Genomic DNA, 57,671 nt, shown 5'->3' with positions numbered 1-57,671 from the left:
GTTTGGAATAATACCAGCCTTGCACAAAATCACAATCCGTGGAAGAAATCCATTCTTCCTGCTCTTTGGTTTCTACTCCTTCACCAATGACTAAAATGGTTAAGTTATGCGCAAGAGCCATAATACCGGAGAATAATTCTTTCCCTCGCTTGGTATCGGTTTTCAATAAGATACTGCGGTCGATTTTCACCACATCAATGGGATAATCACAGAGGTTTGCCAAAGTGGTGTAACCACTTCCCATATCATCCAAATAAATGATAAAACCAAGTTCCTTACATTTTTGCACATTTCTGGTTGCCACGGCGAGATTTTTCTCCATAGCATCCTCAGTAATTTCTATAGCAAGACAACTTCTATCAAACTCATATCGATCAGAAATTTCACGAAGTTTATCCACGAAATTTTCTTCTGATAGGGTAATTCGGGTGAAGTTACAGGAGATTGCCAACTGAGAGAATTCCGTATTGTGCCAAGCCGCTAACTGACGACAGACGAGCTCAAACATATAAAAATCATGCTGACTGATTAAGTTTGAGCGTTCCATATTACCAATATATTTTCCGGGAAGAATCAAACCTTTTTCAGGATGCATCCACCGGGAAAGAGCTTCTGCAGAAACAATTTCTTTGGTCTTATTATCCACGCAAAACTGCAAATACATCTGAAATTCTTGGTTTCTAAATCCTCTTAAGATATCCTCGGTAGCTTTCTTTTCCTCCCGAATTTTATTGATGGAATGAATATCACAAGTCTCCAGCAGTTGATCTGTTCCACAAATCCGATTACAATTTTCACGAAGGGTGAATAAGAGCACTTCGCAGTTTTTATCAGAATTCTGCAAATGATAGTAAGCTCCATGGAACACCATTTTTTTGTGATTGCCGCGAGTTTGTTCAAAATCGTTTAATTCTTCCAAAATTTCTCTAAAACGTTTTTCTGCTGCTTGATCATCCGTGCAACGGATCGCAAGTGCAAAACCGCTCTCGGTAATTCTGGCAACAAATTCGTCTTCTTCCACGCGCTTATTCAACACATCTGCCGTGTATTTTAATAATCCTTCAAAAGACGTCTGTTTATAATATGTTTCCAGATAACTGGTATCTAAAACTATGTAGGAAACATAATAGCGATTCCGGGCAATATCACCTAATGTATAGTGAAAGTGGTACTGAAAATATTTTAAATTTCCGATTCCGGTATCCTCATCCTTAAATTTGCCGGTAATGTTCTCCCGACGGATTTTTCTCAAACGAATCATTAAGAGAACGATTATGACAATTAAAATGAAAATAATTGCCAAATGTATGCTAATCCATATACCATCCATGAGTTTTAGACCCTCCTGTTTCCACTTAACATAATTCTTTTATATAAAAATAAAAACTGCAATAACAGGAAGCATCTTAAAAAGATGCTCCCTTATTACTGCAGCTAGACTGGCATAGTTTCAAAAAAACCGTAGCCTCTTGGGCTTTGCGTCATCGGCTTTCGCCGATTTTGCCAAACATATTATATTACACTACATTATATCACCAAAAAACGGTTTTGTCAACCATTTATTATACTTTTGCAAACACCCAAAGTGTTTCTTCCACATAATTGAAAGATTCTTGCAAATTATATACTCTTAAATTTACAGAGTCACCGTTCATCTTCTTATATGTAATGCTGGGAACTTCCCCTGCAGACAATTGGTGACGAATAGCATCATAATTTAAGAAAGTGGTTACAGGACGATGAAAATCCGGGTGTACCACCTCTGCAATATACTTGGATAACAACTGCGAAAAATGCTCTTCCTGTTCGTTGTAATCAAAGTAAGAAGGCATCAGAATACGTTGTGCATGGTCTGTTTTCAAAGAAACACGATATACACCGTTATAATGTTCTTTCAGCACGGAAATCAGGGTATCAATTTCCAAAATACCGGTTTTCATCTGAATATAGCTTTCGTCCTCTTGTTTCGCTACACTAATCGTTTCCTTAGACTGATAATAAGCAGCCTTTGCTTCATACATACGGATTTCTGCTTCCTGAACCAGTTCTTCACAATCAGCATTCCGACTACGGAAAGAAGTGCCGATTGCAACACGATAATCTTTGATTTTAAGTCGTTCAATCAAACTCTGAATCAAGCTATCAAGAGATTGCTGAGAGATTCCCTGAGAAAATACCAGAAATTCATCTCCACCCATACGGTACACATACTGACCAAAGAAAATTTCTTTTAGGGTGTTTGCGATGTATACAAGCATCTCATCCCCTGCAGCATGACCGTACTTATTGTTGCGCATATGAAGCTCATTCACATCAACATAAACACAAGAGAAATCTTCCAGCATTTCTTCATTAAACTGAAGAATATCTTTTTTATACGCCACTCGGTTCCATACTCCGGTTAAAGAATCTGTAATCGCAGCAGTTTCCGTTTTGTTCAAATGCTTTTTATTGTATATCGCAATAGAGAAACAAACTGCAACATCCTCTAAAATAGTTCTTGCAAACCGCTGCTTTGCAGAATTGATAACACCTAAAATGCTGACGTGATTATTTTTATCGGTTACCGTTGCAAAGGAAATGCTTCGAAAATGTTTTTCCCGCATGAACTGATACAGTTTCGGATTGGTATTGTTAAGATGTCTGTTGGGACGTACACTCAAAAAACCAACCGTTTTTTTGTTTACCGCATGGAAATCTGCCGCATAACTGAACAACTCTGTAACAAGAAAGCGTTTATTTTCCTTAGAAAGAATGGTATGCATCAGTTCCGGTTGGATGGAATGATAGTCTTCCCCATCGGTATCCACAAAGAAAGAGGAACGGGAATCGGAAACATCCATCACATTCTTTAGTGCTTCCGAAATATTTCCCTGCTGCTGATTGATTTCAAGCAAAAGACGTCTGATATTGGATGCATGTCTCGCCGCCAGACTTTTTCGTCTTTCATTGGTCATCAAATACAGCAAAAAGCATGCAATAATTCCGATAATTGCCATGAAAGAAACAAACAGCATTCCGGAAATCCGATGAGTTTTGGCAAACACCTGAGACTCATAACGACCGAGAATGATTCCCCAATCGGTTCCTTCCACCATAGAATAATGCAGGTACAATTCTTCTCCTGTGATAGCAGAACGGAAACTGGAATACCCTTTTTCCTCTCTCACCAATTTTTCATAAGAATTACCACGGGTATACTCTCTGTCTTTTAAGAAAGCAATGTTGGCAGGTTCATCACTTACCGTATCAATTACAAGGTTTCCGTTCCCCTTATCATATACAAACAGCTGAGCATTCAACTCTTCTGCCATACCTCTATAGCGAGCATTGATATCCTCAGGACGGATTACCCCATATAAAATTCCAACCGTTTCATCATTCACACGAATCGGAACAGCGGAACGGATAATCTCATTACGTCCGCCGGTTAAATCCTCAATTCTTCCGGTAATATAAGCACCTTTTTCGGATTCTAACCGGAAAGAAATTTTCCCAGTTAAATCCATCGTTCCGATTTTGGTGGTAAAGGTGTTATCCGGACGCAAAATCCCAATGTTGGAAAATAAACCAATCGGCTTAAAGGATGCAAATAATATATCATAGCTTTCCCCGTCCGCATAAAGCTTAGCCGCGAAGTTTGCCATCGTATAAAGGTTTTCTTGATCAGATTTTAACTGCAGAGCCAAATCATCTTTGATTTGCTTGGTCTGAACATGCAATGTTTCATAAGACTCCTCTTCTGCCGCCTGATAGAAATAGCCAACAACAGAGAAAAATACTACGCATAACAAAACAGCCGTTACCAACGAACACAGTAACGTATGCTGGCTTCGTTTTTTCTTGCCGTATTTGATTGCCATAAACTATTTCCCTTCCCTCTGTTTACTTATTTATAATTATATTGATTATATCACAAGTTACAAAAAAAAGCAAGTATTATCGAAAAATATCTTTTAATCCAAAAAAATGTTTTTCAATGAAAAAATCCCACCAAAAGGCAGGATTTTTAGTTTATTAGTCATTAACCCAAAATTCAAAGGTTTCTCCTTTGGTACCCGGCATCAACAGATCACCACCCACGTGTTGAAGTCTAATTACACCGGCAGACATTCCCCATTCAAAATCAATATTTTTTTCATACACTTCTTCTCCGATTCCCGGCTTACCGCCTTTCATACGAAGTTTTAAGAGATTTCCGTCAATTTCCCAGGTGCCGACAAAAAGCTCCTGCATTTCCGTTTCGGAATTGCCGTACGCAAAACGAACTTCTCCGCTTTCGTGTATATATAAAAGCAAGGCAAATTCCACGTCATTGTCATCCCGGATATCCCCTAACCAACTTGCACAAAGCGGCTTTTCTTCAGTAGCAAGGTTATGAAATTCCGGCAACAAGTTGTAAGGAGTGAAATCAAACATCGCATTATCCAGATTTTCCAGTCTACCTTCTATCCCGGAACGAACCAAAGGATATTCCACCCTGCGATTACCCTGTTCAGCAATCACATACAAATTGGGAATATACATATCCACATTGCCTCTGACTAAAAACGGCTCCTTGGAAGAAATCAGTTCTTCTCCAATTTCCGGAAGATTGGCTTCATTGAGCCCAAATTGATACACCGTAACAGTAACCGTTTCATCTGTGGGAATAATACAAAACAGCTGGTTCCCCTCATTTTCTGCAATTTTTGTGATATCAGCCACATAGGGAATCTGTCCTATAAAATCTTGTTGTTTCACATTCTCCTGCACAGATTCCAGTGCCACTTCAGATTTCCCCAAAAAGGCAACACCAAACAACTTATCGCCACTGTTGAGCATATTTTGAAGATTGGTTAAAGGGTCTTCCGAATAAGTATAAGCGGGAGCTTCTGTCGCAAACGGTTGTGTTGCAGTTTCGGGAGCGCCTCCGCATCCTACCAGGTTAACCAACAATATTACACTAAGAAACAATAAAAATAACTTTTTCATACAGCAGCCTCCAAAAAAGAATCAATATCATTGTAACACAAATTCAAATGCTTTTCAAGTAGAATTTGAGGACATCCTACCGTAAAAAAAACGAATCAGAACAGTATCATACCAATAAGAACCCGACTCGATGACGCAATCAAAGATTGTGGTCGGGTGCCCCGGAACCTTATTGTATTCACAATAAAAAAGGATAGCTGTGCTCAGCGATCCTTTTCTACCTTGATGATTTGTGCACCTCGTTCATCTAAGACTTTGGTTAGCCCTGAAAATCGAGGTTATTTTCATCTTTATATCCGATTATCTTGGCAGGAACACCTGCAACAATTGCATTTTCCGGAACGTCTTTCACCACCACGGCACCTGCTGCCGCTAAGCTTCCGGTATGCATGGTAATATCACCTAAAACCTTTGCACCGCAAGTTACAGAAACGTTATCTTCTAAAACAGGAGGATTCTCTCCGTTTCGGTAGCCGATAGTCACCTGCTGATATACTCGACAGTTTTCTCCGATTTTTTTAGCGGTGATAATTGTGGAAAATCCGTGCTGAATATAAAAACCTCCACCGATATCTTCTGTGTATATATACAGGCTTTCCATCGGTTTCCAAAAAATCCGTGCAATCACAAACTGTATCATGGCTCCCAAAGAACGAGTGGGGTTTTTCATACGATGCAAAATCAGGTTTCGAAATTCTTTGTTATATGTCATATACCAGTTAAGCGATTCAAAAAAACCCATTTTATATTGATGAATCTGATTCCATCTTGCCACATCTTTCAAAATTAAATGCTTATGTTTGGAGCATAATGCGCAAAGATAAACAGGAAATGTTCTCCAGTAATTGATGCTTGCAAGAATTCGTTTTGCTGTACTTGGCATAAATGTTCTCCTTTTTTGTAACTATATGAAAAATCAAATGGTATGATTAGTGCTTCTCACTCTTTGTGATAGTGGAAACAATATATTTGGGTCTACCTTTAATTTCTTCATAAATACGTGCAATATAATATCCGATAATTCCCAGACTTATCATAATAATACTACCAATAAAAATCGTGATAATGATAACGGTTGTCATCCCTTCCAAAGCTCTTCCCACAATTTTATCAATCAACGCCCATACACCGAAAATCACAGAAATAATCAGCATAATGATTCCCAATGCGGTTACGATTTGCATCGGCGCTGTTGTATAGGACGAAATATTGGAAAGAGCATACTTGAACAGTCCTCTTGTTGACCATTTGGATTCCCCTTTTGTACGTTGCTTTACGTCGTACTCAACGGTCGTGGTGCGATAACCAACCCAATAAGAAATAGCACGAAAAAAGCCTCTTTCCGGCATTTTATTCAGCACATCTACAACTTTTCTGTCCAACAACTTAAAATCTGAGGAATTAGACATATCAAAACCTGCCATACGGCTGATAGCGGAATAAAAAATCTTGGCACCGAGGCTATACATTTTCTTTTCCTGACCACGTTCTTTTTTGATTCCTTCAATGACCTCGTATCCCTGTTCCCACAAGCGATACATTTCAATAATCTTTTCCGGAGGGTGCTGCAGGTCACAGTCAATCACCACTGCACAGTCACCATTCACCTCAGCCAGCCCGGCAGAAATAGCAGCCTCTTTTCCGAAGTTTCTGGAAAAATGCAAGCCTGTGATATGATCATATTCTTTGGAAAGTTCTGCTATCATTTGATAGGTTTCATCCTGAGAACCATCATCCACAAAAATAAATTCGCTTTCAATCTTATTTTCACTGCACAACGTATGTATGGTATGATATGCTTCTTTGATGCATTTTTCTTCATTATACGCAGGAATAATCACAGATAACATAAAATCACCTTACTGCTTTTCAAATAATTTTTCTAATTGTGTAACAGGCATGGGACGATAAAAATAATATCCCTGCATCATATCACATCCGGCACTTACTACCGTGTTTTTGTGTTCTTCTGTTTCAATCCCTTCACATAACGTCTGAAACCCTAAGTCGTGTGCGGTTTTGATAATATTTTTCAGAATTAAAAAACCGGTTTCTGTTGTTGAGTTTTGGGTAATCGACTTATCGATTTTTACAATACTGATATCAAATTCTGTTAAATCGCCAAAACCTGCATAACCTTTGCCGAAATCGTCTAAGAAAATCAGAACGCCTTTTTCTTTCAGCTGAATTAAATTAGCTGTCATAGCTGCTTTTTGCTCAACGTTTAAGTCCTTATCTTCCAGAATTTCAACCGCAATACATGAACAGTCGATTCCATATTGCTCCATCATATGAATCATATTATCCGCCAGACTCTTATCGCAAAGAGTGGAACGGGAAAAATTGATGGTATATACATATTTCATGCGATTTTCTTTATCGCTGGCAATCCACTTGCAGTTTTTTTCAAAAATATAATAATCAAATTTTTCATTTAACCCAACATTGTTGACAGCCGACAGAAAATGATGGGGTGTCAGAACGCCCTCGGTGGGAGAATTTAATCGTGACAGCACTTCAGCGCCCACAATCTGATTGGTTTTTGCATCTAAAATAGGCTGATATTCCAGAAAAAAGCGATTGCCGTCAATTTCGTTTTGAATATTGTTCTCAATTTTCAATTTCCGCTCAAATGCTTTACCATTGGAAACATCCCACTGACAATACAAAACGTCTTGATCCTCTGCCATACTGCAAGCCTGTTTGGCTCTGGTCAAAGCGGTTTGAAAAGATACCTCGGTGGAACCGGTGATATGATAACCAAATTTCACCCGCACCACATTCACTGCATCGTACTTCACAAATGCTTCGTTGATTTCTTCATAGCATTTGTCGATACACTGTGCTAAATCTCCTTCTTCCAAATGATTCATGGCAACGAAATTTTCCTGCCCGTAACAAGAAATCTCACCGCCTGCATCCAAACAAAAATGTTGAAATAAAATTTTCTTGATTTGCTCATACATTCTTCCGGATTTTGATTCGGAATATAATCTTTTCATACCGTCAAGGGATACCGAAATATACACGACAGAACGTTTTTTGCGCATCGTACCTGCTTTATCAAAATCATTTTCCATTTTACCAATCCCGCAAAAGCTTTTTTCTGCAGTTCCTTTTGCCGTTCTAACTGATTTTATGGTATAATATAAACCAATCAATCCCATCACAACAAAAAACATGGCAAGAATCGTTATGATTACATAGGGGTATTCAAAAAACTTCATTTAATAACCTCCTGCCCTCTATTTCTCAAAAATAGGAAACTCCTTAATCCCTGACGTTTGTTTTAAGCCTAAGTCTACGGCAATTTTGTGACACTTATCAATGTCTTTTTTTGCCATTTTCTTTCTTCTCATCAGCTCTTTTGCCAAAAAGAAAGGGTTAAACCGAAGCATCGCCTTTACGATATCCGATTTTTTTACACCGAATCTTTTGTATTCTGCTAATGTTTCCAAAAGAACATAGCTGATGGAATTTTTATCAAAATGTTTGGCACTAACACGTTTTAACCATTTTGCATATGCTAAGAATTTTCCGACATCAGCTGTTTCCGTAAAATAAACACTGCTGATATAAAACTGCTGGGTAGCTTCATCCATTTTTTCCAGCAAAGTGCCGTAGTATTTTTCCTGTATTTTCAGCACTTCGGTGTGCTGTCTTGCAAGGGTAGTGCTGGTAATTTGCTTATCATGGAGACGATACAACATCAAAAACTCAGGAAGAATCTCCATCTTCAAATTGCCCATTGCCATCCTGGTCCATAATTCAAGGTCTTCGGTACAAGTGAGGGTTGTGTCATAGTTTAGTTGCTTCATAACCTCTGCTCTGGCAATCACACCGGGATGCAGAATGGGATTTCCAACCAAAAGCAACGCACGCACTGCTTCATTATCGCAACGACCGCCTACACCACCCGGTGTAAACACTCCGTTTTTCATCGTCATAAACCGACAGGAAGATAATGCCACACCAGGATTTTCTTCCATAAACCGATACTGTTTTTCCAGACGGTCAGGAAGACAGATATCATCCGCATCCATTCTGGCAATATATTTCCCCGAAGAGAGCGAAATCGCCTTATTTAAGGATTTAGGAAGCTTTAAATTCACCTCGTTCGGATGCACTTTAATTCTTGCATCTTTTGCCGCAAGTGCTGCCAGAATTTCCCCTGTGGAATCCTGCGAGCAATCGTTAATCACAATTAACTCCCAATTCAAAAAGGTCTGGTTTCTGACACTTTCGATTGCTTCCTCCAGATATGTTTCGCCGTTATACACGCTCATAATGATTGAAATTTCAGGTGTATTCATATCACTCACCCTTTCTTAAAATACGTTTCATTTGCCCTATCAAATACAGAAAATAAAATACCGTTTTGATATGTCCTTTTTTCATTAGTGCCACTCCGATTTTTGTTTTGGGAGTGATTCTTTCAAACTGAGCTTTTTTGATCAGTTCCTTGTTTACTGAATTTAAAATAAGCCCTTTGATTTCATTCAGATATTGGAAATGTCCGCCCTCTGCCGCTGCCGCCAGAATCGCAAAACACATAAAGCAGGAGTAACGGGCAAGTTGCTCATCAAAGTCCATAGGCTTCTTTTGATTGATTCGATAAAGTCCGTTGACCACTTCAATTAAGTCGGTCAACTGTTTGGTTGTAAAATGTGTGGTCAGAGAATCATCACGAATGGTATAAAGATAAACAGGCGTATCATCGATATACAACGACTGCGCATCCAGATAACACGGAATCAAGCAGCTTAAATCTTCCCCCAAAGAAATTTTGTTGGTAACATTCAGCTGATGGGGCGTAATCAATCTGCGTCTGATTGCTTTTCCACACAAAAAATAGGGTAAATTCTGCATATTTTTATCAGACAGAATATGCGGATACACACATTTTTCCATCTCTTTTCTTGGATAAAAACCAACGGGAACGATATCTTGAAGCATAGCTTTTGTTGCGCCGTTTCGATATTCCTGATGAGGAAAACATACCATATCGGCATTGGTTTTTACTATGATATCTTTTGCACATTCCAACGCATTTGGTATCAGTGCATCATCGCCGTCAAGATTAAAAACATACTCACCCGTGGCAGCCTGCACGCCTGCCTGACGCGCACTGACAAGTCCGCCATTTTTCTTATGAATCACTTTTACATTGGAATTTGCGGCGGCATATTCATCACAAATCGCGGGACAGTTATCCGGAGAACCGTCATCCACCAAAATCAATTCAAAATCCTCACACGTCTGACCGAGTACACTCTCGATACATCTATTCAAATATTTTTCCACCTTGTAAATGGGAACAATTACGGAAAAAAGCATTTTTATCACCTATTTGCTTCTTAATTTTACAAGCATCGTCATCAGAAAATACATTCTGTATTTCATCGCATATGCAAACACTCTTTGCCCAAGAGGCAAGGTGCCGATAGGATACGCTTTCAAAGCACGAACTGTTTTATCGTGTGTACAAACGGCTTTCAGTCTTTCTTTTAAATCAGAAGTTTTCACACCATTATCCAGGGCATACATAATCTCCTGTGAACAAAGCACTCTGCAAACCGCTTGCCAGAATCGGTATAAATAAATCCGATAAGTTTGAGGCAGAATATCCTTTGCGAATTTCTTTTCCATCTCATCCACAAAGACAAGACATTTTTCAAATCTGTCTTTCTGATAAGATTTTGAAACAGACTCTCCGTTTCTGCAATAATGATAAAAGGCTTCCGGAATTCCGGTTGCTTTTTTGATGCAGGTTATATAATCCACCATAAAGGTTGCATCTTCCGAAAAAGTCTCCCGTTCGGATTGATACACAATGTTGTTTTTCTTGATAATTTCGTTTTTAAACAGATTTTTTACGGTACCCATACCGTATCTGCTGTCATCAGCATCTGCGGGAGTTGCTCCGATAATTCCCATCCGCAACCGCTTCAAATTATCTTCGGTTTCGAAATGAGTATCCCGCTCAAAATAAATTTTACGGACACTTTCACCGGCTTGGCTGAACATATTACCATCCACAAACACCACACCGGACATCACAAGATCAGAACCGTATTCCTCCGCTTTTTCATAAAGCGTCTGATACATTTTCTCATCCACATAATCATCGGAATCCACAAAACCGATATACTTTCCGGTTGCAACCGCAAGACCGGTATTACGGGCCTTTCCTGCCCCTTCGTTCTCTTTATGTATCACTTGGATGCGAGGGTCTTCATTAGCAGCTTGATTACATATTTTTAAAGAAGCATCCCTGGAAGAATCATCCACTAAAATGATTTCAATATCTTCAAGTGTTTGATTTCTAAGGGAACTGATACACTTTTTTAAATACTGTTCTGCATTGTATACCGGAACAATAATACTTACCTTCGGCTGTGACATGGTATTACCTCTTCATCAGTTTTTTATATTCTTCCATCAGAATCTTAGCGTACTCTTCAACGCTTAATATCTGTTCTCTAGCGTTCTTGCAGTTTTCTCTTAAACTGTTACAGTACTCATCGCTTGCCAAGGCACGCTGTAATCCTGCTGCAAATTCTTGGGGCGTTGATTCCTTCACAAGGATACCGGTAACACCATCTTCAATCAACTCTGCCATTCCTCCGTGATTCATGGTGATTACAGGAACCCCCATACACTGCGCCTCCAGGATGGAAAGAGGACAGTTTTCATACCAGATTGACGGCACTGCAAGGACTTTGGCTTTTGCAATAAAATCAATCAGCTTTTGACCGCTCAAAAAGCCTACAAGCTTCACATTTTCAATATTTTCCAGCAAATGCTTATCAGGGCCGTCTCCCGCTACCATAAAGGTGTATTCCGGAAGAAGTTTTGCAGTTTCTGCCAGAAGTTCAACCCCCTTTTCTTTGGAGAGTCTTCCGGCAAAAGCAATATAATTTTCGTAGTTGCTTTCCTGACAAGAAAATTGCTCTTTATTGATAAAATTATGAATTGTTTTTGTCTTGCCTTTGTATAATTTCTTGGCAGACAACAGTTTTTGCTCTAAAAAATAGCTGGGGCTGATATACAAATCAACCTTTTTATACGTTCCCAAAAGGGAATACAATCTCGCTTCAATCGCTCCGATAATACTCTTTACCCGGGAATCATGGATACATTTATTTTTGATGCAGCCCATATAGGCCCCTTTTAAACATTTTTCGCAAATTTCATTTTTGTCAAAATTATACAGCAAGTGATTCGGGCAAATCATCTGATAATCGTGCACAGTTTGGACAACCGGAATGCCTTTCTTTTTGATGCCGTAAATCATAGAGGGAGTCAATTGGAAATTGATGTTGTTCATATGAACGATATCCGGCTGAAAATCATCTATCACCTGCATAATTTTCTTTTTTGCCTCAAAAGAATAAATGATTTTGAAAGGATATAAAAATCTTGCCACACCTTTCGAGTGGAAGTCCATATTTTGGGTATAAAGACCGACGGAATTTCCTACCGTATTATTTTCGTCGTACATTCCGAAAAATTCAATTTCATGTCCCAGTTTGGTTAAATGTTCTGCAAGATACAACATATAATTCTCACAACCGCCTCTGGAATAGAGAAATTTATTTACCATCAGAATTTTCATAGCAGCGAATTCCTTTCCTTTTCTTTTTTTGTACCCGTCACACAGCCAAACAGCTTCATCTCGGTATGCCGGGCATCCTCATCAAAACTGTTTCCCATCATCAGCATTGCCAGCACTCCGGTTAGAAGCGGATAATTCATCGTATTATCCGTGGAAGATACAATCATCAGATAAAGCGACAACATAAATGTGATAATCGCATTTTCAACATTTCCTTTTCTGCCAAAATAGCACACCCGAACTACCACCATAGATACCAGCCAGATGATGTAGCCCCAAAAGCCTAAATCAATGAAATGCTGCAAAAAATCGTTATGAACAGCACCAACATTCACCGTCATAAATTCATTGAGCTGATAAGTCAGGAAACCGATTCCGTTTCCTAAAAATCCCGGGTGAAATTCGTAAAACTCATCCACCGCATGGTAAATTTCAACACGTCCGCTGGTATTCACGCCTGCCTGTTCCAATAAAGTAAATACGTCAGCCTTAATCAAAGCAACATATCCTAACAACAGCACAACCACCAAAACAGAAAGGAAGATAACCAGTCTGATTGCCGTTTTTTTGTTGAAATGAGCAATAAACTTTAGCACATAACCAAACAGCAACGCTACCCCGATAGCAATCATTGCAATTCGCTTCAACGCTGCTAAAAAACAGAATAAATTTAAGAACAGCAGAATAAAAAATGCAATGTTTTTCTTCGGTTTATACAGCATATAAATCAGATATGCACCTAAGCAGAAGGCAAGTTCGTGAATTTCCGCCTGAATAATAACATCCCCTGTAACATCTGCAAACGTAACCAACAGGGTAACAAATTCGGAAAAGAAGGTAGCCAGCCCGTTTTGCGCAATAATAGTTAGAATCATCAGCAAGTTAGCGACGATAATGGCAATCAGATTATACCAGATACCACGGCTGCCGAACACATATAGCAACGCACCGGAGCCAAGGGCAAAAGATAACATATTAGTATAGATAAAGGAACTGGAAAGTCCTCTGGAAATAACACCGGTATCTGCTGTTCCCATAAACCAGATAAATAATGATACCACCGTGGTAACCGCCAAAGGAAGACTATAAACACAAGCACCTTTGAAGGCAGTCGCCCCTCTGGCAAAATCCGGTTTGTGTAAAAACATCAAGGTTGCAGAAGCAAACAGAACAAGGGCAAATGCGTGGCGGTATGTAACATGCAATCCAACATCAATATATTCGTTCAGAAAATAATGCATCATAACTGCAACAACCAGAAAATAAATTGTTTTCGCTTTGTCTAAAATTCTGTTTTCCACGTCTTCTGCCCTCCTTTCTGCTACACCGATTCCGTATTAATTGTTATCTTTTTTCAAATCGGAAATATAATCCTTCTTGTTTTTAATTGCCTCTGAAAGCAGTCTTCTTGCGGTTTTGTTTTCTTTGAAGGTTTCAGAAATACCAATTTTATATTCAATTACAACGTTTTTGTGTTCATCTCTTTCATCCAATCTGAGTCTGAACAAACGCATAATGTCTTCCACTGTAATATAGTCAGCTTCCTCTGTCAACATTACAAAATTTCCATTGCCATTATAAATATACTCGGTCTTGGATTTTCCGAAAACCTCTTTGATATATTCGGTAAACATTTTAATAATGTCATCTCCCACATCACGGGAATACTCATTATTAATAGAAACCAAATTGGAGATATCAAGCATACAATACACAACACCATCATCCAAAAGCTTTTTATCTTTTGATTTTAAGTATTTATCAAGGTATGCTCTGTTACCGAATTCGGTAAGATGATCTGTGTAGAAGAAGTAGTTGATCACATCTCCGATTCTTCCCAGAATAATGGAGCCGCCGCAACCAACCACAATCAGGAAGAAAAAGGCAATGATGGTGTAAAGGGTTACGTTTACACTTTCTCTTACAGAAGCTGAGGATAACACAGAAATGTAGCTTCCTCCGAGGTACTTATTATACTCATTATTGGTTTTCGTGGTGGTCGTGTAAAGATTGTTTAATTCTTCTACCAAAGCATCAATTTCGGTTTCAACTTCCTGTCTTACAGCGGCATACTGTGCATCAGAAAGTTCCGAACAGGTCAAATGCGAAGTTTCGCACGCTCCACCGCAATTTCCGGTACAAGCTGTAAAGGTATCCAGGATATAGTCACAATATGCAGAATCAATAATATCATGGACCTGACTTTCATTGAGTTCTCGCCAACTGTAAACCAATTCATCATAAGTTACGGTTTGGTCCCCAACATAATCCTGAAGATTTCTTTCGTGGAGATTATCCAAAATATATTCATAAGTAATGTTGGTGTTGCCGGAATCGCGCATTTTTTTGACATAAGCATCCACAACGGTTACAACATCTTCCACCAGGCTCTCATCCTCTGCATTGGAAATATTGTTACGGTCGATCCTTGTTGTGTAATCAGAAACCAGCACAGACTTATTTTTCGTAATCTGATACTGGAAAATTCTTGAGAACAAAGAAGAAACCTTCACCTGTCTTAAATAATCAAAATCAGCTGCAAGCTCTGTAAACGATTCTCCGGTTTCGGTGGATCTGTAATAATTATTCTGCTCGATTCTTTGATATAACGTGGTAAGCGTATCATCAATACTGGTATCGATCAGCTCCATCATTTCAATATAATCGTAGTCATTTTTATTCAGGCTTTCGATGGTATTATTTGCCGGAGCAACATTTACATATTTCTGGCTGAATTCTTCAAAATACACATCCAAAATTTCATCCAGAACCGTTCTTGCAAAATCGGCACCTTCCCCGCTGGTTGCGGAAAACGAAACAATGAAAGTGCTGGGCTCATAAATGTATTCTTCGCCCTCTTCCAACTTTGCATCTTTTCTGGCAACCTTATCTGCATCCACAATGGGAGTAATATCAATTCTTGAGATAAAACTGTCAACAGAATAAACCCCGGTAAGCCCCAGTTTATCAACTACTTTAGACATCACTGCAGAGGATTTGATTTCATTGACATCAAGCTTGTCTCCCGTAGGAGCAAGACCTTGCTCTGCCTGCGGGTCATTATAATGAATCACCTCAGAAGCAATATATGTATTGGAAGAAGAAAGCTTATAATATACCCCGTAGGTTGCCAAACAGCAAACAACAACGATGATGGGCAAAAGCTTTTTTAAATATCTTAAAATCTGAAAATTTTTCATTGTCAACCTCCGTTATACCTTGTTGGGGAATTTCTTGGAAATCCGATAAACCACAAGCACGATATAAACAACAACGGCAAATACAATCAGAGCTTTTACTTCACTCATCAGAGACGCACCAAAAATATTCACGGCAATACACTGATTCATGCTGTAATTGGAAAACTCTCTGCCTGCATTGATTGCTTCCTTCTCAAACCCTTTGATGCTATCGTATATAGAATCGATCAGCACATCAGCTGAAGCTGCATCCTGAGCATCCTGAGTGCTTCCGGCAATTTTAGAAATAATCAAATCATTTTCCATCATTGCCTTTTCATTGGCAGCCAGACTGTTACTGAACTGTGTTGCCAAAACAGATAATTCATCCACACCTACTTTGGTTCTGCCCATATAATATTTGCCAGACTGATCCCAGGTAGGAACCAAAACAACTCGTGTCATTTCTTCGCTGTACATATCAACGGCTTCGTTACAGATTCTGTAAGATGCGTCATTTTTCTGGCGTTCAAAATCAATATTGGTGTTTTGATAAGAAAGCCTGTCAATATAACCGCTTTGATCTCTTGCCACACCGTTTTGCAGAATCAAAGAGCGTAAATTCTCGTTAATCTGTGTTTCTTTAAACTGATGTATTTTTCCGGCAATCGCATGAAACGTGCTTCCGTTTGCAGTCACAAAACTGTTATTTTTTTGCGCCATTCCATACATATAATTTAAAACTGCCTGAGCTTCCTTATCCAGATAAGAAACAATGTCCATATATTCCATTTTGGAAAAATCCGGCTTTTCAGGGTCAAGTTTGAAGCTATCCGTATACTTTTCAATATAGTACTCCTTATATGCAGAAGTAACCAGATTAATCACATTGTAAGAATCAAGATGAGCTGTATCTTTGGAAGCGTGGTAATCCACCGCAAATTCAGTGGAAATATGATACTGTGCCTCATCATCCACGCCGCCCTGAATACAAGGGTAAACCGAGAGACAATTTTTCAACTGTTTCACAGTGACATCTTCCAAAGCTCCTTTTTGAATAGCTTTTTCTACCACTTCATCGCTAATAATTTCTGCCATATTATATCTGGTACCATTGGAATTAAGTGCCTGGGATGCTTCGGGAAAATTTAACGATACGACAGCGGAAACAGATTTCTGAAGCTCATAATGGTTAGAAACGCCATACAGCATAGTTGTCACCAAACATACCAGAATAATCCATACACTTACATATTCTGCGTTTTTAAAAATCTGCTTACGTTCTGTGTAATTTACATTTTTCCAACGGAAAAATATGATGATAATTGAGGAAACAAACACCAAACCAACCATTAAAATAATCAAGTTTTTCAGTAATTCTGAAATCATAGTCCATCTCCCTCCCCACATTAAAATTTGTTGATATCAATAATCACCAATTCAGGCTGATTATTGATACGGAACACATTTGAATTTTCAAGTCCGGAGCTTACGATTAAGGGGTTGCCTGCAGCCGCATATCTTCCGTAAACAAAATCACCGCTGCGTTCCGGCAGAAATCCACCCTCGTGAGTATACAACGAACCGAGCATGGGAACCCGCACAACTCCGCCGTGGGTATGACCGCACAACATCAAATCTCCCCAGAATTCCGGCGCGAACTCTTCAAAAATAAAGGGTTCGTGAACTGCTGTGATTTTAAGATGCTCGGGATTTTCGTAAATATAATCTGCGAAAGATTGTTCGGTGTAAGCCCAGAAAGAAGAAGGATTGGAGGTCAAAACGCCATAGATATCAACATCTGTTGTATTCACTCTGACGGTATCTTGCTCATTCTTTAATACCTTGATGCCGGCATTTTCCAATTTTTCTTCAAAGGCATCCTCCAGCTGCAAAAGCGCTGTTTCATCACGGGTTTCCTGAGTGAAACCAAATTTCTCATCCAGATCTTTTTCATTCAGCGGGAAATCGTAAATATTTTCCACTTCATTATTTCCGTACACATAGTAAGAAGGTGCAATCTCAGACAATTCCTTTGCTAAGGACACGATCAGCTCTTCATCTTCCTCAACAGAATCAACCATATCCCCCGTGCAGATAATGATATCAGGCTCCAACGCTTTCACACGATGCAAAAGCTTCTGATTCCCTTTTCCGTAGGAAGAACCATGCAAATCAGATAACTGAATCACACGCACACGGCTATCCACCTTGATACTGCTTGTCATATAAAAGGTTTCTTTAAAATTCCTGTTTCCAATATAACTGCATAAAATAATGATAACAGCAGTAGCAAGACAAACAAAAAGCATACCGATTGCAAAGAATTTTGCAGCTTTCAGATTTTTCTTGATTCTGGGGCTCAGTGCATGATATCGGTTCTTTTTCACAATTTTCACTTTTTTTCCTGTTCCCAGCACAGATTCCACACAGGAAGTCAGGGGTTTCTTGCACTCTTTTTGAAACTTTTTAAAATCTTCGGTACCGCTATATGTAATCACAATTTGCTTTTCATCCACAGTCTCTATGGCAAAGGTATCTGCCCACAAATCGTAAAATTCATCGGATACCGATTCTTTCATCAGTTCTTTGACCTTTTCCTGATATTTTTGTGTTTTCTCAATCGTTTTTTTCTTATCCATACCAAAAAAACCTTTTCCTTTATTTTTTATAAAGTTCACACGTTAACTTTGCCACATCCTGCCAGCTGTACTTATTTAAAATAAATTCATCCACTCCCTCGCGGAGCTTTTCAACAAGTTTGCTATCATTACACAACATCTGCAGTTTTTCTGCCAGATCATCAACATTACTTTTTTTAAAGTACACTGCCTTATCTTCCGCAACCGATGTATTTTCCGGAATGTCGGAACAAAGAAGCACATTCTGATATGCCAAAGATTCTAATAAGCACAAAGACATTCCTTCCAAATCCGACGGTAATACATTAATATAGGCATTGGAATATAATTCAGCCAAGGTATCGCCCGATACAAACCCCGTAAAAATAATATTGGGATTTCCTGCCGCTTTTTCCTTGAGCATTGCCACATAATCATCAGTGTCGCTGGTATCTCCTGCAATCACCAGTTTTTTATCTGTTTGAATCTGTTTATATGCATCAATCAGATAGTGAATTCCTTTTTCCGCAGTCAATCGGCAAACCACGGAAATATAGCCGTCTTTTTTCAAACCGTATTTTTCGGTAATCAAATTGGCTGCTTTCTTTTCGGGACGGCTGATTCCGTTATGAATAATGGTTGTTTCCCGATTGTAAGTGTCTTTGAAATAATCATAAGCAGCCTGACTGAGCACAATAACCTCATCAGCGTATTTTGCAAGCATCTTCTCGCCAAATTTGATATATTTGGATGCAAATCCTTTTCCCCACTTTTCTCTCTGCCAATCAAGACCGTGAACAGTGGCAACACATTTTTTACCGAACAGCTTCGGAATCCAGAGTGCCGCACAGGGACCTTCCGCATGAAAATGAATCACATCATATTTGCAAAAGGAGGCGGAGATTGCTGCAGTAAAAGATGCTATCATTGCAGCAAAACCGCGAACGTCAAGCGTCCAGGCTTTTTTGATTCTGACGCCTTTATACATCTTGTTGGAAACGGTTCCCACATATTCATTTTCCACTTTATCAGAGGAACGATTATAACAGGTCACCTCGTGCCCCATTTCAACCAACATCGGACAAAGTGTGGTAAGAACGTTTTCGATTCCGCCTCGTCTGGACGGAACAACCTTATGCCCAATCATAGCAATTTTCATTTTCTTCACTCCAATTTTACCGGCCGGTAGCAGTCAACATAACGATCGGTGTTTTCAACATAATTTTCAAATCATTTAAATAGGTTCTGGTCTGGATGTATTCAATATCCATTTCCACCCACTCTTCAAAGGGGATATCATTTCTGTTTTTGGAAATTTGCCAGGTACAAGTAAGCCCGGGAGTTACCAAAAGACGTAATTTCTGATAATCGGTATAGAACTCCACTTCTCCGGGAAGAGGAGGTCTGGGGCCCACTAAGGTCATATCGCCTTTAAAAACATTGAAAAACTGCATGAGTTCATCTAAAGAAAGCTTTCTTAAAAATTTCCCCACTCTCGTGATTCGGGGGTCATCTTTCATTTTAAACACAGGGCCATCCATTTCATTCTGAGCGGCAAGTGCTTCCTTCATTTTATCCGCATTGGCACACATGGTTCTGAACTTATACATATAAAATTCTTTTCCGTGACGCCCCACCCTGATTTGTTTATAAAACGGACCTGCACTGGGATCATCAATCACAATTACAATTGCAATAATAATCATCAACGGCAAGAAAAACAATAAAATCAACGTGGCGAAAAAAATGTCAAACAATCTTTTTGACCGCCAGAATGTAGCATACGATTTTTCAATAATTGCTTCCAGTTTTTCTCTTGTTTTTGCATCAACTTTCTCTTGCTCAATATAGGGCATTAGAATACACCTCTTTCTGATAAATTGATAACAGAATCGAATTCTGTTTTTCTGTTTTGGGAGAAATAAAATTCCGAAAAGACGATATTCTTTTGAAGAAACTCGGTTTCTTTTTTTTCAAAATATCCCGGATGGAATAAAATTTCTATATTACGTCCTTTTTTTTCTGCCAGTTCTTGGTACTTCGGGAGCACTTTTTTTACTCTTTTTTCATCCATTTTTCCGGAAAAAAGGATTCCGAAAAAATAAGCGGTAGGAATGTTATGTTTTTTTGCCAGGCCTTTGTTTTTTTGCCACAACAATTTTAAAAGCCATTGTTTTATAAGGTTAACCGGGCTGTATGTAAAATAAAGAGACGGCGTTTTCAGATACGGCATAACCGGTTCAGCCGGAATCCGCAGATACTGCAGGGGGATATTTTCATCCTTTAAAACTTTTACCAAGGCACGAAATACAGCCGGAATCATATGGGTATGTTGATGGCTGTCAATCAAAAAGGGAGCATCTTTTGGCAAATTGCTTTTCCAAAATAATACCTGCGCTTTGATTTCCCGATAAGCCTGCTCTTCCAATTTTTTGCTCTCAAACAAGTTCAGGCGAAACAACCCGCCAAACGTATGCTTTAGCTTCCCGTTTTCATCTGCTAACAAATTGATTTTTGTTGCATCTGCCATGCAGTTTCCTTCCACAAGATTCAGATGCAAAGACAAGCTGAGATTTTGATTTTTCCTCCATTGATCCAGATCCAACTTATCAAAATTTGGAAAGATGCTAACCTTATTTAAAGCACCTTGATCAACACACTCTTGTATCCTTGCAGACATATGGTTATTTAGTCCGTAATCATCAGCACAAATATAAATCACTTAATTCACACCTTCTGTTCCCAATTTCAAAACAACCACATCCTCTACGATTGCAAGGCACTCCCGAGATGGCCACTTTTTCATAGCTTGCACATCTTCTCTTTCCATAATTTTTTGCTTTGCGTCTCCGCTTAAGAATTGATAATTTGTACCGCAATAATCGTTTAAGGTACTACAAAATACGCTCTGCCCCACAATTTCATCATCTGCACGGATGATATATCCATCTGTAATCCCTGTAATTTCAGGGGTAAGGTTTACGCTATATGCCTCACTGTTATCAAGGGCACCAATCACCAGAATCTTATCGCAGTTTTCAATTTCCGGAAGCTGTTCCATACGATCTGCAATACGAACTAAAACACCATAAGATTTTTCGTATGCCATTTGCGCTTTATGATAGCTTACATTGGCCATCACTACCTGATTGGAAATCATCACCAAAGCAATCAGAAATACCGTCCAGCACCTGATAGCGGTATGCTTTTCCTTTGTTTCCTGTCCTCTTTCATAAATCATCAAAAACATCAAATAGAAAACGCAATATCCCATCAGCATTAAATTATGATAATCAATCCCGGGATTGATAAACGCCAATGCCCCTGCTCCGAAAAACAGCATACCGCCCAGAACAATCAACATCAGTAAGTTTGCAGGTTTTTTATAAATTTTATGAACCACAATACTTTTCAGATAATATCCAAGTGTAAACAAGAAAACCAGTCCATTGAGCACAACATACAAGTTCACACCGCCCGATAAATCAAAAAAGCATTTTCTAAAGGTTTCTTTTACAATATAAAGGGATGCAAATAAATTGATATCAGACAAGGATGCCGTTGCACTCACTCCCTGATAATCCAGTAATTCCACTGAGAAAATACCAAGTAGCAATTTGAGCACAACACTGTATATCACCATTCCGAGAACTCCGGATAACAATGCCAATAAAGCTTTTTTCAAAACAACTCCAACCGATGCATTCTGAAACAAAAGTTCATCAATCAGATAAAACAAAACCAGCATAACGGTCACAGTAATGTATGCCTGATAAATCCCCGTGGATAAAGCAATCAGAACTGTGGAAAGAATGTATCGCGGTTTCTCTTTTGTTAAACACAAGGCTGCTAAGGCAGAAAAGAAAAATGCAATACTGTATCCGTCTGCCACATAGTTATACATCATCACCGAAATCACCGTGGGAAACGAAACAACCATAGCACCGATGAATGCCGCACTCACCTTTTTCTGCACACGAAACATCTTGCAAATACACACCGCACTCATTGCGTGAAACAAAATCGCAATCAGCCCGTTTAAAAGCGGTAAGTCATAAAATGAACTGAACGAACAGACAACGGGTAAAAACCATCTGCCGATTTTAAGCATATTTTGGGAATCATATCGAAATACCAACGAATCCCAATTGGGTATCCAGCCTGTAATTTTATATAAATGTGCAACCAAGCCTACCAGCAAAGCTGCAAAAAAGCAAGTCTTCCACTGGGGTAAAATACAATGATTCAGTTTTTTCAATGTTTTTTCAGGCATCATTACCACTCCAGCCACTTTAATTTATGTAAAAACTTTCCGTATAATTTATTATACAGCTTTACTCCTAAAATTCTCTTCACAAACAAGGTTCGTCTGGATTTTGCAGAAATCCAGGAAGCACAAAAGTGATGAATCGAATAGGTATTTTCCGTGATGACTTTCTTCCCTGTGTAATATTTCATCGGACACAGATAATCCTCAGGAAGCATATGGATTCCCATAAACACCTGATCCTTTTTATCGCAATCCATCCCAAGTCTTTTTAAGGTTTCGGTATTCCTGTCCGGACAAGGAGTAAGATCGTAACTACCGTCAGCAAGTAAAAACGGAATATCATCATAATCTGCCAGAAAACTACCGATCAATTCATTTCCCTTCTCACAGGCAAATCCTAACCCTGTTGCAATAATTCCGTTATCGTCAAACCCCATAAAACCGGTTTCACAAATCAGATCATCAATGGGTTTTATCAGTTCCACGTCGGTATCCAGATAAATTCCACCTTCGTCATATAACACTTTTAATCTCACATAATCGCTGACAAATGCCCATTTCCCTGCCTCATATGCTTCTTTGGCATATTGGTTTTGGGAAATATCAAAATTTTCTTCTGTATGACAAATAATTTTGTAGTCGGGACAATATTTTTTCCAGCTTTTCATACATTTTTCAGCAATTGCCGGCATTTTTCCATTTCCAAACCAGCAATAGTGAATCACTTTTGGAATACTCATTGATTTTTCTTCTCCCTGTATAATTCAAACATCGTTTGAAAAGCGTTTTTGTTAAATAAATAATTGATAATCAAATACAAACCAACAATCCAAATGGAATGCAAACATCCGTTCATCAAAAGATTCCAAAAAGAAACATTGCTGAAGGTGTCAACAAAAAATACCATCATCACCACAGCGAAAACTGCAATATTGGTTACGAGAATTTTGTATGTACACAATTGACTTCTTTTGAGAATTTTTTTATTGGAATAACGAATTGTCACAATTCCGCGGTATAAAAGTGCCGCAATAGTTCCGATAATGGCACCGCAAATCCCCATAAAAAGGATTGCTACAACAGAAACGGTAAGATTGATGATCATTTCCCAGATTGCATAAGAACGGGTTTTCGCAAATTCACCTGCATATTCAATCACACTGTTAACAGGGAGTTTGACATTCTGCGCCAAATTCATAATCACAAACAGCAATACCAAAAAAACATTGGTATACTCCGCATCGTTGATGCCGCTGGTATAAATTTGAATAAGTGGTAACAAAAATACTCCCATTAACGTGTAAATCAAACAAGTTGCCATGATATAAAACGTTTCATACGCATGATATAATTTATCAAATTTTTCTCTGTCAATATGAAACATCTGACCTAGCGCGAAGGTAAAAGAAGAAACAACACTGGTGATAAAATTTTGCACCTGAGAAAAGAAGATATTATAAATCGCATAAATACTAGCCGCTTTGAAATCACAAAGAACCGAAATTAAGATGACATCCGTATTATTGAACACCATGCCGGAAAGCTGATGCACCAAAACTGAATTTTTCTGTGATATAGCGGTAAAATCCGGTTTCGCTTTTAAATCCAACCATTGGTATCTGCGCTTGGCATAACAATACAGATAGATCAGTTGGGTCAGATACATAATACAGTACACCAACTGAATCAATATCAAGCTGTCTGTCAGAAGCAGAACAAGAATTTTCCCTATGTTTGAAGCAATCTGCAAAATTGTTTCTGCGTTATTCAACACATATTTTCTGCCATCAACTTCCATCAGGATTCTGTATTTTGCCTGCACAAAATAACTGAACACCGCCGGAATTGCTGTTAACCAAATGATAGCAAATACCACATTGCTATCAATAGAGGTTGGTATCACATAGGCATATGTAACAGCAATGCCCATTACAATCGCCAGATAAATAATCCCTGTCTTGATGTAGTATGAATGGGTAGCAGCAAGAACCTCACTGGCGCTTTTGTAATCTTTTTCGCCCATTCTCTTGTATAGTGCCTGTGTGGTAGCAAGTCCTACTCCTGCCTCCAATAAAAACAAATATACAAAAATCTGCTTGATTGTGGAAAGAACACCGTTAACCTCTGAACCAAAATTCTCAAGATATAATCTGGGTAACAGAAAACTCAAGGAAATGAGCACCACCTGATAAATCAGTGACGATATTAAATTGTTTTTGATTCTGGAATCTTTTTCCATGAATTCGCCATCTCCTTATCAGTTACACACAGTTGCAAACATAATCCTTGGTTGCATTGTCTTTCGGAATAATTCTTCCGGGATTCCCGATTACAATACTATGATCCGGAACATCAAAATTAACATAAGAAAGAGGAGCAATCAGCACATCACTACCGATTTTAATATTCCCCACGATTACCGCATTGGCTCCAATCCAACAATTATCCGAAATTTGGGGAGCTCCTTTTCTCGCACCCCGATTTTCCATCCCAATGGTAATTCCTGTTGAAAGATTAATATTTTTTCCTAATTTGGCATCAGGATTAATAATGATACGTCCCAAATGACCGATATATAGCCCTTCACCAATCGTGGTTCGTGCCGGAATCTGAATCTTGGTTTTGTTGGACAATCTCTTCAATTTTAACATATAAAGCAGTTGTAACGGCTTAAACTTACAAGTATTCGCTTTTCGGAACAAGGATATGTATTTGAGTTCCAGCGGGCGAAATATTCTCTTTAAAAACGGTTCTCCGCTTTCCCCGTAATATCGGTATAAATCTTTTTTGAAAATACAATTCATCACTTTTCACGCTCTTTTCCCTTTGGACTCAAGAAATATCTTTCTTGTTACAAAATTATAAACCATCACAATCATCGTAGCGAATAATTTCGCCACCAGATAATATACGGACGAAAAGTAAACTGCGATCCATAAAATCAACTCATTTAAGCACAAGCCGCCAACGCTAAGCAACACAAACAATATAAATTCTTTGAGTTTATTCTGCTTGTTGCTTTGGAAAACAAATGCCATACTTAAAAGATAGTTCACAACAACCGAAGCACAAAAACTAATCGCTGAAGCAATCAGCACCTCCATATAAAGCAGTTCTTTTAATCCGATCAGAACTCCATAATCCACAATAGCGGCTATCACACCCACTACCCCAAATTTGAGGATTTGCAACATCATTTTATCGTTCCTCCGTTACCTCTTAAGAAACAGCCAAATACTTTGGTTAACATTATCTTTTTTCCTTAGTTCCATCAATTATATAAAAACTTGAACATACATAATTTATTATATCATATTCGCTTTAGAAAATCAATATTTTTCAGCATTTTTCTCCAAAAATACCAAACAAATAGACACGATGTTGATGCTGGATTATAATGCCGGATATAAACTATACAAATATATTGAAATACAATATATCGATATAACGTTGTATCAAACCAAGTATGACAAACCTATGACAAATTAAATTTTTTTGCAAAACAAAATGCAACACCTATCTGCATCTATCATTTAATCACTTAAAATTACAAATCATACAAACAAGCATTGCATTTCACTTTACAATTGAGGATTTTGATACCGGAATCAAAGGAAAAACACCGATTAACAAAATATCACCGATACTATTGACATTCTTGTATCTTTATGGTATGATTATTCATACCAATCATACGAAAGGAATATTAATCAATGAATATACCAAAAGGAAAATTTGCCTGGATGGTGAAAATCGGAGAAAAAGGACAGTTTGTGATCCCTAAAGAGGCAAGAGAACTCTTCGACTTAAAACCGGGCAATGAAATTATTGTGCTGGGTGATAAAGAACGAGGACTTGCCATCCTTCCCAAAGAAAAGCAACAGCATTTTATCAATCATATTTTCAAGGAAATTGAAGAATAAAACGAGGCGAAATTCTATGAAAACAATCTTTTTCTTCTGCATTCCGGCACACGGACATACCAACCCTATGCTCCCCGTCGCAAAAGAATTGGTGCAACGAGGAAATACTGTCCGTTTTTACTCATTTGAACAATTCCGTGAAAAAATAGAACTAACCGGAGCCAAATTCATCTCTTGCGATTCCTTTTTGCAAGAACTTACCGCCCAAGAAGAAAAACGGTTAAAAGAGGTATCCACCACGGAAATGACCTTGCAGGCAATCCGCGGTACACTGGCAATGGATTCTTTTCTGGATAAAGAATTCAAAACATATCACCCTGATGTTATTTACACAGATTCTGTGTGTTTTTGGGGCAAACTGAACGCCAAAAAGCATAACGTGCCTATGGTGGTATCTACCAGCACTTTTGCGTTTAATCAAATGTCTTCTCAGTATATGAAGCACTCCAAAAAAGAGCTGGCTGATATGATTTTCGGTCTATCCAAAGTATCCAAAAAACTAAAAAAACTGGAACCTTACGGATACCGTATCAAAAGTGCATTATCTTTGGTTCAAAATGATAATCATACCGATTCGGTGGTATATACCTCCCAAAACTTTCAGCCCTACGCCGAAAGTTTTTCCGACCATTATGCTTTCGTGGGCCCCTCTGTGTTTTTCGCCAAACTCCCTGATAAAAAGAAAGAACGCCCCTTTGTTTATATTTCTATGGGCACGGTTATCAACGACAGACCTGATTTTTATAAAAAATGTATTGACGCTTTAGGAAATCAGGAACTGGATGTTATCCTTTCTTGCGGCAATGCCATAAACCGTGAATCGCTGGGAAAATTACCCCAAAATATTCAAGTGTTCCCCTATGTTGATCAATTGGATATCTTATCAAAGGCGGATGTTTTTATCACCCATTGCGGTATGAACAGCGTTTCCGAAAGCCTTTATATGGCAACACCCCTGATACTTTATCCTCAAACGGCAGAACAGCAGGCAGTGGCAAAACGAGTGACCGAACTTGAGGCAGGGATACCGTTAAACGATGATTCGATTGAGGGAATTCGTTCCGCCGTACTGAAAATTTTAGAAAACACCGATTATCAAAAAGCGGCAAAAAAGTGCAGTGATGACTTTCGTGCCTGCAGCGGTCCGAAAGGTGCAGCAGAATTTATCGAAAACGCTCCCCACTCATCAAACGAAGTTGATATCATAGCCGAGTTAAACAAATCTGCAGGTCGTTTTCAATTATGGTACTGGCTCCTTGTAATTATCGCAATCAACCTGATTGGATTCCTTGTTGGATGGAAATACACATGGCTGGTTGGGGTTTCAGCAGGTCTGCTTTCCTACCCTATCGGAAAAGCCGTGCAAAATAGGAAGTATCAATCCTTAATCAAACGAAAATAGTATCATTTTATACAACTATACAGATAAAAAAACAAGGAAGCAAAAACACTTCCTTGTTTTTGTGGTGGAGATGAGGGGTTGGCAGATTTTAAAAATCTGCTCTGCTTGTCCACCCAAGCCTTCGGCTTCGGTACCGGACTTCGCACCACTCGTCTAAAAACAGTTCCCCAAACTGTTTTCTTTACGACTCGTGCCCTCTCAGGCTTCGATTCCCCTCCCTCTTCGGACATAAAAAAAACAAGGAAGCAAAAACACTTCCTTGTTTTTTTGGTGGAGATGAGGGGAATCGAACCCCTGTCCGAAAACGCATTCACAAAACTTTCTCCGAGCGCAGTTATCTGTTAGGATTCCCCACAAAGGCAGGTAGATAACAAACCAACCTTTGCCGGTATCGTCAAAATACGTTAGTTGCCCCGACGAAAGAGCAAAAAACGTTGACCACTAAATGATGCCCAAACCGAAGCCGTGGTACTCTTTGGCAGGACAGCCGCCGTAATTAGGCAGCGTAAGCTAATTTATTGTTAGCGTTTAATTTAAAGTTTGAAGCTTTTATAGTTGCGCCCCACAACTGCTCGCTTATCTTGCTTCAACATCCCCGTCGAAACCTTTACATCCCCATAGAAGTCATGGGTAATGAACCCACGGCTTTTGAGAGAAAAAACTTTGCTGACACACTTTCTTATCGGAAATTTCGTTCCTTTAAGGCACGGTCCATACTGCGTTTTGCATCCGCTTCTGCCTTGGCATCACGCTTATCGTAATTCTTTTTCCCTTGTGCCAAACCAATGCTTAGCTTGATCCAGTTTTTATTTAAATATACCTCTAAAGGTACAATAGTTAAACCTTTTTCGGTTAATTTTCCTGTGAGTTTCATAATTTCCTGTTTTTTTAATAACAGTTTTCTCACACGTTCCGGGTCACGGTTAAAAATATTGCCGTGTTCATAAGGGCTGATATGGGCACCAATCAAAAAGGCTTCTCCGCGCTTGATATCCACGTAAGAATCCTTCAGATTCATTTTGCCTTGACGAACAGACTTCACTTCAGTGCCTACCAGCTCAATCCCTGCTTCGTAGGTTTCCAAAATGAAGTAATCGTGACGGGCTTTTTTGTTTTGTACCAATGTTTTTCCCATAATAACTCCCAGTTTCAACAAAATCAAACACATTTATCTTTTTTGCCGTTAGGCAAAAATTCGGAAAGTGAGCTTGTCACTTCCCGAATTCTTTAATATTCTGATATCTTACAGATAATTAGTCTGCGGAGTAAGGCATTAAAGCAATGTGTCTTGCTCTTTTAATTGCGATGGTCAGAAGTCTCTGATGTTTTGCGCAAGTGCCGGTTACCCTTCTGGGCAGAATTTTTGCTCTTTCAGAAGTGTATCTTCTTAATTTAGCAACGTCTTTGTAATCGATATCCATTGCTTTATCAACGCAGAACTGACAAACTTTTCTTTTCGGTCTTCTGTTGGTTCTGAATGAATTTTCTTTTTTGATTTCAGCCATTTTTAATATCCTCCTTTAAAATTTCTTTCCTTCTTTGGGGATCTTAGAACGGGAGCTGGTCGTCTTCCACGGTCATAAAACCGTCGTTGGCCGGTCCATCCTGAATAAATCCGTCGTTAGAAGGTCTTTGCTGTGCCTGATAACCTGAATTGGAACCATTGCTATCGCGACGGTCACCGGTAAAGTGAACTTCTTCTGCAATAACTTCGGTTACATAGTTTTTCTTGCCGTCTTGTTCCCAGGTTCTGGTCTGAATGGAGCCACATACGCAAGCTAACTGACCTTTTACAAAATATTTTTTCACAAATTCAGCGGTATGCCGAAATGCTACAATATTGATAAAATCAGCCTGTCTTTCTTCGCCCTGACGCTGGAAATTACGATCCACCGCCAAAGTAAAGGTTACAACAGAAACGCCGCTCTGAGTTGCTCTTAATTCAGGATCACGGGTTAAACGGCCCATCAGCATTACTTTGTTTAACATAATGTCACCTCAAAATTCCTTTTGGGAATTATTCGCCTTTCGCAATTACTAAAGAACGAATTACCGCGTCAGAAATGCTGAATTTTCTTTCTAATTCGCGGGGGAAATCAGTTAAAGAAGTAAATTCGCAAAGCACATAGTAACCTTCGCTCATTTTTTCGATCGGATATGCCAGTCTTTTCTTACCGATTTCTTCAACCTTGGTAAGCTCGCCGTTGGCAGAAATCAATGCTTTGAATTTTTCAACAGTTGCACTGATCTGTTCCTCACCTAAATTTGCGTTTACGATGAACATTGCTTCATAATTTTTTTTGATTTCGCTCATCTTTTTCACCTCCTTATGGATTTGAGCAAGTTTTGCTCAGTAGCCTTATCCCCTTTGGATAGGGCAAGGATGTGCTTTCACACATAACCTATAATACTATAATATAAAAACCTTTTTTTGTCAAGCTTTTTTAGTTATTTTTTGTATCTTTTTTGATTTTTTTCGTTTTTAATCAATCTCTGCCAAGGATAAGGGGCTTAAACTGCCGTCATTTGTCAGCAGGAAAAATTTTCGGATAACCGAATTTGCAGGCAAAGTGTAGTCATAATTCTCCAGATTTTCAAAAACAGTAATTTCATCGGTACCAAGGAGTTTCAGACTGCTATCGTACCCTGCCGCCAACATTCTGAGACCGCTTTGCGGCAAAGCCCCATGAGTTACATTCACCACAGTATCGGACACTGCATTGATTGCATAGCTGAAATCTCCCCGTTCAGAAAATGCAGTATAAGACAAATCATTGTTTGTGGGAGTAAAGTTTTCAGGAACTCTTAAAACGACTGCAGCTCCCGGTTTCAATGTGACATCGGTGGTTCCGGTATAGGCATTATCCACCAGTACAGAAAAAGCGTCTTCTCCTGCAAAGCCATAAGGCCCTGTGGGATTTTTTAAAATGGTTGCCATTCTGAAATTTAAGTATAGTTCTTCAAAAGTTTCTGGAGTGTATTCATAATCAATGGAAGCAAGTCCCGCCAGTATCGTGGTATAATCGGTTCCTATCTGTTCTAAAATTGTACGGTAAATCTGATTACCGCCACCTTTCAAATGTTTGGTCTGGCAACGCAGATACTGACCAAATAAATAAGAGGTACTGTAGTTAGCTATCACATCATTATTATTTTCCGTATAATTCTGATATCCCAAAACCAAACCATTTCGCAAAACCTTTGATTTACCGGTATCATTATACTGTTCGATACGGTAAGTCAAGGGTTCTCCACCATAAAGATGTTCTGCAGCCATAGAAAAAGCCTCATCCCACCAAAGATCGTTGAGATAAGACACGCCGGCTCCTGTGAAATAATCAAACAGACTGCCGGAACCGCTGACCTGATGCTGAAACTCGTGCACAATGGTGGAATAAGATTTTTCTACCTCCAAAGGGCCGTTTTTCCCTAAGGCGGGATAGGTATCAAGATGCAAGATTCCGCGTTCGTTACCGTTGCCGCCCAACCGGGATGCGATATAGTCTGCTATGGTGTTGTATCCTCCTGTATAAGTGCGCACAGTGGTGCCGTTAAAGCCATCTCGGATATCATAAAACAAAAGGTCCATTTTACCGTTTTTGACAGCCTGGAGATACAATCCCGTGGGATCTGTGCCCATATAACTGTAATAATTTCCGAAATTTTCCACCATAAACGGCTGGATGTTTTCATCAAATTCCTTAGCGATCTTCTCGGCATCTTCCTGAGTGAGTTTTGCCTTGTCTTCAGGATCAACTTCAAACAAAACATTACAGTGCTGACCTGACACCATACAAATAAAATCCTGATTATAATATGTACTTGTTGCCACATCGCTGACAAGATAGGTATACGTCTCTCCCTCAACACAGTTTGCAGAACGCAAAATGGGTGCATCCAGACAGTTCACCTTGGGCGATTCCTTCAAATTATTAGGTAAATTCAGCTCAGAATAATCAGGAGTGTAAGAAACCTGTACATCTTCTTCCACTTCTTCCTTCTCGCTATGCATATCAAACAGCATAGCAGAAGATAACTTTGGAGAAACAGCAGGAGATAAGGTCTGGTTGGTATCTGTTGGATTATACACAAACAGGTGGTCTCCAAAATAGGGAGCATAGGTATCCACAACTGTTGCACCAACTGTATGAGATCCCACCAAACACAACAGTAACAAACAAATAATTATTCTTTTCATGTTGTAAAATTTTCCCATAACTTGTCCCTCCATAAACAAGCAAAAAAGGAGAAGGTATACTTCTCCCTTTTTTTACTGATTTAATTCTTCCATCACCTGTTTTACACGAAGTGCATTTTCTTCGGTTACAAGCAGTGAAATTTCGGTTTCTGCGGTGGTAATTAAAGAAATAGGAATTTGTGCTTTTGCCAACACAGAAAGCACACGGGCAGCAACACCGAATTCGTTGCGCATAAATTCTCCCGAAATCAACACTTTGGTGTTGTTGGAGAGAATCTGTGTAGTTAAGGAAGCAAACACTTCCTTGAATTTATAAATGATAGCAATCACCTTAGCGGTGTCGTTATCATTGATGGTAAAGGAAACATTCACCGCATTATTTAAAGGTGCGGTCTGGCTGATCATATCCACACAGATACCTTCGTTGGAAACGATTTCAAACACCTTATGCAAGGATTCCACATCGCTCTTAATATTATTTAAAGTAACCAAAGCCACGTGGTCTGTGTAACGGATATCAAATTTTTGTGCCATAAAAAATCAGGTCCTTTCTGCAGAGAACCTCTCTGCACGGGAAAAAATTATTGATTGGAAATAACATCACGCATGGAGTAATAACCCTTCTGCTTACCTGCCAAGAAACGAGCAGCTCTCACACCGCCTGTAGCAAAAATTTCTTTACTGGTAGCGGTATGGGTTACGGAAATCATTTCATCCTTTCCTGCAAAGAGGACTTCGTGTTCACCCACGATGGTTCCTCCGCGAACAGCGTGAATACCGATTTCTGTTTTTTCACGTTTCTTTCTGACACTGTGACGGTCATACACATATTGCATAGAATCATCTAAGGAATCTGCAATTTCATCTGCAATCATCAAAGCAGTACCGCTGGGAGCATCAATTTTCTGATTATGATGCTTTTCGATGATTTCAATATCGAAATTACCGTAGAGCACCTGTGCTGCCTGTTTCACCAGATCAATGAGTAAATTTACCCCCAAAGACATATTGGCAGAATGAAAAACGGCAATTTCCTTAGAAACTTCCACCATTTTTTGTTTCTGCTGGGCGGATAAACCCGTGGTAGCAATCACCAAGGGAGTCTTACTGGCAATCCCATATTCAATCAGTCCTTCAAACAAAGCAGGATGAGAGAAATCAATCACCACATCCACTTTATCGGGACAGTCAGACGGTGTCTTATAAACGGGACAACCGTTATTGCCGTCATCATAAATATCGAAGCCGCATACAAGCTCCATGTCTTCCTGGTTTCTTACTGCATCGGACAAAACTTTCCCCATTTTGCCGTTGATTCCGTTAATTGCAACTTTAATCATGATTCTATGTTCTCCTAGGATTATTTTACCGAAATACCTGCATCAATCATTGCCTGTTTTAATTTTAAAAGATTTGCTTCTTCCATCTCGCAAAGAGGCATTCTTAATTTTCCAACATTCATTCCCATCAGGTTTAATGCAGTTTTCACAGGAATGGGATTCACCTCAACAAACAGAGCATCCACTAAATCTAAGTATTTTAACTGCAATTCTTTTGCAGTTTCTACATCGCCTCTTAAGTAGCTTGCACAAAGCTCATGGGTTTCTTTGGGAGCCACATTGGCAAGCACGGAGATAACCCCTTTACCGCCTAAAGACATTACCGGAACAATCATATCATCATTACCGGAATAAATGTCTAATTCGGGAACTTTTGCTGCAATCTGAGCAGTATAGGAAATGTTTCCGCTTGCTTCCTTGATTCCCACAATGTTTTTATGCTGGGCCAAAACTTTTAAGGTAGGAACAGGAATATTCATACCGGTTCTACCGGGCACATTGTATAAAATAATGGGAATGTTTACGGCATCCGCTACTGCTTCGTAGTGCTTAATCAAGCCAAGTCGGGAGGTTTTATTGTAGTAAGGAGTTACGAGCAACAAACCGTCCACACCTAACTTTTCCGCCTCTTGAGACAACCGGATACAATGGTTTGTATCATTTGAACCTGTGCCTGCAATTACGGGAATTCGTTTGTTGATCACTTTCACCGCGTGTTCAATCACAGACAAATGTTCCTGATCGGGCATCGTGGAAGCTTCTCCTGTGGTACCGCAAATGATGATAGAATCGGTATCATTTGCCACATGGAATTCCAGAAGCTCGGTCAATTTTTCAAAATCAACACCGTTTTCATGGAAGGGAGTCACAATTGCAACGCCGCTACCGGTAAAAATGGGGTTTGCCATACTCTCATATCCTTTCCTTTTCGAGAATCATTTATCACAAAATAAATTCATTAAATATAATTTTCTGCACACAGAAGCTCTGCTAAAAGCACTGCACCACCTGCCGCACCGCGCAAGGTATTGTGAGACATACAAACAAATTTGATGTCAAACATACTGTCGGGACGAAGTCTGCCGATAGAAACCGCCATACCGTTTTCTAAATTTCTTTCAGATTTAATCTGAGGACGGTTATCTTCCGTAAAATAATGTAAAAACTGTTTGGGAGCAGAAGGCAATTCTAATTCCTGCGCTCTGCCCTTGTAAGTTTCCCAACGCTCGATAATTTCTTCCATAGAAATTTTCTTATCAAAGGATGCATACACAGCTGCCGTGTGACCATCGGACACAGGAACACGGATACACTGTGCGGTAAATAAGGGTGCAGATGCAGGTTTGATTTCGCCGTTTTCCACCTTACCCCAAATTTTTAAGGGTTCCTTTTCGGATTTTTCTTCTTCCCCACCGATATAGGGGATTACATTATCCACCATTTCGGGCCAGGTTTCAAAGGTTTTACCTGCACCGGAAATTGCTTGGTATGTACAGCAGAGCACTTTAGTTACACCCAAATCCATCAGAGGATGAATAGCAGGCACATAGCTCTGCAGAGAGCAGTTGGATTTTACAGCCACAAAGCCACGTTTAGTTCCCAGGCGTTTTCTCTGGTCATCAATAACTTTGATATGATCCGCATTGATTTCCGGAATTACCATAGGAACATCGGGAGTAAAACGATGTGCAGAGTTATTAGAAACCACGGGACATTCTTTTTTCGCATAGGCTTCTTCTAATTTTTTGATTTCATCTTTGGGCATATCTACTGCACAGAACACAAAATCAACTTGACTTACAATTTCATCGATATCGCCGGTGGCGTCATAAATCACCATATCTTTCATAGAAGCAGGCATGGGGGTGGGCATCGCCCAACGAGAACCTACTGCTTCTTCATAAGTTTTTCCTTTGGAACGGGCAGATGCTGCCAGAGCGGTTACTGTAAACCAAGGGTGATTTTCCAATAAAATCGCAAATCTCTGACCAACCATACCGGTTGCGCCCACAATCCCAACTTTATACTGTTTCATAGCTGTCAAATCTCCTTTATGCAACGCTACGGACGTTTAAAAATCCGTTTAATATCGTGGATAGATATACATTTCTATACATAATATATATTATCACAAAGGATAAGAAATGTCAAACAATTTTTCAATTTTTTAAAAGGAATTGTAAAAGAAAAAGGTGTGCCTCCACAGAGACACACCGAAAAAGTGTCTCTGTGTTTGCAGTTAACTTCATTTCCGATTGTAGGATTAATAAAGTAGAGAAAACACTTTTTTCCAAAGTATTTCCCTACAATCGGATAACTTTATGAAGTTTAACTGCTCCTTCGTTGTAGCATATTATAAAACAAATGTCAATAAAAAACGAACCGACAAAATCCAACAAAAACAAATAAGAACCCGACCCGATGACGCAATCAAAGATTGCGGTCGGGTGCCCCGGAACCTTGTTGTATTCACAATAAAATAAGAAGCTGTGTCATAAAACACAACTTCTTATCATCGTTGGTATCAAAAAAATTTACTGTGCCGGCCCAATGTTTGAAATAAGCCAACATCCGTCTGATTTTTTAAGCTGAATCAAAACACCTTGTCCTTCCGAGGAAAGATTCTCCAGCCACAACTGATATTCCATCTCCTGCACCTTAAGATGAGCAGTACTGAATTCCTCAGGAGAAAGTGTTTTCTTTGCAGTTTGCTCATCCATTTGGCAAACCTGGGTAAACAGCAGGTCACGATATTCCACGTCTCCGCTTTGCGCTTGGATTTGCTCAAAATCCACACCTGCAGGAAGCATCGTCAACTTAGCCGTAGCAGTATCACCGGAAACAGAAATATTCCAATCCTGATACAAAATTGCTTTTCCCATATTTTGGTTAAAGGTTCGCTCCAATTCTAAGAATGCATCCACATCCGATTCCACCATAAAACCGGAAGCAGTTGCTTTCATATAATTGCTTTTTGCAACTTCGCAAGGGTCATAAATCGGGAATTCTTCTGCCACGCAAGCCTTCATTTCTTCATAATTCCAACAAAATGCAGCTTGGTAATAAGCGGTAATTACTTGTTTCACGGCATCTTCATCGGTGGTTACTACCTTACCGGGTGCAGAGGCTTGTTTCCCGCACCCTACCAAAAAAGCACAAACCAACAAAAGCAACGATATTACTAACGACACTTTTTTCATAATGATTTCTCCTTAAGCTTCCGGCAGAACCAACTCAGAAATCAACCATTTTCCATCCACTTTTTTCAACCGAAATTCCATAGTGTTTTCCACATAAGGCGCATTTTCGCTTCGTTTCGCATAATCGAGCTCAATTACCTGCAAATATGTCGCACTAAACTCTTCAGCAGATAAACTAGCCTTTGCGGTTGCTTCATCCATATCGCATACACTCACAAAGAGTTCATCACGATACAATTTTAACTGTTCACCATAGGAAGGCATATTTGCATCAATATTGGGATATTCGTAAGTAACCAAAGCAGTTGCTTCTTCATCAGAAACCACAATTTTCCAGCCACTATATTTCAGCTGCTCTGCACCCTTCTGATAGGATGCTTTTTCGATTTCCAGATATTTTTCAATATCTTCCTCCACCATATCGCCCTGGTCCACATAAACCCCAAAAGCATTCCTGAGCATCATCTCGGTATCTTCAATCGGAAATTCAGGAGTTGCACATACACGTTGTGCTTCACTGTCCCATTCATAATATGCCTTATCGTATGCCATAATTACTTCGGCAATTGCACGTTGATCGTCTGACATTTCTTCCGTGGTAACCATCAGTTTTGCATCCTCAGGGGAGGTAGTTTTATTGCATCCCACAAAAAAGGTCACCAGCAATAATACTGAAAATAATAAACAAAGTTTTTTCATTTGATTTCTCCTTGTGGAGTATTACATACAACAGCAGTCGAAAACTATGCTATTTGTTAAGCCACACCAATTCAAATAGGCTGACGAAAAACGGATGCAGAATGAAGCAATCAAATCAAAGCTCCGCTTTGACAAGCCCGAAGGCGTACAAATATGTACGTCGAGCGGTGCGATGGGTTGATTCTGCGCTGTTTTTCAATCCACACCAATTAGTCGATTTGAACTAAGAATCTGAAAGATACTCGGCGAGATGCAGGAATATCAACATTTCCGGCTTCATCGGTTACGGGGATGCTGTTAGAAAGACCAACTGCTTCCATCTGAGTTTCCAGTTTGGTAATATAATCAGCAGAAATTCCGGTATCTTCGGACAAACAATAATCTTTTACATTGGTAGCTCTCTGAGTGGAAAGAGGCATACCACCTTCATAGGTGGTACCGGTAACAGGAGCAATGTGCCCTTCTACCATAACTTTTCCGATAAATCCGTCAAAGGACTCATTATAAGCAACAGCGGTATATGCTGCCACAAATTTATCTAAGAAATCCTTGCCGTCCTGAGAGAGTTCAGCAGAATCCCCACCAAAAAGAACGGCAGAATCCAAGGAAATAGTTCCCCCTTCGTTATCTACAGTAACAGCCAAACCGCGGGATTGGAACTCAGCGGTTAAGCTTTCAAACAGAGTCACCTGTTTTGTTGCAAGTTCTTGCCACTCTGCCGCATCTAAATCTTTTAATTTTTCCGCATCTTCTGCATCAAAGCTGATGTTAAATTCGCCCAAATCAACAGACTGTACGGAGCCGTAGGTTTCTGCCTTATTTAATTCCAGATCAGGCATATCAAATTCAATGGTAGGAACCGGAACGGAATCATATACTTCCGACGGTTTTAAATCCAACTCCGGCATATCAAAGTCAAAACTGGTTACATTAGGACTGGGCGTTACCTCCGGAGCAGGAGTTTCTTTTAATGCAGCAATTTTGTTACCTTCCTTTTCTGCTTCTCCTGAAGCTGTTTCCGTCTTGGTTCCACTATTACAACCGGAAACTAAGGAAATCGTTGCAATCACAGAAAGTAATAAACAAAGTTTTTTCATAATTCTTCTCCTTTTTTCATCCATTATGATGAAGTTCATTGATTCTGCGCGTTTTATCAAACCTAAATCTGGTCTAATGCTTGTTTGATATCTTCTAAAATATCTTCAACATTTTCTAATCCAACAGAGAAACGAACCATACCGGCATCAATGCCTGCAGCCACTAATTGTTCATCTGTGAGCTGTCGATGAGTTTCAGAAGCAGGATGGAGCACACAGGTGCGGATATCCGCAACGTGCACTTCATTGGAAGCAAGTTTTAAAGAATCCATAAATTTCATAGCAGTTTCTCTGCCACCTTTGATGACAAAGGAAATAACACCGCTGCAACCGGACAGATATTTTTTGCCCAGTTCATAGCCTGCATCCCCTTCTAAGCCGGGATAGGTGATACTTTCGATTTTATCGGAATCTTTTAAGAAGTTTGCCACAACCATTGCATTTTCGCAGTAACGCTGCATACGGATTGCTAAAGTTTCCAATCCCATATTTAAAAGGAATGCGGAATGTGCCGCAGGATATACCCCGAAGTCTCTCATCAGCTGCATTCTTGCTTTGATGATATAAGCAGCTTTTCCGTAGGCTTCGGTATAGGAAATACCGTGATAGGTCACATCGGGTTCCACCAGTTCGGGGAAGTTGCCGTTGGTCCAGTCAAAATTACCGCTATCAACGATAACACCGCCAACCTGAACAGCATGACCATCCATATATTTGGAGGTAGAATGGATGACAATGTCTGCACCAAATTCAAAAGGACGGCACAGAACGGGAGTTGCAAAAGTATTGTCCACAATCAAGGGAACACCGTGTTTATGGGCAAGATTTGCAAACCGTTCGATATCCAAAACGGTTAAAGCAGGGTTTGCGATGGTTTCGCCGAATACTGCTTTGGTGTTGGGTTTAAATAATTTGTCAATTTCTTCATCGGTTGCACCTTTAGGAACAAAGATACATTCAATACCCAGTTTTTTCAAGGTGTAGGAGAACAGATTTACGGTACCGCCGTAAATTTCGGTGGTGCTTAAGAAGCTGTCCCCAGCCTGACAAATATTTAAAATAGAAAGTAAGGTTGCCGCCTGACCGGAGGAGGTACACATTGCACCCACGCCGCCTTCCATTTCGGCAATTTTATTTTCAACCGCCATAACAGTGGGGTTTGCAAAACGGGAATAAATCAAGGATTTGGTAGGTTCGTCAAATACGGACGCTACTTCCTCGGTGGAATCATACACATAGGTGGTACTCTGCACAATAGGAACCACACGGGGTTCTGTGTTTTTGGGAGAGTATCCCGAATGCAGACATTGGGTTTCAATTTTCATATTTTTAGTTTCCATATTGATTAAATCCTTTCGGGTATTTTTTTGGTGTCTTGCGCCAGATAGTCCATCAGCGCATCAATTCCCTCGCCTGTATAGGAACTGATAGGAAAAATTTTATCACAACCTGCCAGACGAAGCCAGTTTTCTGCCTGGGCTATATTGGCGTTTTCGTGATCACATTTGGTGATGATGCCGATGACCTCACGGTTTGCCGCCGCCGTCACACAAGGAGGATACAAGGAGTATGGCTCGGTGGCACTCATTAAAAGTCCTATCACATCCGCCTCGTAGGAATAAAGCGCTAACGCACGTCCTAATCCTTTGGTTTGGGCATATTCACCGGGGGTATCGATAATCACATCGTGATAATTGATATATTGGGTTTTATGATAATGCAGATTTTCACCACGAAGAGCTTGGGTTAAGGTGGTTTTTCCGCTTTCGCTTCTACCCACCAACATCATTTTTCTCATAACAGATGCCCTCTTTAGGTTTTGGTGATTTCACAAACCACGCAACCTAAATGTTTCTGACAGTAATCCGCAATGGCTCTTAAGGAAGAATCCACATCTGCCACTCTGCCGGTTACAATCAGGGTGCCGGAAAAACGGTCCACAAACCCTAATTCCACATTGGAGGTTTTGGTGGCAATATCACCTGCAATAATGGCAATTTCCGCAGGGCAAATGGTTAAAATTCCAATGGCGGAGCGGGAATAATCCACTGCAGGATTTAAGCCAAGCTTCTGATAAATTACCGGGTCGGGATTGGCAATAATATGTGCTAAAGTAATCTGTTTGCCCGGAACGGTTTCCTGCACAATACGCAGTTTTTCGTTTTCGGGAATCATTTTCTGAAAGTCCATACAAAGACTCCTTCTTTCATACGGGTTTTTGAAAACACAAGTCTCCATTTTCAAATATACGAAACCAGTATAGCATATTTTTATCAAAAATACAAGTGCTTTGAAACAAATTCTTTTGTTTTTGTTTGAAAAGTGTCGGAACAACAATTTCTGCCAATTCCGCGCCAAAAGAAAAAAGACTGCCGAAACAGTCTTTTTTCTTTGTGCTTTATTTACTTTTTGGGGTAAATCATTTCACAACAGAATGAAAATTCATTCTTATTTGCTCATTGCCTCTACAACGCAATTTGCAATCAGTTCCATACCTGCGCTGCCGGGATGTACGCCGTACTGGTCAGGCATGTAGCTTCCTAAGTTGGAAGAAGTGAAACCTGCATCGTTACGGATATCAACATAGGTACAACCGTAGGTTTCAGCGGCATCTTCAATCACGTTGCAGAAACCATCTGCGGAAGAACCGTAATACAGTAAGTTCAGAAGATAAATGTCCGCATCGGGATATTTTTCGGTGATGCTTGCAATCATTGCAGGATAGTTGGTTGCAAACTGAGCTAAGGTACAACCGTTAGCAAAGTCATTGGTACCTAAGTATACAGCGATAACGTCGGGAGTTTCACCGTCATTATTGTGCAGCTGGGTAGCTCTATTTTTACCGTATACACAAACTTTGTCGCCGGAGAAGGAGTTGTTTACCAACACTTCCATACCGGTGGTGTCTGCAACACGTTTCCACCAGGTCTGATCAACGCTTGCAACATCGTTGTTGTTACCATAGTACCAAACAGCGTTGGAACCGATGGTGGAGTTTACTGCAGCGTTGTTGGAGTAACCGTTGAAGGTAGAAATACTGTCACCTAAGATGGAGAATTTCAGACCGGTTAAAGAACCGATGCTTACATCTTTCGCATCTGCTTTGGGCACTAAGTTTTCATTGATCAGCATTGCTTTTAAGGTAGTGCCGGTAGCTTCGGGCAGATCTACAGAGTATCCCTCAGTTTTGCCCACTTCCTGTGCATCGGTATCAATATAGGTAATATCGATTGCAGTCATTTTGTTGCCTTCGTAAGAAGCTATTACCAAGCTTACAACGCCGTCATCATCAGTACCCATGTTTTTGAAGGATACAGTTGCGGTTTTGGTTTTGCCGTTTAAGGTGATTTCGGAGAATTCATCAGCTTCCACAACAGGTTTTAAGTTTGCAACATTCAGCTGGCTTCCCCAAGTTGCATTGTTAACCAATTCACCAACACTGTGGAATCTGATAGTATACAGGAGGATATCACTGGAACCAATGTTTTCTAAGGTGATAGTGTTCACACCTTCTTTTACATACAACAGTTCAATATCAGTGCCTGCAGCGTCTGTGGTTAATCTGCTGCTGTAAGAAACGCCTGCCGGATTGTAAATATCAGCATAGAAGCCGGTATCACTGGTCAATCTGAGGGTTGCTTCGTTCGCAGTGCCAAACGCAATGTAGGGATATACCATACCGTTCATACCCTGAGAAGGAGTATACTCGATGGTATAGGTGCCGCCTGCAGGAATGGTAATGCCAATATTTGCCCAACCGTATAAGTCTTCCTGACCGGTAATAATGGGTTCGTTCGCAATGGTAACCTGATTGAAGTAATCCATACCATTGCCTGCTAATGCAGTAAAGGTTACATTTGCATCTACATTCGTAGTAGCAATGGTGTTTTCTCCTGCGATTAAGTAGATGTAGCCTTCTTCACCTGCTGCTAAAGTAACGGTAGAACCAATTTCACTGGTTAAGGTTACAGCAACATCGGAAGAAACTTTGTAAACGCCTGCATAAGAAGCAGTGTAAGCAATTTCATTTGCGGGAACTTCGGGAGTAGGAGTGGGAGTCGGATCGGGTTCAACCACATCGTCACCGTAGGGAACAACCTTCAGTTCTGCCATCTTCATCTGAGCAGTCCAAACAGGATTTGCAAGCAGAGAAGAAGCTCCGGCATGATGCATTCTAACGGAATACAGAGTAGCAGTGGTAGAACCAACGTTTTCTAAGGTGATGGTCTGTTCGCCACCTCTGATATATACCATTTCAGGATCGTTATGTGCTGCATCTGCCCAAGCAGAGGAGCTGTAGCTTACGCCTGCAGGATTGTAGATATCACCATAGAAGCCGGCATCGGTAGTAACTCTGATGGTAGCTTCTGTGTTAGTGGTGAAAGCAATGTAGGGATATGCGATACCTGCTTTACCCTGAGAAGGAGTATAGGTAACGGTAGTGCTTTCGCCGGGAGCTAGAGTGATTCCGGCAGCGCCAGCAATCGCATCTTCCTGCGCATCCATAATAATGGGCTCGGTAGCAATCTCAACTTCTGCAATATAATCCAAACCGTTGCCTGTTAATTCAGTAAAGGTTACGGTAGCAGAATTATCGGTAGTGTTGATGATATTCTGACCCTGGATTAAATAGAAGTAATCGGTTGCACCTGCACCAAGAGTAACGGTATGACCGGGTTCATTGGTCAGAGTTACTGCTTTGTCAGAGGTTACCTGATATACACCTGCATAAGGAGCAGTGTAAACGATGGTATTTGCGTCCGGAGTCGGTTCCGGAGTGGGTGTGGGTGCTGCAGTCGGTACGGGAGTGGGAATCACCAGATTTTCATCCACGATAACTTTTGCATTCGCCATATTACAGGTTGCCCAAGTCTTCACAGAATCAGTCTTGGAAAGACGAATACCATCGATAGAAACAGTTTTTGAGTTATTGTTAATCAGTTTTACATAGTTTTCGCCATCCGGCATATAGATCATCAACAGATCGGTACCGTTTCCGTTAACATCGGTATCTTCAAAGTGAGAGTTACTGTTTGCCAGAGTATAATTGAATACACCATAGTAACCGGTACTGGTTTCAATACGAAGATTTCCGGATGCTTCCAGAGTCTTAATACTTACATAACGGGTACCAGCTGTCATATCGCTGTTCGTTTTAAAGGTAACAGACTGGCCTGCCGGAATGGTAATGGTTCTGCCGCTGGTGGTTACGCCGCTGTCTTTTGCATAAATAAAGTCAACTGCATTAGTGGTACTGTCATTTACACTGAAGCCCATGTAGTAATGTTTGGTAGTAATCGGAGTATTATCAACTGATACACTACCAAGATAATTCATACCATTGTCGTCTAAAGCTGTAAAGGTTACGTTTGCATCTTCATTAGTGGTGCTCATAGTGTTGAGACCTTTGAACATGTAGAAGTAACCGGTGCCGCCTGCGGATAAGGTCACTTTATGACCGGTTTCGTTCAGTAAGGTTACTGCTTTGTCGGAAGATGCTTTGTAAACACCTGCATAAGGTGCATCATAAGTCATCTGACCTGCTACAACTACAGGAGTCGGAGTGGGAGCAACGGTAGGAACCGGAGTTGCAGTAGGAGCAACGGTGGGAACCGGAGTTGCTTCGGGTTCAACAGCTTCTGCACCCAGAACTTTTAAGTTTTCTAAGTTCAGCTGCCAGTTGTAATTAGCTAAGGAAGCTAAAGAACCGGTTTTTGCCAGTTTGATTTTGGAAACATAGGTAGTTGTACCGGGGTTTTTAAAGGTAATGGTGTTTTCGCCGGCTCTTAAGAATACGATTTCTAAGTCCTGCTGACCTACACCGTGAGTACCCTGATACAATTCGTTCCAACCCTGACGGCCGGACTGCTGGTTGATGATACCGTAGAAACCGGTGTCAGTTTCAATACGCATCTGATCTGCGCCTGCATTTACGAACTGAACCTGAGTTACATATAAACCTGCTGAGGGAGCAGTTAATTTTACGTCAACAGATGCATCGGTACCAAAGGTAACCAGAGAACCGTTATCGTTAATGGAACCCTGAGCATTTACAAAGTTACCGGACAGAGCCAGTTCAGGAATACTGGAAGCTGCTAACGGAACGTTTGCAGTTACCTGATCCAAGTAATCTAAACCGTTGTTTTCAAAACCAACGAATGTTAAGGTTGCACTGCCGCTATTGGTGATGATGTTTGCACCTTTCAACAGGTAAACGTATTTGGTTTCGCCTGCAGCTAAGGTAGCGGTGGAACCGATTTCGGTGGTAACGGTGGTAGCTTTGTCTGCAGTTACCGCATATACCCCTGCATAAGGAGCATTGTTGATATCAATGTTGCTGTAATCAGGAGCTGCAGTGGGTGCTACTGTAGGAATGGGAGTTGCGGTAGGAGCGGTGGTCGGAACAGGAGTTGCAACCGGACCGTCCGGATTGTAGTTATCGTGAACTACTTTACAGTTTGCTAAAACAAATTCAGCGATGGTTGCATCGGTTGCAGAAGAACCGCCTGCCATAAAGCTGGAAGATTTAGAACAACGAATTCCGTTCACGGTAATGGTGGAAGGACCGCTGTTTGCTAAGGTGATGTTGTTATCGCCTTTTCTTAAATATACCAGCAAGAAGTCAGTTTTGTTTGCTGCATCTTCGTAGTGAGTTGCGCTGCCTGCTAAGGTGTTAGCATACTGACCGTAGTGACCGGTATCGGTAGATAAGGTCAGATATTTGCCTTCATTTGCAGTTACAACAGTCATGTAATACAGACCTGCCTGAGCAGCAGTAGCTTTGATAGTTGCAGAGCTGGAATTGGGGATGGAAATGTTGTTGGAACCGATGGTTACATTACCATAGGTAGCAGTAACGCTGTTTGCGATGTTTCCAACACTTTCATAGCCAATTTTCACGTGTTCGGTAGTAACCGGAGTAGTACCTGCAGCTACCTGAGAAATGAAATCTATACCGTTGTCCATTAAGGGGGTGAATTTCAGAGTAGCAGAAGCATCGGTTTTGGTGATGCTGTTGCTGCCTTTAATCAGATAGAAGTATGCAGGAGTGTTTGCTGCTAAGGTTGCAGTATGACCGGTTTCGTTGGTGATGGTCACTGCTTTGTCGGAAGTTACCTGATATACACCTGCGTAAGGTGCGTTTGCTTCGGTGAAGTTCACATAATCAGGAGCTTCGGTGGGAGTGGGAGTTGCTGCCGGAGGTTCAGTTGCAGCAGGAGGATTAATTGCTACGTCTTCTACCAACTGAATACCATGGAACATAATGTTACTTGCTAAGTCGGTAGAGTTAAAGGTAATAGTATGATTACCTTCTTCTAACAGTACGCTGGGGGAAGCATCATCAGTCCAGGAGTTTGAGGGCTGAATCTTACCGGGAGCGAACTGCACTTTAGAGCCGGTATCAAAGGTACCGTAAACACCGTTGGTACAGAGAATCTGACCGTTGGAGGTGTCTAACATTGCCTGCAGATGATAGTATGCGGTTTTGGGCACACCAATCTGAACAGTCAGGTAAGCTTTTGCCTGATTTGCTAAGGGAATCATTGCATAGTTGCTGGAAATGTTACAAGCATTGTTATCAACGATGTTGTTTACCAAATCAACGCCGGTTAATACGGAAGAAACGGTTTCGATAGGAGTGTTATCCACTTCAATACCGCACTGGTCCAGTAAGGACTGGGGAACATAGAAACGTCCGCCGGAATATACTGCAACTTCACCGTTCATATCAATCTTCTTACCATTGAAGGTTGCAATAGACTGGTTTCTTACCACGGTTAAGTCGTAGTTGGTGAATTTGAAGGAACCGGTATATTCGGAAGAAGTAACGGTTTTTGCATCGTCATAATCATAGAAGGTATCGGTGATGGGAGTATAGGTACCCATACGGGATACATCCACGAATAAGGATTTGGTTACATCTTCTAAGTTCACATTGATTAAACCTGCCAACCAGGGTGTGATTGCGGTGTTATCAATTACATAGTTGTTCCAGTTGGAAGCTACACCGGGAGTAGAAGAGGTACCGGGAATTTTGGAAACACCTGCAGGAGCATATACGAACACACCACCGTTTCTAGCGGTATGACCGGTAGAATCCCAGGTAATATAAGAGGTGCCGGGGTTGGTACCGTTCTGAACTAAAGATACTGCGGTAGTCTGATTTCTTACGTTCATACCACCGGTATCATGGTCAGGAGCTGCCACAACAACGGTATCGGTTCTGGTTTTTGCAAATTCGATCGCAATTTTGCATGCTTCGTCGAATGCAATGAATTCAGATACCATATCCAAAGCGTTGTTTGCGTGTCCACCGCCGTCAACAGCACTACCTTCTACCATCAGGAAGAAGCCTCTGTTGTCATTCACGTTTAATGCGGTGATTGCAGCCTGAGTCATTTCTGCTAAGGTGGGGTAAGAATCGGGATTGGTGATATCACGGTTTGCATAGGTCATCTGACCGCCTAAAGTACCCCATACTTTTTCACCGGGCTTGATCGCATTCATCTGAGCAACGGTGGTAACCTGTTTGTAACCACGTGCTAAGATTTCCTGCTGTGCTTCGTCAAAAGCATAGCCACCGGTAGCATTGAAGGGTAATACCACATCTAAGCCCTGGTTTACCTGCTGTTCCGCAATGGTACGATAATCGTAACGGTCTAATGCGTGAGCAGAGAAAGAAGCAGGGGTAGCGTGTGCCCAAGGATAGGTGGAAACCAAACCGGTTCTCATATTCTTGGTCTGTGCTGCTTCTAAGATAGTAGCAATCGGTTTTCTGTTCGGATCAATACCAATATAATAGTTATTGGTTTTTTTACCGGTTGCAAGTGCAGTACCGCCTGCTGCAGAGTCGGTTACCGCATAGTTTGCACTATGGGTGGTTTCTGCACCAACCAGATAGTCTTTTAAGTACATTTTGTTTACAGTCTGCTGGGTGGCATAAGGGAATCTGGAACGATTAAACCCACCAGCCTGCTTTACTGCATCTGCCAGATAGAAGGGATCCATACCGCCCCCGTCGGGGATCATATAGATGATGTTCTTAATCTGGCCGTCTGCTGCGGACGCCACAGTTGCAGTAAATGCAAATGAGGTCATCAGCATCATGAGAGTTAAGAGGAGTGATAAAATTTTTCTCATCTTCATGTTGTTTTCTCCTTTTTATTTTTATATTTTTTTTATTCAACTTAGATAATTATCAGAGGACATTTTTTTGCAATTATGCTTTTTACATAAAAAAACTATCCCACTTTGTATTCATATTGTAACATTTCTATAATATTATTGTCAAGAAAAAAGGAGTATGGATTCAGGACGTCTTTTTTTTATTGATGACCTAAATTGATGATATTCACATATTTTATACCAATTTATTCTATATTTGCAAAAAACAACGTTGACTGATATCTTTTAAAATTCAATTCTGTGATGGCATCAATAGCAAAATAAATATCCCTCCATTTTCACGGAGGGATATTTATTTTAAGATTTGATATTATTTTAACTCAAATAGTTATTTTTGTGGTAAGGTGCAGCAGGATGCGAATCCTCAGCTGCCATCCGTTTTGCTTTTTGCTTTTTACGTGCAACAAGCAACCAGATCACAATGGTTAAAATCACAATCAGCAGAATCAAAACCACAATCAAAAGAATCTTAACAAGGATCCGGTTCTGGCTTTCGTGTCCGGCAAGAACGTGAATCCCTTCCCGATTGGTTTTTACTTCCACATAATTTTTATTACCGATTTGGACCAACTGCGACTCCAATTCGGTCAGTGTACCATCGTTTTCACGGTAATAGGCACTCACATTTTCCTGATAGGGTTCCATTTCTTTGGATACCGGGATAAACACGGTGGTTTCCACATTGCTGGTAATCACCGGCGCTTCGGTAGCCACAGGCGGCTCTGTTTCATCAGGTTCTGCAGGCGAAGCGGATACTGCAGGTACCGATTCATTAGATTCTGCAGGAGCCTCTGTTTCAGACGGTTCTTCATCTTCATCGGAGGAAACCATAGTTGCAGCTACATCCGGTTTTAAAGAAATATTGTAAAATTCCACATTGGGAGCTTCTTCGATTTTCTCTTTGTCTTCCTCTGCAATCGCATATTCCTCAAGGTCAACAACGGGTACCGCATCAAAAATAGGATTAGGGTCTTCCATTGCTTCTTCGGAATCCTCTCCTGATTCATCCAAAGGAATCTGCACTTCTGTCTTGGTTAAGTAGAAAGCATTGTCCATATCATTTTGCAAATCAAAAGATGTTTCATAGAAAAACTTTTCCGAGGTGGGCAAATTGTCATAACTACTCAGATCCCAATCAAGGTCGGCATGGATGTCAATATATTCCAACTCAAAAGAATACGAAGGATTATACTCCGTTTCATCAAATGTGAGTTCCAACTTACCGTCATCATCGATGGTATAATGAAAAGTATCGTCAACTTTTGCGTCCTCAATCGCTTGCTTCAATCCTCCGTAATCTACCGGATATTCTTCTCCGGTACCGTCTGCAAAGAAACGATAAACACTATGGCATTGGATCTTATTTTCCCAATAGCAACCTAACAGAATTTTTTGGAAATCAAAATCCTCATCTTCTTCAGGAGTTGCGGTAGGTGTCGGCGTTGGCGTTGCGGTAGGAGTTGCGGTGGGAGCCGCTGTAGGAGTTACAGTAGGTGTCGGCGTTGGAGTTTCGGGGACCGCAAAATCAGATTGGAAAGCAATGCGCACAAGTTCACCACTTAAAGTGTCGTATTCTTCAGCCGAAATTTCTTCACCCTTATAAGTATATTCTTCGAAATCCATAGATGGTTGAATACACAAACTTAAATAGGACGTTTCGTCTTCTTTTAAAGCTCCGCCTTCAATATAATATCGACTATGAGTATCAACGCCGGTACCACCTCCGGAAATTAAAATACCCGGTTCATCTATTCCGTAGATACCGTATTGAACGTATTCTTCTCCCAAATCGACAACTTCACCATTTCTGTAGGTATAAAACTGATAATTCCCGGTGTCAGAGTTCAAAATCATTTCATCCGTGCCGTCTTTATCAATATCATACAAAGCATACTGACTACACCCGGAATCTTCAAAAGTCTCCCGGTATGCCGATAATACTGCACTTTCGGTATCCGATGACGGCTGAGAGTATACCCCAACGGTCATCACGCTTACCATACTCAAAAGTAACGAAAATACCAGTAAAACGCTAAAATACTTTTTCATAATCCTCTTCCCTTCTGATTTCGATTTCATCAGATAAAAATTTCCGTATAATTTGCTTCAATTTTACCAAATATTTCAAAAAAATGCAAGTTTTTTTGTGAAAAGTTTGTGAAAACATTGAAAAAAGTAAATTTTTGTGATACAATAACATCTATGTGATAAACTTTTCGTTGATGAATACATATCAGAAAACAGCGCAAAAAGCGCATGTACCGAATATATGAAACTATAAAAAAGGAGGGAAAGCGGTGGATTCTAACCTGAATTTAATCGTCATGCTTACCCATAATGACCAAACTGTGCCGAATGCTTATGAAATTTTTAAGCAGTGTGAAAACTGCAAAGCACAATACTGGGGAATGAAAGAAAAAGGACTTCCCCTTCCGGAAATGAAAAAATTGTATTCCTATATGAAAGAGTGTCAAAAAACAACTGTGATGGAAGTGGTTGCCTACACGGAAGACGAGTGCTTAAACGGTGCAAAGCTGGCTGCAGAATGTGGCTGTGATATTCTGATGGGAACTCTGTTTTTTGATTCCGTGAACGAATTTTGCAAAGCAAACAACCTAAAATATATGCCCTTTATCGGCAATGTGTATGACCGTCCTTCTGTGTTGGAAGGCTCTGTCGACGAAATGGTAGATGCTGCCAACACCTACCTGCAAAAAGGTGTGTACGGTTTTGATTTACTGGGATACCGTTATCAGGGAGATGCAGATTCGTTGATTTTTGAGTTTGTGTCCCGTGTGGATGCTCCCGTCTGTGTGGCAGGCAGTATCAATAGCTTTGAACGATTGGATTTGGTAAAACAGTCCAAGGCATGGGCATTCACCGTAGGCGGTGCTTTTTTTGAAAATGATTTCAACGGAAGCTTCGCCCAACAAATCGACAAGGTGATTGACTATATCTCCCAAAAATCATAAAGGTGATAAGCATTATGCTAAAACAATTTTTTCCCTATGAACAGGTAAAAAGTGTTTTTCACATTGACTACGAGGCATTATACCAAAAGGGATACCGAGGCATTATATTTGATATTGACGGCACCCTGGTTCCTCACGGTGATGGCTCCACACCCCAAGTGGATGAATTGTTCCGTCACATTCATGGTGTGGGCTTAAAAACACTGTTACTTTCCAACAACAACACCCAGCGAATCGAACAATTTATTCAAAATATTGACACTCCCTACATTCCCGATGCAGACAAGCCCGATCCAAAAAATTACCAAAAAGCTGTTTTGATGCTGGATTTAAACCTTGATGAGGTGGTGTTTGTGGGAGATCAAATTTTCACAGATATCCGCGGTGCTAACCGATGTGGCATGGCAAGTATTTTAGTGGAGTTTCTGACCTATCCGGGAGAAAGCAGATTCTCAAAACGAAGAATGGTGGAACAGTGCATTTTAGCATACTACAAAATGCAGAAATCGCAGACACACCGCCTGGGAAACATCAGTTTACAAAGGAGTATAATTGACAATGAAAAAGAAAAAACTGTTTTGTGATATTAACCCCACCTGTTATGCAATTTCCATGGAAAAGGAACGTCTGAAAAGACATCTTAAGAATTTCTTCGGAAAAGAAAAATTTGCAAAAAAGAGAAAAAATCAACCGATAAACAAATTACCGAACGTGGTTTGGGAATACCATGCCAATATGATCAAAAGAGCTCCCGGTGTGGATTTGACTCACCAGCTGAACAAAGCAGTCAACATTGATATTGCAGGAAGCAAAATCAACGGCATCATCATCCATCCCGGTGAAGTGTTTTCGTTTTGGAAAACCGTTGGCAAAACCTCCAAACGAAAAGGATATAAAGAAGGCAGAATCATTGAAGGAAACCGCTTAATTGCAGGTGTCGGCGGCGGTCTTTGCAATTTGGGAAACACCATGCATCTTTTAGCGTTGCACTCCCCTCTTACGGTTACTGAATTTCATCAGCATTCCGATGCATTGGCACCTGACGAAGGCAAACGGGTTCCCTTTAGTGCAGGCACCTCAGTATGTTATAACCATATTGATTACCGTTTTCAGAATACCACCGATCAGGACGTGCAGCTTCTTGTTTGGTGTGACGGTGAAATCTTAAATGCCGAACTGAGAAGCGAAAAGCCCTTCCCCGATACATACGAACTGGTGGAGGAAGATCACCACTTCCAAAAAAAGAATGACATTTTTTACAGAAACTCCAAGATTTACAGAAATGTAATCGATCGGGAAACAAATCAAGTACGGGCAAAAGAACTGATTTTGGACAACCATTCCGAAGTCATGTATGATTACGATTTAATTCCCAAAGACCTTATCAGAGGATAACAAAAAAGAGTGCAGAATTCTTATGAAAAACTGCACTCTTTTTATTGTGAATACAACAAGGTTCCGGGGCACCCGACCGCAATCTTTGATTGCGTCATCGGGTCGGGTTCTTATTTGCAAAATAATGTCAATCAATTTACATAAAATCATTGCAATACTGTTCAGAATATGGTACAATGTCATTATTATAACAAAGAAAGAAGGAACCAACGTGAAAAAAAGAATGTTAGGCTTTATTTGTATGATGCTAATTACACTGAGTGCCTGTAACAATGTTTACCAGGCTCCTCCCATGGATCCCGCGAAAGAAAACAAGGTTCGCTATGAACTAATTGAAGAAAAAATGTCTTGGAGCGATGCAAAAGAGTATTGCGAAAATGAAGGCGGCCATCTGGTAACCATCGAATCCGAAGAAGAAAAGGAAGAAATTCGCCGGATGCTTGGCACCGATACCGATGTATGGATCGGAGCACAGTTGGATGAAGATTACAATGCAAACTGGATTACCAACGGCACTGAATTAAATGACAACTTCTTTGAATATTCCAGTGGAGAATCTTCCGAAGCAGCATCATATATCAAAATGCGCGGAACAGACACCGATGATAAATTGATTATATGGAATGATTTTGATTACAATGTTGCAGACGGCTTCATCTGCGAATGGGAAGATTAAACAACCTCACAATCAAATACAGAAAAAAAGAGTTCAAGTGTTGAACTCTTTTTTCATTTTTACTTAAAGTATAATGCAAATCAGGCCCCCGCTGCCCTCGTTAATGATTTTGGTAAGAGTTTCCCGAAGTTTCCCCTGTGCATCCTCCGGCATACGGGCAAGTTTGGTTTGTAACCCTTCGTTAATCAGCTCGTGAAGAGATTTTCCGAAAATATTGGATTCCCAGATTTTGGTGGGATCTTCTTCATAATCGGACAGCAGATACTTCACCAAATCTTCCGACTGTTTTTCGGTTCCCACAATAGGGCTCACTTCCGTTTGAATATCCGCCCGTATCATATGGATAGACGGTGCAGAAGCACGAAGAGAAACACCATATTTACTGCCTTGTCGAATGATTTCCGGTTCCTCTAAAGTCAGTTCTTCAATAGAGGGGGAAACAATACCGTAACCGGTTGCTTTCACCTGATTTAAAGCTGCTTCCAACTTATCATACTTGGTTTTGGCTTCCGATAATTCCCGAAGAACTCTCATCAGACAATCATCCGAATGAATCTTAAGACCTGTGGTATCTGAAATCACTTCGTAGAATAAAAATTCCGGAACAGAAAGTGTCACAGTAAGTGAGCCGGCTCCGGGTAAGATGGAACTAATGCGTACATCTTCAATGGGGTCAACAGGTGTCAACGCCGCTACACCGTCAATTACATCACGCAAAGAGTTGGTTTGTTCCATCAGAGAATGTACACTTTGATAAATACTTTGTTTTAAAGGATGAGCGCTGTCCAAAGAACGAATCCAGCCCGGAAATGAAAAGCCAACTTCAGAAACAGGAAATTCATATAACACTGTCTTTAACAGAGAAAGCAGCTCCTCTTCATTCATCTGCTGACAATCACAACAAACTACGGGAACAGCATATTCTTCCGCCATCTGATCACACAGAAGGCATGCGGCTTCGCTTTTGGGCTCTCTGGAATTTAACACGACCACAAATGGCTTTTGAAGCTCTGAAAGCTCCCGTACCACCCGTCGTTCTGCTTCCACGTAACTTTCACGGTCGATATCGGTAACAGTTCCGTCGGTGGTAATTAAAAGCCCAATGGTAGAATGTTCGCATATCACTTTTTTTGTGCCGATTTCTGCCGCTTCCCGGAAAGGCATTTCTTCCTCACTCCAAGGTGTCATCACCATACGGGCAATTCCTTCCTCTTCGTGTCCCAAAGCCTCCGGAATTACATAGCCTACGCAGTCCACTAATTTTACTTTCGCACTACCACTGTCACCAAAATCAATATTTGCCGCTTCATTGGGAATGAATTTCGGCTCGGTGGTCATAATGGTCTTCCCTTGCGCTGACTGAGGAAGCTCGTCATTTAAGCGTTCCTTTTCATAAGGATTTTTCATATTTGGTAACACCATCAAGTCCATAAAACGCTTGATAAAGGTGGATTTCCCCGTGCGAACAGGTCCAACCACTCCGATATAAATGTCACCACCGGTTCGTTTTGCAATGTCTTGTAATACGTTCATAAAAGATTCCTCCGATTATTTATTTTTGAGTGGTACTATTCCTATGAAAAAATGTTAAAATTTATGCTTTATTTTTTTCCATTTTTTGGAACTTTTTTGGTTGTTTTTTGTCATAGATATTAAGATTGATTTTTTAATTATATGTTTGGAGGAAACAAAAAAATGAAAAAACGATTGCTAAGCCTTATTCTGATGCTTGCTATGGTATCGGGAATCTCCACCGGTTGTTCCACCACCGAGAAAAACGAAGAAACTACTTCCCCAACAAACGAAACAACGTTAACAGAGACAACATCAACTGTAACAACAGCTGACACCTCTTCTGCTTCCGCAGACGAAGAAATTTCCGATATTGACTGGGTAAGCTTATACACTGATTTTATTGTCGCAAATAAAGATGAAGAATTTCCCAACGTAAACTACATCGGACTCAACGACCTGAATTTTGACGGAATCCCCGAACTGATACTTTCCGATGCTGCGGCAAGCGCAGCACATTCCATTGGTATTCTTCATATCAAAGACGGTGAAGTGAAGCTGTTATACGGTTACAGCAGTATGGCAGGAAATTCCGATATGACAAAGGGAGATTTTTATTCCAACTTCTTTGATAACTGGTTGACCTTAAGAAAAAATGTAAATACCGGTGAATTAAGATACTTTTTAGCAAGTTCAAACGGTTCCAGCTGTGAATCCTTTGGGGATACCTTCAGCTTCCCTGTAACGGAAAATAAAGAAATCGGACTTGCAACCGAAACCAGCTATGAAATTCTGTACGATGATGAAACATTTGAAATGACCGACGAATTTTATTATGTTTTAGAAGAATCGGTTACTGCAGACAAATATCTGCAAGTCGAAGCGGAACTCGAATCAACCTGGGTAGATACCGGAGTCAGAACTCCCGCTATGACAAACGGACATTATGAATATTCCAATGCGATGGAATTAAGTTTGGAAAAAACAGACTTGGAAAATTTCTTTGCTCTGTACGAAAAAGAATTTTAATCGGAGTATCCGTCACGCAAAAAAGGTATGGATTGGCTCCATACCTTTTTTCGTTTTTTGGAAAAACCATTTACAAATAAATTTTAATATAATATAATGAGAATGCTACACATCTAAATATTCTTTCGGATCAGATTTGCGTTCGGTAAAAACGCAAGCTTTGTTTATCATTACCTGATCTGGAATGAGATGTGTAGCAGCAGAATCAAAGCTGCGTTTTTCGTGCGGCAGCTTTGGCTGCTGCACTTTTTTTATTTAGGAGGAAAGAAAATGAAAAAGCGAATTTTAGGTATGGTAATGGCAGTTATGTTGCTGGCAGGGATGTGTTTTAACTTATATTCCCAGGCGGCATACGCAACATCGGACTATGAAAACGGAAAAAAACCATTGTTTCATTCAACAAAAGCAGACAAATCCGCTTATCAGGTACCTACATTTCCCGACGTTAACCAAGCAGACGCCTACAGTGATTTTATCACCAAACTGGGATACTTGCAGTTATTCCGTGGGGATAACTATGGTAATTTCAATCCCGATTCTACTATCACCAGAGCAGAATTTGCAGCATTAATCTGTCGTATGCTCGGTTATGAAAATGAAGCAATCAATCATCAGGGAGAAGTTGTGTTCAACGACGTTCCTGCAAACCATTGGTCCAGCGGTTATATCTACGTGGCGTCCAAACTAGGCATCATTAACGGATACGGCAATGGCAATTTTGGCCCCGAAGACCCCGTACTATATGAACAAGCAATTAAGATGGCACTTTGTGCCATCGAATATGATGAACCGATGCTCTGCACTTCTTACGGCTTAAGCTGCATCGGAGGTAACATTGCCTATCCCGACGGATATGTAAAACTGGCGCAAAAAGTTGATTTATACGGTGATTTTAATCAAAGTGAACAGGCACCCCGAAAAGTAATTGCAGAATTACTGTACCGCGCCCTGCTCAAAAACAGCTTAGTAGAAGAAACCGACTACGAAGGAGTACCTTATTTTGCTCAGTCAGGAGATACTCTGTTACAATCCGTGTACGGTATTGCATCCGAAGAAGAATGGAATCAACTTGCTGCCGTAACATATCCGGATTCCCGCAAAGTGAAACTGGAAGAGTTGATTGATGTAGATTATAAAACCTTAAAAGCATTTTATGGTATGCCGGAATTGGTTGCCTATTACCCTAGAGGTGGCATCGGATATCAATTTAAAGGAATTGATGCACTGTTCCTGTTTTCCGATACTTGGCAAGTCTTAGGGGGAACGATTTATTCTAATGACCCCAATTTTCCGGAACCCAAAGATCATGTAGTTTGCCAAGGTATCTATACCGATATGAAAACCTGGTTACAAACTGACGAACGCGGAATTACAATCAAGAGTCTTGATGATGTTCAGAATAACAGTCCCATCAGCCAATTCACCTATAATCACGACGACATCGCCAGTCAAACGCACTATGTAGGCGAAAATGCCGGATATTCCGTATGGATTACCTATGATGAGAAAATCTATCCCATCTCTGATGATTCTGCAGTTGAAATCATCAATACAACTGACCGAAGCACAGCTACCTCTGATCATTACGAAGTGGTTGTTTTAAAAGCTACAACTGCTGATATGGACGAATATGCTTTGATTTTATGTAAAAACAACGGTAAATTCCTTTGGAGCTATCAGACCGGATACTATCCCTTAACAGAATTAACCCCCATTTCCGGCGCATATATTGACGGCGACAGAGTTTATGTTTGTGAAGCACATAACTTAATCGCATTTGATAAAGCAACCGGTAAAATGATTTGGGAATCCACAAATGCCATTAGCTATTCCACCAATTTAATCTTTGATGACAAAAACATCTACGGCAGCGCTTACTACGGCCCTCATTTCATAGTAATTTCCAAAGAAAACGGTGAAATTCTCCATCAGGGGGATTCCGAAATTTATCATCGTCCCGTCAATATCAAAGTAGATGAAACCACCTTCTACGTTGCTTTTGACGCTTCTGAAGAAGGATTGCTTGAAACCCCTATGGTAGTGGAAATGGATATTACCCCCTACCGTTAAATCATTTCTTAAAAACATATATCTGAAAAGAAAGGTCGGAAAATAAAAAAACTAGGTTGAAGGTTCATCTACTTCAAACTAATTTCACTTTTCCCCTCTATGTCGCCTCTCCCACCCAGGGAGAGCTGTCAGCTCTGCTGACTGAGAGGACATCATTCACAACCGGTAAATTTTCATCTTTCCAATCATAACCACTAGTAAACTAGTGGTTTGACCAGCCCCTAGAAGGGGCTATTACAGGCTTAACCCCTCAAAGGGGCATTGAAGGCTTGACACCGCATTACAATTACAGGCAGCCGCTCACGTGCGG

The 57,671-nt window shown here is 40.3% G+C and carries 48 protein-coding genes, 1 other RNA gene and 1 riboswitch (1 of these 50 running past the window's edge); of the genes, 8 read left to right on the top strand and 41 right to left on the bottom strand.

The features are described from left to right. From E7413_04355 to E7413_04250, 22 genes are all read right to left on the bottom strand, one after another. Positions 1-1,330, bottom strand: partial view of a GGDEF domain-containing protein gene (locus E7413_04355; protein MBE7019091.1) — the 5' portion only. 62 nt of this gene lie to the left of the window's left edge; the window shows 1,330 of its 1,392 coding nt (coding positions 1-1,330); the start codon lies at positions 1,328-1,330; the stop codon falls past the left edge of the window. A gap of 96 nt (positions 1,331-1,426) precedes the next feature. Then, a riboswitch (cyclic di-GMP riboswitch) is annotated at positions 1,427-1,515 on the bottom strand. Between the two features lie 47 nt (positions 1,516-1,562). After that, positions 1,563-3,863, bottom strand: a complete 2,301-nt coding sequence (locus E7413_04350) for a GGDEF domain-containing protein (GenBank protein ID MBE7019090.1) — start codon at positions 3,861-3,863, stop codon at positions 1,563-1,565. Between the two features lie 154 nt (positions 3,864-4,017). Then, a complete protein-coding gene (locus tag E7413_04345; GenBank protein MBE7019089.1) occupies positions 4,018-4,974 on the bottom strand; it encodes a hypothetical protein in 957 nt (318 codons plus the stop codon). A 259-nt stretch (positions 4,975-5,233) separates the two neighbouring features. Further along, positions 5,234-5,716: a serine acetyltransferase gene (locus E7413_04340; GenBank protein MBE7019088.1), complete on the bottom strand. Its 483-nt coding sequence runs from the start codon at positions 5,714-5,716 to the stop codon at positions 5,234-5,236. A gap of 187 nt (positions 5,717-5,903) precedes the next feature. Then, positions 5,904-6,824: a glycosyltransferase family 2 protein gene (locus E7413_04335; GenBank protein MBE7019087.1), complete on the bottom strand. Its 921-nt coding sequence runs from the start codon at positions 6,822-6,824 to the stop codon at positions 5,904-5,906. A gap of 9 nt (positions 6,825-6,833) precedes the next feature. Then, the gene (locus tag E7413_04330) at positions 6,834-8,201 is read right to left on the bottom strand and encodes an EAL domain-containing protein (protein MBE7019086.1); all 1,368 of its coding nucleotides are present in this window, start codon (positions 8,199-8,201) and stop codon (positions 6,834-6,836) included. Positions 8,202-8,219: 18 nt separating this feature from the next. Beyond that, entirely contained in the window at positions 8,220-9,287 is a 1,068-nt protein-coding gene (locus tag E7413_04325; GenBank protein ID MBE7019085.1) for a glycosyltransferase family 2 protein, read from the bottom strand. A 1-nt stretch (position 9,288) separates the two neighbouring features. Then, a complete protein-coding gene (locus E7413_04320) occupies positions 9,289-10,311 on the bottom strand; it encodes a glycosyltransferase family 2 protein (GenBank protein MBE7019084.1) in 1,023 nt (340 codons plus the stop codon). 9 nt (positions 10,312-10,320) lie between these two features. Next, the gene (locus tag E7413_04315) at positions 10,321-11,379 is read right to left on the bottom strand and encodes a glycosyltransferase (protein MBE7019083.1); all 1,059 of its coding nucleotides are present in this window, start codon (positions 11,377-11,379) and stop codon (positions 10,321-10,323) included. A 4-nt stretch (positions 11,380-11,383) separates the two neighbouring features. Further along, positions 11,384-12,592 carry a glycosyltransferase gene (locus E7413_04310; GenBank protein ID MBE7019082.1) on the bottom strand — a complete coding sequence of 403 codons (1,209 nt, stop codon included), beginning with the start codon at positions 12,590-12,592 and terminating at the stop codon, positions 11,384-11,386. After that, complete coding sequence (locus tag E7413_04305; GenBank protein ID MBE7019081.1) at positions 12,589-13,893, bottom strand: O-antigen ligase family protein; 1,305 nt, start codon at positions 13,891-13,893, stop codon at positions 12,589-12,591. Before E7413_04305 ends, E7413_04310 begins: the two co-directional genes overlap by 4 nt. A 36-nt stretch (positions 13,894-13,929) precedes the next feature. Continuing rightward, positions 13,930-15,792, bottom strand: coding sequence for a diguanylate cyclase (locus E7413_04300; GenBank protein ID MBE7019080.1), 1,863 nt, complete (start codon positions 15,790-15,792; stop codon positions 13,930-13,932). Positions 15,793-15,804: 12 nt separating this feature from the next. Then, a complete protein-coding gene (locus E7413_04295; GenBank protein MBE7019079.1) occupies positions 15,805-17,160 on the bottom strand; it encodes a hypothetical protein in 1,356 nt (451 codons plus the stop codon). A gap of 20 nt (positions 17,161-17,180) precedes the next feature. Continuing rightward, the gene (locus E7413_04290) at positions 17,181-18,413 is read right to left on the bottom strand and encodes a hypothetical protein (GenBank protein MBE7019078.1); all 1,233 of its coding nucleotides are present in this window, start codon (positions 18,411-18,413) and stop codon (positions 17,181-17,183) included. Positions 18,414-18,432: 19 nt separating this feature from the next. Then, positions 18,433-19,539: a glycosyltransferase family 4 protein gene (locus tag E7413_04285; GenBank protein ID MBE7019077.1), complete on the bottom strand. Its 1,107-nt coding sequence runs from the start codon at positions 19,537-19,539 to the stop codon at positions 18,433-18,435. A 28-nt stretch (positions 19,540-19,567) separates the two neighbouring features. Next, a complete protein-coding gene (locus E7413_04280) occupies positions 19,568-20,248 on the bottom strand; it encodes a sugar transferase (GenBank protein MBE7019076.1) in 681 nt (226 codons plus the stop codon). Further along, on the bottom strand, positions 20,248-21,114 hold the full coding sequence (locus E7413_04275) for a ChbG/HpnK family deacetylase (protein ID MBE7019075.1): 867 nt from the start codon (positions 21,112-21,114) through the stop codon (positions 20,248-20,250). The genes E7413_04280 and E7413_04275 overlap by 1 nt, the downstream gene beginning before the upstream one ends. After that, on the bottom strand, positions 21,115-22,668 hold the full coding sequence (locus E7413_04270; protein MBE7019074.1) for a hypothetical protein: 1,554 nt from the start codon (positions 22,666-22,668) through the stop codon (positions 21,115-21,117). It lies immediately after the preceding gene. Then, entirely contained in the window at positions 22,668-23,402 is a 735-nt protein-coding gene (locus E7413_04265; protein MBE7019073.1) for a glycosyl transferase, read from the bottom strand. Before E7413_04265 ends, E7413_04270 begins: the two co-directional genes overlap by 1 nt. Further along, positions 23,399-24,901 carry a sugar isomerase gene (locus tag E7413_04260; protein MBE7019072.1) on the bottom strand — a complete coding sequence of 501 codons (1,503 nt, stop codon included), beginning with the start codon at positions 24,899-24,901 and terminating at the stop codon, positions 23,399-23,401. The genes E7413_04265 and E7413_04260 overlap by 4 nt, the downstream gene beginning before the upstream one ends. Before the next feature lie 22 nt (positions 24,902-24,923). Then, positions 24,924-25,466 carry a serine acetyltransferase gene (locus tag E7413_04255; GenBank protein MBE7019071.1) on the bottom strand — a complete coding sequence of 181 codons (543 nt, stop codon included), beginning with the start codon at positions 25,464-25,466 and terminating at the stop codon, positions 24,924-24,926. Between the two features lie 6 nt (positions 25,467-25,472). Then, positions 25,473-25,859: a GtrA family protein gene (locus E7413_04250; protein MBE7019070.1), complete on the bottom strand. Its 387-nt coding sequence runs from the start codon at positions 25,857-25,859 to the stop codon at positions 25,473-25,475. A gap of 516 nt (positions 25,860-26,375) precedes the next feature. Between E7413_04250 and E7413_04245 the strand changes: the two genes are divergently transcribed. Together E7413_04245 and E7413_04240 are read left to right on the top strand one after the other, a co-directional pair. Then, positions 26,376-26,585: an AbrB/MazE/SpoVT family DNA-binding domain-containing protein gene (locus E7413_04245; GenBank protein ID MBE7019069.1), complete on the top strand. Its 210-nt coding sequence runs from the start codon at positions 26,376-26,378 to the stop codon at positions 26,583-26,585. A 16-nt stretch (positions 26,586-26,601) separates the two neighbouring features. Beyond that, positions 26,602-27,987, top strand: a complete 1,386-nt coding sequence (locus E7413_04240; protein MBE7019068.1) for a glycosyl transferase — start codon at positions 26,602-26,604, stop codon at positions 27,985-27,987. Positions 27,988-28,255: 268 nt separating this feature from the next. Here the strand turns inward: E7413_04240 and ssrA are convergent. The 18 genes from ssrA to E7413_04150 all read right to left on the bottom strand — a co-directional run bounded on the left by ssrA (position 28,256) and on the right by E7413_04150 (position 49,756). Then, positions 28,256-28,604: a transfer-messenger RNA gene (ssrA, locus tag E7413_04235) on the bottom strand. Positions 28,605-28,666: 62 nt separating this feature from the next. Further along, positions 28,667-29,122 carry an SsrA-binding protein SmpB gene (smpB, locus tag E7413_04230; GenBank protein ID MBE7019067.1) on the bottom strand — a complete coding sequence of 152 codons (456 nt, stop codon included), beginning with the start codon at positions 29,120-29,122 and terminating at the stop codon, positions 28,667-28,669. Between the two features lie 118 nt (positions 29,123-29,240). Then, positions 29,241-29,492 (bottom strand): 30S ribosomal protein S18, encoded by a 252-nt coding sequence (rpsR, locus tag E7413_04225; protein MBE7019066.1) that lies wholly within the window; start codon positions 29,490-29,492, stop codon positions 29,241-29,243. A 43-nt stretch (positions 29,493-29,535) separates the two neighbouring features. Further along, positions 29,536-29,976 (bottom strand): single-stranded DNA-binding protein, encoded by a 441-nt coding sequence (gene ssb, locus E7413_04220; protein MBE7019065.1) that lies wholly within the window; start codon positions 29,974-29,976, stop codon positions 29,536-29,538. A gap of 28 nt (positions 29,977-30,004) precedes the next feature. Beyond that, on the bottom strand, positions 30,005-30,301 hold the full coding sequence (gene rpsF, locus E7413_04215) for a 30S ribosomal protein S6 (GenBank protein MBE7019064.1): 297 nt from the start codon (positions 30,299-30,301) through the stop codon (positions 30,005-30,007). 168 nt (positions 30,302-30,469) lie between these two features. Further along, a complete protein-coding gene (locus tag E7413_04210) occupies positions 30,470-32,185 on the bottom strand; it encodes a hypothetical protein (protein ID MBE7019063.1) in 1,716 nt (571 codons plus the stop codon). Between the two features lie 72 nt (positions 32,186-32,257). Then, complete coding sequence (locus E7413_04205) at positions 32,258-32,719, bottom strand: ACT domain-containing protein (protein MBE7019062.1); 462 nt, start codon at positions 32,717-32,719, stop codon at positions 32,258-32,260. Positions 32,720-32,766: 47 nt separating this feature from the next. Next, the gene (locus E7413_04200) at positions 32,767-33,525 is read right to left on the bottom strand and encodes a 4-hydroxy-tetrahydrodipicolinate reductase (protein ID MBE7019061.1); all 759 of its coding nucleotides are present in this window, start codon (positions 33,523-33,525) and stop codon (positions 32,767-32,769) included. Between the two features lie 20 nt (positions 33,526-33,545). Further along, entirely contained in the window at positions 33,546-34,433 is an 888-nt protein-coding gene (locus E7413_04195; GenBank protein ID MBE7019060.1) for a 4-hydroxy-tetrahydrodipicolinate synthase, read from the bottom strand. 50 nt (positions 34,434-34,483) lie between these two features. Beyond that, positions 34,484-35,560 carry an aspartate-semialdehyde dehydrogenase gene (gene asd / locus E7413_04190; GenBank protein MBE7019059.1) on the bottom strand — a complete coding sequence of 359 codons (1,077 nt, stop codon included), beginning with the start codon at positions 35,558-35,560 and terminating at the stop codon, positions 34,484-34,486. Between the two features lie 499 nt (positions 35,561-36,059). Further along, on the bottom strand, positions 36,060-36,725 hold the full coding sequence (locus E7413_04185; GenBank protein ID MBE7019058.1) for a hypothetical protein: 666 nt from the start codon (positions 36,723-36,725) through the stop codon (positions 36,060-36,062). Between the two features lie 12 nt (positions 36,726-36,737). After that, entirely contained in the window at positions 36,738-37,424 is a 687-nt protein-coding gene (locus E7413_04180; GenBank protein ID MBE7019057.1) for a hypothetical protein, read from the bottom strand. A gap of 209 nt (positions 37,425-37,633) precedes the next feature. After that, entirely contained in the window at positions 37,634-38,560 is a 927-nt protein-coding gene (locus E7413_04175) for a hypothetical protein (GenBank protein ID MBE7019056.1), read from the bottom strand. 23 nt (positions 38,561-38,583) lie between these two features. Beyond that, a complete protein-coding gene (locus E7413_04170) occupies positions 38,584-39,846 on the bottom strand; it encodes an O-acetylhomoserine aminocarboxypropyltransferase/cysteine synthase (GenBank protein MBE7019055.1) in 1,263 nt (420 codons plus the stop codon). Between the two features lie 20 nt (positions 39,847-39,866). Beyond that, positions 39,867-40,319: a EutP/PduV family microcompartment system protein gene (gene eutP / locus E7413_04165; protein ID MBE7019054.1), complete on the bottom strand. Its 453-nt coding sequence runs from the start codon at positions 40,317-40,319 to the stop codon at positions 39,867-39,869. Between the two features lie 14 nt (positions 40,320-40,333). Next, positions 40,334-40,711 carry a BMC domain-containing protein gene (locus tag E7413_04160; protein MBE7019053.1) on the bottom strand — a complete coding sequence of 126 codons (378 nt, stop codon included), beginning with the start codon at positions 40,709-40,711 and terminating at the stop codon, positions 40,334-40,336. A 258-nt stretch (positions 40,712-40,969) separates the two neighbouring features. Beyond that, positions 40,970-47,668 carry a hypothetical protein gene (locus tag E7413_04155; GenBank protein MBE7019052.1) on the bottom strand — a complete coding sequence of 2,233 codons (6,699 nt, stop codon included), beginning with the start codon at positions 47,666-47,668 and terminating at the stop codon, positions 40,970-40,972. Positions 47,669-48,022: 354 nt separating this feature from the next. Then, positions 48,023-49,756, bottom strand: a complete 1,734-nt coding sequence (locus E7413_04150; protein MBE7019051.1) for a hypothetical protein — start codon at positions 49,754-49,756, stop codon at positions 48,023-48,025. A 275-nt stretch (positions 49,757-50,031) separates the two neighbouring features. Here E7413_04150 and E7413_04145 point away from each other — a divergent pair, with 275 nt between their 5' ends. Genes E7413_04145 through E7413_04130 form a run of 4 tightly spaced genes read left to right on the top strand, consistent with a single transcriptional unit; the run spans position 50,032 to position 52,750 of the window. Next, entirely contained in the window at positions 50,032-50,679 is a 648-nt protein-coding gene (locus E7413_04145; protein MBE7019050.1) for a hypothetical protein, read from the top strand. Between the two features lie 14 nt (positions 50,680-50,693). Next, positions 50,694-51,263, top strand: coding sequence for a YqeG family HAD IIIA-type phosphatase (locus E7413_04140; GenBank protein ID MBE7019049.1), 570 nt, complete (start codon positions 50,694-50,696; stop codon positions 51,261-51,263). Further along, positions 51,238-52,074, top strand: coding sequence for a vancomycin resistance protein (locus E7413_04135; GenBank protein MBE7019048.1), 837 nt, complete (start codon positions 51,238-51,240; stop codon positions 52,072-52,074). The genes E7413_04140 and E7413_04135 overlap by 26 nt, the downstream gene beginning before the upstream one ends. 22 nt (positions 52,075-52,096) lie before the next feature. Beyond that, the gene (locus E7413_04130) at positions 52,097-52,750 is read left to right on the top strand and encodes a hypothetical protein (protein ID MBE7019047.1); all 654 of its coding nucleotides are present in this window, start codon (positions 52,097-52,099) and stop codon (positions 52,748-52,750) included. 63 nt (positions 52,751-52,813) lie between these two features. Here the strand turns inward: E7413_04130 and spoIVA are convergent, their stop codons facing one another. Then, positions 52,814-54,283 (bottom strand): stage IV sporulation protein A, encoded by a 1,470-nt coding sequence (gene spoIVA, locus E7413_04125; GenBank protein ID MBE7019046.1) that lies wholly within the window; start codon positions 54,281-54,283, stop codon positions 52,814-52,816. 162 nt (positions 54,284-54,445) lie between these two features. On the opposite strand from spoIVA, the gene E7413_04120 reads away from it, so the two are divergent. Beyond that, positions 54,446-55,291 carry a hypothetical protein gene (locus tag E7413_04120; GenBank protein MBE7019045.1) on the top strand — a complete coding sequence of 282 codons (846 nt, stop codon included), beginning with the start codon at positions 54,446-54,448 and terminating at the stop codon, positions 55,289-55,291. A gap of 189 nt (positions 55,292-55,480) precedes the next feature. Beyond that, entirely contained in the window at positions 55,481-57,361 is a 1,881-nt protein-coding gene (locus E7413_04115) for a hypothetical protein (GenBank protein ID MBE7019044.1), read from the top strand. Positions 57,362-57,671 lie beyond the last annotated feature (310 nt).

Source organism: Oscillospiraceae bacterium, from assembly GCA_015068645.1.
In the GTDB taxonomy this organism is placed as follows: domain Bacteria; phylum Bacillota; class Clostridia; order UMGS1840; family UMGS1840; genus SIG452.
Note: the sequence above shows the minus strand (reverse complement) of the source record. Positions and strands in the feature narration are given on the sequence as shown.

What these genes read in the sequence shown, in the direction of transcription:
- E7413_04200 (MBE7019061.1), bottom strand. Translation starts at nt 33,525, where the DNA reads ATGATTAAAGTTGCAATTAACGGAATCAACGGCAAAATGGGGAAAGTT.
- E7413_04160 (MBE7019053.1), bottom strand. Translation starts at nt 40,711, where the DNA reads ATGGACTTTCAGAAAATGATTCCCGAAAACGAAAAACTGCGTATTGTG.
- E7413_04175 (MBE7019056.1), bottom strand. Translation starts at nt 38,560, where the DNA reads ATGAACTTCATCATAATGGATGAAAAAAGGAGAAGAATTATGAAAAAA.
- E7413_04250 (MBE7019070.1), bottom strand. Translation starts at nt 25,859, where the DNA reads ATGATGTTGCAAATCCTCAAATTTGGGGTAGTGGGTGTGATAGCCGCT.
- E7413_04310 (MBE7019082.1), bottom strand. Translation starts at nt 12,592, where the DNA reads ATGAAAATTCTGATGGTAAATAAATTTCTCTATTCCAGAGGCGGTTGT.
- E7413_04130 (MBE7019047.1), top strand. Translation starts at nt 52,097, where the DNA reads ATGAAAAACTGCACTCTTTTTATTGTGAATACAACAAGGTTCCGGGGC.
- E7413_04260 (MBE7019072.1), bottom strand. Translation starts at nt 24,901, where the DNA reads ATGGAAAAAGATTCCAGAATCAAAAACAATTTAATATCGTCACTGATT.
- smpB (MBE7019067.1), bottom strand. Translation starts at nt 29,122, where the DNA reads ATGGGAAAAACATTGGTACAAAACAAAAAAGCCCGTCACGATTACTTC.
- E7413_04185 (MBE7019058.1), bottom strand. Translation starts at nt 36,725, where the DNA reads ATGAAAAAAGTGTCGTTAGTAATATCGTTGCTTTTGTTGGTTTGTGCT.
- E7413_04150 (MBE7019051.1), bottom strand. Translation starts at nt 49,756, where the DNA reads ATGAAAAAGTATTTTAGCGTTTTACTGGTATTTTCGTTACTTTTGAGT.
- rpsF (MBE7019064.1), bottom strand. Translation starts at nt 30,301, where the DNA reads ATGAGCGAAATCAAAAAAAATTATGAAGCAATGTTCATCGTAAACGCA.
- E7413_04320 (MBE7019084.1), bottom strand. Translation starts at nt 10,311, where the DNA reads ATGCTTTTTTCCGTAATTGTTCCCATTTACAAGGTGGAAAAATATTTG.
- E7413_04240 (MBE7019068.1), top strand. Translation starts at nt 26,602, where the DNA reads ATGAAAACAATCTTTTTCTTCTGCATTCCGGCACACGGACATACCAAC.
- E7413_04145 (MBE7019050.1), top strand. Translation starts at nt 50,032, where the DNA reads ATGCTTACCCATAATGACCAAACTGTGCCGAATGCTTATGAAATTTTT.
- E7413_04120 (MBE7019045.1), top strand. Translation starts at nt 54,446, where the DNA reads ATGAAAAAACGATTGCTAAGCCTTATTCTGATGCTTGCTATGGTATCG.
- E7413_04315 (MBE7019083.1), bottom strand. Translation starts at nt 11,379, where the DNA reads ATGTCACAGCCGAAGGTAAGTATTATTGTTCCGGTATACAATGCAGAA.
- E7413_04295 (MBE7019079.1), bottom strand. Translation starts at nt 17,160, where the DNA reads ATGATTTCAGAATTACTGAAAAACTTGATTATTTTAATGGTTGGTTTG.
- E7413_04270 (MBE7019074.1), bottom strand. Translation starts at nt 22,668, where the DNA reads ATGATGCCTGAAAAAACATTGAAAAAACTGAATCATTGTATTTTACCC.
- E7413_04170 (MBE7019055.1), bottom strand. Translation starts at nt 39,846, where the DNA reads ATGAAAATTGAAACCCAATGTCTGCATTCGGGATACTCTCCCAAAAAC.
- E7413_04330 (MBE7019086.1), bottom strand. Translation starts at nt 8,201, where the DNA reads ATGAAGTTTTTTGAATACCCCTATGTAATCATAACGATTCTTGCCATG.
- ssb (MBE7019065.1), bottom strand. Translation starts at nt 29,976, where the DNA reads ATGTTAAACAAAGTAATGCTGATGGGCCGTTTAACCCGTGATCCTGAA.
- E7413_04140 (MBE7019049.1), top strand. Translation starts at nt 50,694, where the DNA reads ATGCTAAAACAATTTTTTCCCTATGAACAGGTAAAAAGTGTTTTTCAC.
- E7413_04325 (MBE7019085.1), bottom strand. Translation starts at nt 9,287, where the DNA reads ATGAATACACCTGAAATTTCAATCATTATGAGCGTGTATAACGGCGAA.
- E7413_04205 (MBE7019062.1), bottom strand. Translation starts at nt 32,719, where the DNA reads ATGGCACAAAAATTTGATATCCGTTACACAGACCACGTGGCTTTGGTT.
- E7413_04340 (MBE7019088.1), bottom strand. Translation starts at nt 5,716, where the DNA reads ATGGGTTTTTTTGAATCGCTTAACTGGTATATGACATATAACAAAGAA.
- E7413_04285 (MBE7019077.1), bottom strand. Translation starts at nt 19,539, where the DNA reads ATGATTGGGCATAAGGTTGTTCCGTCCAGACGAGGCGGAATCGAAAAC.
- E7413_04350 (MBE7019090.1), bottom strand. Translation starts at nt 3,863, where the DNA reads ATGGCAATCAAATACGGCAAGAAAAAACGAAGCCAGCATACGTTACTG.
- E7413_04335 (MBE7019087.1), bottom strand. Translation starts at nt 6,824, where the DNA reads ATGTTATCTGTGATTATTCCTGCGTATAATGAAGAAAAATGCATCAAA.
- E7413_04345 (MBE7019089.1), bottom strand. Translation starts at nt 4,974, where the DNA reads ATGAAAAAGTTATTTTTATTGTTTCTTAGTGTAATATTGTTGGTTAAC.
- E7413_04290 (MBE7019078.1), bottom strand. Translation starts at nt 18,413, where the DNA reads ATGGATAAGAAAAAAACGATTGAGAAAACACAAAAATATCAGGAAAAG.
- E7413_04155 (MBE7019052.1), bottom strand. Translation starts at nt 47,668, where the DNA reads ATGAAGATGAGAAAAATTTTATCACTCCTCTTAACTCTCATGATGCTG.
- E7413_04300 (MBE7019080.1), bottom strand. Translation starts at nt 15,792, where the DNA reads ATGAAAAATTTTCAGATTTTAAGATATTTAAAAAAGCTTTTGCCCATC.
- E7413_04245 (MBE7019069.1), top strand. Translation starts at nt 26,376, where the DNA reads ATGAATATACCAAAAGGAAAATTTGCCTGGATGGTGAAAATCGGAGAA.
- E7413_04210 (MBE7019063.1), bottom strand. Translation starts at nt 32,185, where the DNA reads ATGAAAAGAATAATTATTTGTTTGTTACTGTTGTGTTTGGTGGGATCT.
- E7413_04135 (MBE7019048.1), top strand. Translation starts at nt 51,238, where the DNA reads ATGAAAAAGAAAAAACTGTTTTGTGATATTAACCCCACCTGTTATGCA.
- E7413_04280 (MBE7019076.1), bottom strand. Translation starts at nt 20,248, where the DNA reads ATGCCCTATATTGAGCAAGAGAAAGTTGATGCAAAAACAAGAGAAAAA.
- E7413_04195 (MBE7019060.1), bottom strand. Translation starts at nt 34,433, where the DNA reads ATGGCAAACCCCATTTTTACCGGTAGCGGCGTTGCAATTGTGACTCCC.
- E7413_04115 (MBE7019044.1), top strand. Translation starts at nt 55,481, where the DNA reads ATGTGTAGCAGCAGAATCAAAGCTGCGTTTTTCGTGCGGCAGCTTTGG.
- E7413_04255 (MBE7019071.1), bottom strand. Translation starts at nt 25,466, where the DNA reads ATGAATTGTATTTTCAAAAAAGATTTATACCGATATTACGGGGAAAGC.
- E7413_04180 (MBE7019057.1), bottom strand. Translation starts at nt 37,424, where the DNA reads ATGAAAAAACTTTGTTTATTATTTTCAGTATTATTGCTGGTGACCTTT.
- eutP (MBE7019054.1), bottom strand. Translation starts at nt 40,319, where the DNA reads ATGAGAAAAATGATGTTGGTGGGTAGAAGCGAAAGCGGAAAAACCACC.
- E7413_04265 (MBE7019073.1), bottom strand. Translation starts at nt 23,402, where the DNA reads ATGAGTATTCCAAAAGTGATTCACTATTGCTGGTTTGGAAATGGAAAA.
- rpsR (MBE7019066.1), bottom strand. Translation starts at nt 29,492, where the DNA reads ATGGCTGAAATCAAAAAAGAAAATTCATTCAGAACCAACAGAAGACCG.
- asd (MBE7019059.1), bottom strand. Translation starts at nt 35,560, where the DNA reads ATGAAACAGTATAAAGTTGGGATTGTGGGCGCAACCGGTATGGTTGGT.
- spoIVA (MBE7019046.1), bottom strand. Translation starts at nt 54,283, where the DNA reads ATGAACGTATTACAAGACATTGCAAAACGAACCGGTGGTGACATTTAT.